Source organism: Erythrobacter alti (genome assembly GCF_037996805.1).
Taxonomy (GTDB): Bacteria; Pseudomonadota; Alphaproteobacteria; order Sphingomonadales; family Sphingomonadaceae; genus Alteraurantiacibacter; species Alteraurantiacibacter alti.
Genome location: NZ_JBBNAX010000008.1, coordinates 222,520 through 280,190 on the forward strand (window position 1 = coordinate 222,520; position 57,671 = coordinate 280,190).

The window sequence follows — 57,671 nt, forward strand, 5'->3', positions numbered from 1 at the left end:
CAGGTCGATGACCTCGGTCGTCTCGCTGTCGCGCGGGTCGGCATCATTGGCGACGCCGCTGTTCTTCTCCGGAAGGCGCATGGCAAGTTTCATGGCTTAAGCTCCGTTCAATTGCGTTCGGCTTCGGGGCGTGCCGTGCCGTCAGCCAGATAGGCTCCGGCATCGCCCTGATTGGTCAACATGGCGACATCATCACCCGAGCGCAGGATAATCTCGCCCGGTACGAGGTCGAGCACGATCGTGTCGCCGCGCACGGCGAAGTTTACCGGGCCTTCGTTGCCCTCGTGATCCTTGAGCAGGATGGCCGGCATGGCCTGCCCGCTTGGCCATTGCAGGAAAGTTGCCTCGCCATTGTCGTAGACCTCGGCAGGCAACAGGCTCTGGACGCCCGTTCCCGCCCACGCGAAGTTAAGCTGCGCGGGATCGAGTATGGCATAATCATCGTTCGCGGCCGCCATTTCCAGCGCATTTGCAGTGACCGCCGGAGGTCGGGATGCCAGTTGCGTATCTTCTGCAGGCTGCAATTCCTCGGGATAGGTGAAAGTCAGCATGTAAAGCGGTGTGCGCGCGGCGGGGTTGGCAACAAGGTCGAACAAGTAGGTGTTGCGATTGGTCACCACGGTCATGTTGGTCGTGGCGCGTGGGGCGAGCGGCTTCACGAACAGCAAGTTCGCGCGGCGATTGGGCGTAACCTGCCAGGCTTGCGAGTCTCCGACAGCGACGTTCTCGATCGACTCGTCGTCACCGAAACGGATCGTGGTCTGGACATTGGTCTTGCCTTCAATCCGCACCACTTCGGTAGGATCGTAAAGCCGTTCGATCATGCGCGGATCGCTTTGCGCGAGTGCCGGGGTCGCCATAAGCGAGCTTGCGAGAAGCACTGCCAGAAGGCCGGTGCGGATCATTGCATTTTCTCCGTGGAGCGGATGGGCGCGGATTTGAAGCGGCTGCCAATGCCGCGAGCGCGAGAAGGGGTGGAGTCGGGGGTAGCAGACACTGGATTGCCGCTACCGCCCACGATGCGTGTTTCGCGCGTGTGGATCGCGCCGCTGTCATTCGCTGCCAGCGGTGTTGCCGAAGCCACGCGGATATCGCGTGATGGTGGCGGGGCAGACTGTGCGGCGCGATCATTCGCGGTGGTGGTGGTGAGTGCCGATGGCGGCGCGGCACGCATTGCCGCAGGCGCGGCAGCCGCCGCAGCGAGCGCAAAATCGCGCTCGTCACCCTTGCTGCCACCAGCAAGGCCGAAAACTGTCCATCCCGATACCATGGTGCCCATCACCTTTAGAATCATGAACATGAGCGCGAGATGGACAGCGCCGATCATGAAAAACGCCATCGCGGGACGCACGTCGATTTCGCCGGGGCTGGCCGCAAGGCTCGAGAGGACCGGAATTGCCAATTCCAGCATCAGCGAACCTCCCAGAACGGCAAACAGCGGGGTCATGGCCATCATCACCACGCCTTTCAGCCAGCCGACAAACAGCCCGCGCGTGCCATCGAACAGCGCGAGCAGGATGAAGATCGGGCCGATGCCCATCAAAATGGCAAGCGCGATCTTGGTCGTCGCCAGCACGCCGACCGTACCCAGTAGCAACATCGTCCCGCCCGACCAGAGCAAGCCCGGAGGAGAGAAGATCGACGTGTTCGCGTCCATCGCGCCGTCGCCTGACGCCTGCATCAGCGACAGCATGACGGCATCGAGCTTGTCCGCGAAAATCGTGGTAGCAGACCCGTTTGTGCCCATCAGCCCGGTGGCAATCGAATCCGGGCCCAGGACGGCGAGATTCCAGAATACGCTCTGGAACACGAACCAGCTTGTGGCGAAAGTGACGACAGCGACCAGCGTAATCATCTTGGGCGTCAGCGTTGCCAGGCCGATCCGGGTTCGTCCTGTCATCAGCGCGAAGCCGAGCAAGGCGACGAAAATCGTGAGTATGATGGTCAGCGTAGGGCCAAGGAAACCACCCTCGGTGAACAGCCGGTTGAACGCGGCTTCAGCCATGGCATTGGCCGCGCAATCGACGCCGCGCAGCGAAGCACCGATGCCCGCGCCGACAGATTCCATCTGTCGCTGGCATTCGATCCCGACGCTGGCGACGGTGCTGCTCACTCGGCGGCCTCCTGCGCGAGATTGCGGTCGTCCACCTCTTCACCGGTCGGTCCCGGCCAGGGGCGATTGGTAAGCGCGGGATACCATTGCGAAGGATCGTCTCCGACGGCTTCGCGCAGCAGGTCGAGCCGCCGCACGCTGCTTTCGCGACCCGACAGAACTGTCAGCACTTCGGGAGCACCCGACAGGTCGAGCCGCACGACTACGCTGGCATCGGGCTGGCGCACCAGGAAACAGCGACTGTGCGCTGGCAGGGTGCGGATTAGCGCGAATTCGTGCTCGGTCAGACCGAAACCATCGCAATAATCTTCGGGCCGCGCGCGGGCGTTGGGCATGAAGATCATCGTGGCGGTCTGTTCGACCAGCGCGGCGGAGATCTTGCTGTCGAGCGCATCGCGCGCGCTCTGGGTAGCAAAGCCGATCAGGGCATTGCGCTTCCGCAGCGTCTTGAGCCAGTCGCGGATGCGCGCGGCAAAGACCTCGTCGTCGAGTGCCTTCCAGCCCTCGTCGATCAGGATCATCGTCGGCTCACCATCCAGCCGTTCCTCGATACGATGGAACAAGTACATCATGACAGGGGTGCGCAGCTTGGGGTTTTCCAGCAGCGCAGTCATGTCGAAGCCCATCACGCGGGTCGAAAGGTCTAGCCTGTCCTCGGCATTATCGAACAGCCAGCCATGCTCGCCGCTTTCGATCCAGGCCGACAGGCGATCACCTAGGTCGCCCGGCTGCGGACGGCGGCTGCCCGAAACCAGCTCCTTGAAGTGGCGCAACCGGCGCAGCGAGCTGTCATTGGCATAGGCTGCATCGACCGCGGTGCTGATCGTCGCAAGCTCTTCGGGCCCTTCGGCCTTTAGCAGCACGCCCAGCCAATCGCGCAGGAACGCGCGGTTGACGGGCGTATCAGGCAGCGCGAGCGGGTTGAAACCGGTCGGCTCGCCCGAACGGATGCGGTCGTAGCTGCCGCCGATGCCGCGAATGAAAAGCTCTGCACCGCGATCCTTGTCGAACAGCACGGTACGCGGGCTGAACTTCTGCGCCTGTGCGGCGAGGAAATTCATGACCACTGTCTTGCCGGATCCCGACGGCCCGATGACCGAAAAATTCCCCAAGTCGCCATGATGGAAATTGAAGAAGAACGGTGTGGAGCTGGTGGTCTGCAACAGCGTGACCGCTTCGCCCCAGTGGTTGCCGTCAGCCTGCCCCAGCGCGAAACCGTGGAGACTGCCGAAGCTTGCCATATTGGCAGTCGAGATCATCGCCCGGCGGACGAGGAAATGCTCGTTACCGGGGAACTGGCCCCAGAATGCCGGCTCCAGATTGGTGTCCTCGCGCACCGTGATCGCGCCAGTGTCGGCAAGGCTTGCCGCGACCGAAGCGGTGGCATCGTCGAGCCGTTCGAGACTGCGTTCGCGCACCAGAACCGATAAGTGGTGATCGCCGAATCCGACCGAACCTGCACCCAGTTCGTCCCGCGCCGCCAGCATGTCTGCGCGTTCAGCCTGCGCATCTTCGTCGGCGCTCTTCAATCGTCGGATGGCGAGATCGATCCGCTCGCGCGCGCTCTGGCGTTCTTGCGGTGCGAAGCTCTCGCTCACCACCATTTCATACGGCAGGCGCAACATGGAATCGAGCAGCCCTGCGCTGGTCGCCTCGGGATAGTCCTTGAGGCTGAGCATAGAGGCGAAATCAGCGCCACTCGAACCGCGCAGTTCCATCGCGTCTATCCCGAAACTGGCGCGGCGATAGGGAATCATCCGGCCGATGTCGGTTTCCATGTCGGGGCGGCGCACCGGACGCATTTCCCCGTTGTAAAGCGCGGACAGCAGTTCGAGCAGCTCATTATTCGCCTGTCCCGACGGTCCGGCGTAATCGCCCAGCGGCTGCGCGCCATAGTCACCAAGGCTCGCGGCGAGCGCCTGCATGGCAGCGCGCAGGGTGCGCAGGTCTCGCGGATCGATGTCTTCGGCTTCGGCTGCGCGGCCCTTGAAGAACTTGCCGGCGCGTTCGACAAAACCCGCCTTGCCGCGCGCGGGACGGCGCACGAGTGTGATGAACTGGTCGTTCACGAACAGCGATCCGGACGAGAGTTTGTCGCGCCAGCGGCGGTCGATATGCGCTGACAGCGGATCTTCGAATCTCGCTTCCAGTTCTACCGCCACACGGCGGCGGATGACGTGGTGATACATCACGAAGCGCGCGTCGAGATTCGAACGCAGCATCACCTCGCGCGTGGCCGCATGGGCGTTGAGCGCGTCGGTATCCTCTGTCTCGAACAGCAGGCCGGGCACTTGCAGCGCGCTCATCAACGAGCCGTCGCGCAGCAGCATCACGCCTTCGTCGACCAGCCGCGCATAAGGCAGCCGATCGCCCGCATGCGCCTCCTTGGCGCTCCATCCAGCGGCACCAAGCCACTTGGTGTTCATGCGATTCTCCTTGCCATAGCTACGTCGCGATGGCCTGTTTGGATGCACCTGTTACGCGGCGTAGGAATTGCATCCCCAACGCTTGTAATTCTTCACGCGCGGGCACTTGCTGACCTTCGTGATCCAGAGGTCAAAGAACCGAGGCTCGCGCAAACACGCAAAATAGCCGAACGCGTGCATGATGATCGGGATGGGTACGATCCAGAAGCTGTTCAGAATGAGAAAAGCCTCCGTCGTCACCAGCGCATTGATCACGAAATAATTATACGTCACGCCCGCAAACATCTGCGGGCGGGTAAGCGCGCGATGGACGGGGTGACGGGTCATCTGCATCGATCCAGCCCTATCCGACCGCTGCCGCGCCCTGGATGCCCGCCACGATGGAGGCAGCGCCGAAGATGATGAAAACGCCGATGATTACTGTTGCGCCAAAGCGCCAGTTGACCCGGCCGGTCAGCATCATGAAACCCACAGCCGCCACCGCCATGACTGCCACCGTCGTCGCCACCGTACCGAGCAAGGTATCGCGCATCCAGCCGAACGCGTTGTTGATCGGGCCGGAGCCGGCGGGATCCTGAGCGAAAGCGGCAGAAGGGAGCAGCAACGTCAAAAACGCGGCAAGACGGGCAAAAATGTGCATTGTTATTCAGGACTCCGGGAATGGTCTGCAAGCCTGCCCATGATGGACGAAACATAGACTTGTGTTTCACGAATGGGTGGAATGCCGCCTGAACGGATAACCCGTCCGGGACCAGCATTGTAGGCAGCAAGCGCGCGCTCAAGATCGCCGTCGAAACGATCGAGCTGTTCGCGCAGGTAACGTGCGCCGCCTTCAAGATTGGCGATCGGATCATCCGGATCGACGCCCAAATCGCGGGCGGTACCGGGCATCAGTTGAGCCAGCCCGCGCGCGCCTGCCGGAGAAACGGCATCGGCACGCCAGCGGCTTTCCTGCCATACGACGGCTTCGATGAGGGCCGGACTGAGATCGAACCGGTGCGCCAGGTTGGCCACATGTCCGGCGTAGGCAGCGGGAATGCCACTGGCGTGGAGCCGTGTGTCGGCGAGGGCTTCTTCGGGCAGGATGGCGATGACATCGACCGGCACTTCCGCAAGCGCTGCAAGATGTGCGGTTTCGGCATGACTGACGCCGCCCGCGATCCAGCGCGCTTGTCCATCGCTGCCAATCTCGAGCACATCGGCCTGCGCAGGCACGGCGCAAATAACCGTCAGCGCAAGCGCCGCAGCCGATGTCGCCAGTAAATTGCCCAAACGTAGAATCATGCGAGCCCTTCCAATACCGGCCCCCTGCCTACACGAAATGACAGTGCTGTGACAAACGTGACGTGAATGAGTGAAGGCCCGGCGAAATTAACCGCCGGGCCTTTAAGAACCCTTTGACTGTCTGAACTTACGCCTTTTAGCGCGCGGCGAGGGCTTCCAGTTCAACAGTTGCCAGTGCGAGCCGGGCAACTTCGCGCGAACCGAGCCAACGGCCATTGGCCATCTCGACTTCGTATTCTTCTTCGCAATCACGCGCTTCACCATAATAGAAGCCGGCGCGTTCGAAATTGCCTAGCTGGGCGTGGGCGCTCCCGAGGTTGATATAAAGCGCGGGGTGGCCGCCGTGTTCGGCAAGCTCTGCCTCAAGCTGCGCTACAGCGGCTGCAGCATCACCTTCAGCCAGTTCTTCGTAAGCGACATCGACAGTTTCGTAATTCTGTTCGACCATCTGCGCAGTAGCCGCCTGGGCCAGCACTAGCGGCGCGAAAGCGAGCGTTGCAAACATGGCATTCCTCCTTGTCGTTATGCCTGGTTTATGCGGTGAACAGGCCTTTGCTGCAATAAAACTGTCACAATGTCATAAATGTGTAACAGACAATGCGGTGTAGGTGCAGCCCGGTTCCTGGTTCCAGAAATAAAGACTACTATTCAGCTGCTTATCGTTTCTTTCAACAGATTCACCGATACGTCACACAGACGCAAACAAAGTGTCACGCGCCGCGCCTAGAGCCCCTTTCGACATCGAAATTCGCTTGTCCGTATTTTCTGGCAATTTGAGGGGCCGACCGCTGTGACTAATCTTTCCCGTTCGCTTATTCTTGGAAGTTCACTCCTGGCGCTCGCTGCGTGCGGCCCGGACGAAATCGCATCGCCCGGCACGGGCGGCAACATCACAATCAACAACCCGCCTGCCACGCCAACACCTACACCAATGCCGACCAGCGCGGCGGTGACGCCAGCCAATGGCTGTCCGACAATTGCCGATGCACAAGGCCTGACCGATGAAGGAACTATCACCGGTCCGGAGGGCGAGTGGCGCGTTTGCGCGACACCGCTGCGCTTTAACACCTCCTCCACCCTGCCGCGCATCCCCGGCCTGCTCTATCGCCTGCCTGGCGAAGTGAATGTCGGCACCGATGGCGGGCCAACACCTGATGCATCCGACGGCCTGAGCGATACCAATGTCGAACTGACTATCGAGCCCGGGGTCATCCTTTATGCCACCGGTGCTTCTTTCCTGAACGTGACGCGCGGGAACTCAATCAACGCGGTCGGGACCTCGTCGCGGCCGATCATCTTTACCAGTCGCGACAATATCCTGGGCCTCAACAATGCCGATTCGTCGGGCCAATGGGGAGGCGTCGTGTTGTCGGGCCGCGCACCGGTTACCGACTGCGTCGCACCGGGCGCCACACCAGGCACCATCGCGTGCGAACGGCAGGTCGAAGGTGCTGCATCGCCATCCTTCTTCGGCGGTGCGACGAACAACGACAGCTCGGGCACGATGCGCTTCGTACAGATCCGCTATTCCGGCTTCGTGCTTTCGGGCGACAATGAATTGCAGTCCCTGACGACCGGCGGCACCGGCACGGGCACCAGCCTGAGCAACATCCAGTCGGTCAATTCTTCGGACGACGGGGTCGAGTTTTTCGGCGGGTTCGTGAACATCAAGCGCTTGATCGTGGCGGGCGCGGAAGACGATTCGCTTGACACCGATACGGGTGTGAAGGCCAACATGCAGTTCGTCATCGCAGCCCAGCGCGCCGGTATCGGCGATGCAATCATCGAGGCCGATTCGAACAACGGCCTGCAGGACCAGACGCCGCGCCAGAATACGACAATCGCCAATGCGACCTTTATCCAGCGCAAGGATGGCGACCAGGTCGTCCGCATTCGCGGCGGCACCGATTACGGCTTGTACAACACGCTGGTCTGGGACGCATCGGCTGGCGGGACCGCGTGCATTCGCATCGACCTGCCAGAAACGATACGTGCGGCTGCTGCCGGGCTCGATGATGTCGGTCCGCCTCGCTTTCAGTCCGTCGCGCTCGACTGCGCTACCGACTTCCGGGACGGAAGCAGCGGTGTCACCGCAGCACAGGCGGAAGGCATTTTCGACACGGGGGCGGGTAACAACAAGTCCTACGTCAACACGCTCGTCAACGGCTACCTCAACGGCTCCGGTGAGAATGGCTTTGCAGCGATTTTCGATGTGACTTCGCTTGGCACTTTCTTCGAAGCGTCCTCATTCATCGGTGCCGTCAGCGCCTCCAACGACTGGACGCAGGGCTGGACTTGCGATTCATCGGCAGTGAGCTTTGGCAACAACACCGGCGCTTGCACGAGCATCCCGGTTTTTAACTGAACCGAAGAAAAGGGGGTGCGATCATCCACGCGGCTTTCGCATCCCCTTTGTCCATCCAGCGGGCCGGATCAGCCCGCCTTGCTTACCGGATAGTACAATGAGGGATTTCCCGATGAAGACCACTGGCAAACAGCTGGCGGCGTTGCTGCTCATCTCCACCGCCCTGACCATGCCGACCGCGGCGTTTGCACAGGACAGCACGGAGTCGCCAGTTCCTGAAGACACGCCAGCATCGGAGCCGCTGGAGGACGTAGCCGAACAGCCCGATGTATCGATACCCGGCGGATCGATCATCGTGACGGGACGCATAAACCGCGATCCGGTACAGAACTCGTCGCAAATCGTCAGCGTGCTTTCCACAGAGGACATCGCGCGCACTGGTGAGGGAGACATCGCAGGCGCACTCGGACGGGTGACCGGCCTTTCGGTGCAGGGGCAGGGTTTCGTCTATGTGCGCGGCCTGGGCGACCGCTACTCGCTGGCGCTGCTAAACGGCCTTTCCCTGCCATCGCCGCAGCCATTGAGCCGCGTCGTGCCGCTCGACATCTTTCCGACGAATGTGGTCGCATCCAGCCTGGTGCAGAAAACATACTCGGCCAATTTTCCGGGTGAATTTGGCGGCGGTGTTATCAATCTGACCACCCGTGCGGTGCCGGACGAAAGCTTCCTGACGATCGGCGGCAGCGTCAGCGGCGATACGGAGACAACGTTCCACAACGGGCTGGCCTATTATGGCTCCGATTACGACTGGTTCGGTTTCGACGATGGGACGCGCGACGCGCCGCCGGCGTTGCAGGCCTATTTCGACAGCGGATTGCAATTGAGCGATGTGCCGCTCGATTCCGCGCAGAATCTTGATGGCGCGCCTGTTACGCAGGCTGATATCGCGTTCCAGTTTGGCAATCCGAACCTTATTCTCCTGCAGAAGATCGGCGATGTGCAGCCCAATTGGTCGGCCAATTTGTCCGCCGGCACATCGGTCGATGTGGGGAGCGACGGGGTGTTGGGGCTGATCTTTACCGGATCGATCAGCAACAAATGGCGTACGCGCGACATCACTTCACAGTCGGTTCTGGCCGACTTTTCGCTCGACAACGACTTCAACGATATCGTGACCGACAACCGGGTGCTCGCCAACGCGATGGTGGGCATCGGGCTGGAAATCGGCGACCACCGGGTCCGCTTTACCAACCTTCTTATCCGCGACACACTGAAGCAGGCCTCGTTTTCGCAGGGCGAGGATTTCCAGGACAATGACAGCATCCAGCAGCAACAGACCGGGTGGTTCGAACGCCAGCTGATCGACACCCAGCTGGTGGCAGAACTGGAATTCGGCGATCTGGGCGTCGACCTGCGCGGCGGCTTTGCACGCACCGATCGCGAAGCGCCGTATGAATACACATTCACATATGTTCGCGACAATGCGCAGGGTGAGTTCAGCGATACGTTTATTAACGTGCTCGACCGCCAGACCGGCGATGCTTCGGTGGTCTTTTCCGACTTGCAGGAAGAGCTGTGGTCGGGCGGTATCGACCTGAGCTATCCAGTGTTCGACAGTTTCGTGGCGACCGTCGGCTATGCCTACAGTCAGACCGAACGCTATTCGGAGCGCCGCGAGTTCCTGTTCAACGCACCAACGAGCCTACCCGATGGCGTCGGGGCATTGCGGCCCGACCTGTTGCTGGGCGACGCAATCATCGAATATTACGACATCGGCCTGATTGAATCGACGCAATCCGATCCCGCCTTTGCCGCCGGGCTCGAAGTGCAAGCGGGCTACGGTAGGGTAAACTGGGAAGTGGTTCCCGGGATCAGCCTGGATGCCGGCGTGCGATATGAGGACGCGGTCCAGACGGTAATTCCCGTTCGCGTGTTCGATGTCGAAACCGGGTCGAATGCCTCCACACTGCTCGAAAACGCATACTGGCTGCCTGCAGCCACCATCACCATCGAGCCTGTGGAAGACCTGCAATTTCGCCTGAATGCATCGCGTACAATTGCGCGCCCGCAGTTTCGCGAGCTGATCTTCCAGACCTATTACGATCCCGAAACCAACCGTCAATTCAACGGCAACCCCTTGCTCATCGACAGCGAGTTGACCAATTTCGAGGCGCGCGGCGAATATTTCCTTGGTGGCGGAGACCGGATTTCGGTGGCGGGCTTCTACAAGGACATCGAAAACCCGATCGAGGCGTTCTCAAGCTTCTCTGACAACGCCCAGCTCACCAGTTTTGCGAATGCGCCCAGTGCCACGCTCTTCGGGGTCGAGGCGGACATTGCCTACACCGTGGACCTGATGGACGTCGGCGGCTTTTTCGAAAGCAAGCAGTTGGCGCTGTTTGCCAATTACACCTGGACCAATTCTGAAATCCAGGTCGATCCCGATGACATGACCCTGCTGTTCCCGGGGGGCGCGACGCCGGCATCCAACCTTTTTATCGATGGAGTGCCGCTGACAGGGCAATCCGACCATCTCGCCAATTTCCAGGTGAGTCTCGAAGATCTCGACCAATTGCAGCAGTTCACCCTGCTGGTAAATTACGCCAGTGAGCGGGTGACGAGCCGCGGCACATCAGGTCTTCCTGACATTGTCGAGGATCCGGGACTGACAGTGGACCTGGTCTATCGACAGGGACTGGACCTGTTCGGTGCCGCAGCGGAGTTCAAGCTGGAAGCGCGCAATATCCTTGGCCGGGGCCATGAAGAGTTCCAGACAAACGGTGTCGAGCGAGCAGAGATCAACTCCTACAACGTGGGCACATCGCTCGCCGCGTCACTCTCGATGACCTTCTGACGGCCATCCTGGTAAGGGTGCAGCCCCCTGCCGAGTTGGCAGGGGGCTGGTCAAGCGGACAAGCCTGACTTTCGCACGTTGCAGTGTTTTTGCGCTCAACTCTCGGGCGCGTCGAACACGTAACCTTTTCCGTGGACCGTCCGCAGCAGGCTATCTGCACCGACTTCTCGCAGGCCAAAGCGCAGCCGCTTTATCCAGACGTCAACCGTGCGCAGGTACTCCGGCGGACCATCCTTGCCGAGCGCGTCGATGAGTTCCTGCCGGGAAAGTATGCGATTGGGGTTTTCGGCAAGAAAGCGCAGGACGCGGAATTCATTGGGCCGCAGCGCTATCGGTTCACCCTGCCAGCGCGCCTGCTCGCTCGCGCTGTTGATGACAAGGTCGCCATGTTCGATCAGCCGTTCCGGCCCGATCACCCGCTCTCCCGTATGAAGCGCCAGAACCCGGTCAAGCATGTCTTGCCGATCAAGCGGCGCGACGGCGTAATCGTCTGCTCCCGCCTTGAGCGCGCGCCGACGGTCTTCGGCATCGTCTTCTTCCAGGATCATCGTCACATGGGCATCGGCCATTCGTGGATCGGCGCGCAACCGGCGTACCATCTCGAGGCCTGAAAGGTCGTCCATTACCCAGTCGACAAATGCCCAGGCAGGGCCTTCGACCAGCCGCTTGGGACCGTCAGGGGTGAGCAACGCAAATTCGAACAGCGTGTCGCCATGAACAAATTCCGCAGCACAAGCGGTTTCCTGATCGGTCGTGAAAATGCTGACGCGTTGCATCGTATCTGGCCCCGTTATCCAGCCCAACGGGTGCCGCGCAAATTTGACCGCGCTGTGACAAGGCGCGCCAATTTTTCTGGCGAATGCTATTGAGGTCAGGCCGGGGCCGGACAGTATCGCTGCAGATAATCACCGTGGCCAGGCATGTGCTGGACCAAGAAGCGGATCGACTTCTCGATCTCGTCCAGCTCAGCGCGTGTCTTGGCCTGATCGAGCGTCGCCGCCATGGCATTCTGGCCGGTCATCGAAATACCCTGACCCATCATGACGGCGGCCCAGCTTGTCTCGGTGAAGAGTTCATCGTCCTCGCGGAAAATCTGCCCGTTCATTTTGAACAGTTCGATTTTTTCGGTCAGGCTATCGGGGACGCTCATCGTGCGGCAGTAATTCCAGAATTCAGAATCGCTGCGCTGGGTTGCGTTGTAATGCAAGATAAGGAAGTCGCGGATACGCTCATATTCCTTGGCCGACAGGCGATTGAATGACTGCGCCTGCATCTCGTTTACTCCGTCGAGCGAAAGCAGCGCGATCAGCTTGTTGATCCCGGTGTTGATCAGGTGAATCGAGGTCGATTCCAGCGGCTCCATGAAACCTCCCGCCAGCCCGAGCGCGACTACGTTCTTGTTCCAGAATTTCTTCCGCCGTCCGGTGACGAAGCGCAGATGGTTCGGCTCGGCCGTTGGCTTGCCCGCCATGTTCTTGATTAGGATATCGGTCGCCACGTCCGCTTCCATGAAGGCATCGCAATAGACATGGCCGTTGCCATTGCGCTGCTGCAACGGGACCTGCCATTGCCAACCTGCCGAGTGGGCCGTGGCCCGCGTAAACGGCGGCGGCGGGCTGCCATCGTCGCGGTTGCAGGGCAGTGCCACTGCGCGATTGCACGGCAGCCAGTGGGTCCATTCCTCATAACCGGTTTCCAGCGCCTGTTCGATCAGCAGGCCGCGAAAGCCCGAGCAATCGACGAAGAAATCGGCGGCGATTTTCTGGCCGCTTTCAAGCGTAACCGACGATACAAAGCCGGTTTCGCCGTCCAGCTTCACATCTTCGATCTTGCCTTCCTGACGGACAACGCCGCGCTTCTCAGCATATTTGCGCAGGAAGCCAGCATAGGCGGTTGCGTTGATGTGGTAGGCGTAGTTGATCGGCGGCAGGTCGTCGCGCTTGACATCTTCGGTCTTGGCGAACTTACCAAAATAGGCTGCCATAGTCTCAGCGTTGAACACCTGGATCGGTCGATTGTCGCCCTGTTGCTTGAAGTGATGCCAGATATGATGGAACGACAGCCCGTCTATCTCATACCCGTAATTGCCGAACGGGTGGATGTAGCTGTCGCCGACATTGCCCCAGTTGACGAACTGGATGCCCAGCTTGAAGGACCCCTGCACGGAGGCAAGCATTTCTGCTTCGTCGATCTCCAGCAGGCGCTGGAAGTCCACGAAGGGCGGGATCGTTGCTTCGCCGACGCCGACAGTACCGATGGCTTCGCTTTCGACCAGAGTGATGGCAAGCTCACGCCCCTTGCGCAGCCTGGAAAGCGCAGCCGCCGCCATCCAGCCCGCAGTGCCGCCGCCGACGATTACGATATGTTCGATTGCCATCGCGATTTATCTCCCGAAGAACCCACTAACGCGCCGCGCCAATTTGGCATAGTGTGCTGGCGGAAAGCCTTTTGGTCCATGATTGCAAAAATGTTACACCAAGCCGCGACGGTTGTGAACGTTCATTTTTTCCACTTGTGAACGCTAACAATTTTGATATGCAGGGTGAGAAATCCCGAAAACGGGATCGTGTAATGCCGGTGCGGCCAAGGACCTAAGTCCCGCATCGAAGGGGAGAAAACAGTGCGCAAAACCACAATTACGTCCACGAATCGCATCCGTACGCTAGCTACGGTTTCCAGTCTCGCACTGGTAGCATCGGTTCCCAATGTCGCAGTTGCGCAGGATGCGCCCGATGGTGACGACGCTCAAGCCCAAGCCGATCCGGACGAAGACAATGTGATTGTCGTCAGTGGTTTCCGCGCTTCGCTAGAGAGTGCGCAGGACTTCAAGGAAAACGCCGACACTGTCGTCGATGTGATCACCGCCGAAGATATCGGCGCGCTGGCCGACCGCTCGGTAGCAGAAGCGCTGCAGCGCGTTCCCGGCGTCAACATCTCGCGCTTCGAGCAGCGCGATGACCCAGACCGCTTTTCGGTCGAAGGCTCCAATGTCATCATCCGCGGCCTTCCCTATGTGCTTTCCAACCTGAACGGCCGCGAGATTTTCTCAGCCAATGGCGGCCGTGTCCTTTCATTCAATGACGTTTCACCCGAGCTCCTGGGTCGCGTAGAGATCTACAAGAACGTTAGCGCCGATATGATCGAGGGAAATATCTCCGGTCTCGTCAATCTTGTGACGCGCAAGCCCCTCGATAATCCCGGCTTCCATGTCGCGGGAACGATCGAAGGCAATTACGGCGATCTGGCGGAAGAATGGTCGCCGGGCTTTTCGGGGCTAATCTCGAATACATTCGATACCGGAATCGGCACATTCGGATTGCAGCTCGGCTACGCGCAGCAAGAGCTAGTGACACGCACCGACGCTTCGCAATTGACTGACCCCTGCTATCGCGCCGACACGCTAGACAGCGGCTGCCTTCGCGTGGTGAACGTCGGTTCGGGCGGATATTTCGGCGATCCCAATTTCGACGCCACCAACTTTCCGCCTGCAGGAACGGTAATCGCTCCCAAGGGTGCCGGTGTTCGTACGACGGATTTGACACGCGATCGCCAAGCCTATTCTGCGGTCGGCCAGTTTGAGAGCAATGACGGACGCTTCCTGCTGACGTTGGAATATCTGCGCGCTGAAACCCAGGCGACGCTCAACGAGTTCGCCGCTCTCGCACTTGTGAATGACGATGGTCTGTTCCCAGTGCAGGCTGCCGGTTCGACTTGGACGTTTGACGAAAACGGCGTCTTTCAGACCGGTACTCTCACCCAGCTTCAACCCTTCGTGGGCAACGCTGCCGGCGGCATCCCGACAGAGCTTCTGCGCTTCCAGCGTGAAGACGATGCCACGACCGAAGACTTTTCGGCAGAAGCATATTTCGAGTTGAGTGATCGTTTGCGCCTGAATTTCGAAGGCCAGGTCATTTCGTCTGATCGCACGGAAGATGGTTTCATTTCTGCGATGCAGACCTACAGCGATGTGCAGATCGACAATACCGGCAGCACGCCGCAGGTGCAATTCCTGGAGCCGGGTACCGGCACATCGAATACTGCCTACTTCAATGATCCGGCGCGGACATTCTATTGGTTCCTGCTCGACAATCAGGTCGAGAATGACGGTGATCTTTACAGCTTGAGCGGCGATCTCGAATATGATTTATCGGATGATGGCTTCTTCCGTACGGCACGCTTCGGCGCGCGCTGGTCGGAACGCAACCGCGTTACGCGAAGTGCAAATTTCTCAAACTGGGGCAATCTTGGTGCACCTTGGACGGGTCGTGGCGGCAATTGGAACTGCGGTGACTTCCAGGCCTTCGGATGCGGCGGCGCCTATGTTTTCGATTTCCCGGAGTCGGCCAGTGTCCGCAACCCGTTCGGTGATAATTTTCAGCGCGGCAATGCACCAACTCCGCTAGGAGACGGTTCAGCATTCTTCTTCGGTGGTGATAACATGGTTCAGGATTATCTGAGCGGCGAGATCACCAACCAGGCCAATGCGATAACCGCCTTTACCCTGACGCCAAATGCCTGGTTCCCGATCAGCGCGCGCGGCGGCACGGTTGGTGACAGCGTGTTCCTGCCGGGCGAGATTTCCGACGTTACCGAATCGACGCGTGCGGCCTATGCGCGCCTCGATTTCGGCACCTATTTCAGCAATGGCTGGGAATTGTCGGGCAATATTGGCCTTCGCTATGTCGAAACGACGACAGAATCCGATGGCGAAATCAACTTCCCCTTCGGTAACTTCTTCGATGGCGACATGGATGGCGTAGTGACACAGGCGGAAATCGCTGCGGCGTGCGGCAATATCCAGCCTGGACAGCAGGCTCCGGGTTACTGCTCGCTCAGCACCGCGCGCCAGGCAGAATTTGCCGCTGCGTTCACCGGTGAAGTGATCGATGACAGCGCGGATATCGTCTACGAAAACTGGTTGCCCAGCGCCAACCTCAAGCTCGATTTCGGTGGCGGCTTGCTCGCACGTGCGGCCTTCTCGCAAGGCATTTCGCGACCCGATCTTTCCGACTTCCGAACCGGCGGTGCGATCTTCGACAACACCCGTGCGCTCGAACTTGCTGGTGCGCTTGAAAACGGACCGCTGTTCGCGATCTTCACCGGTAACAGGCTGCTGCGACCGATTGAATCGGACAATTACGACCTCAGCCTAGAATACTATTTCGACGATGTTGGCTCGATTACGGTGGCGGCGTTCCGCAAGGACTTCCGCAATCTGTTCGGCTTTGGTCCGACGGTTCGCGAATTCAACAGCCCGTCCGGCGTGTCGATTGATGTCGAGGTCAATGGCCCGATCAACTTTGGCGAAGCCAATTTGCAGGGCGTCGAAATTGCCTATCAGGATGTCTGGGAATTCCTCCCGGGTCCGCTCCAGTATCTGGGCGGTCAGTTCACTTATACATATATCGACTCGAACGATTTCTCGTCCTCGGGAGATGTGTTTGGTGACTTGCCGCAGCCCGGTGTGTCTGAGCACACGGTCAATGCGACACTGTTCTACGAAGTCGGCGGTTTCTCGGCCCGCGCAGCCTACAATTGGCGTTCGGAATTCCTGCAAACCCCGCGCGACGTGATCTTCCCGTTCTCGCCCATTTGGGGTGAGGACACCGGTCAGCTTGACGCGTCGATCTTCTACGATTTGACCGAAAATGTGAAAATCGGTGTACAGGGAGTGAATCTGCTCGATGAAGTCACCCAGACGAGTTCGGTAGTCGACTTCGACGGGACGCGCATCATACGCTCGGCCTATCGCAACGACCGCCGTTTCACTTTCCTTGTACGGTTCAATTTCTGACCGCAATGCCTGAGCTCCATTCGGACGGGGGTTTGAAAAGGGGCTCCGGCGCACTCCCAGCGCCGGAGCCCCTTTTTTGTTGACGCCGAATCCGGTTGGCCAGAAATGGCTGGCAGAAGGTGAGACGATGATAGCAGCGCACAAATGCAGGATATCGGCCGCCATGCTTGCTGTTGGCCTGGCGCTGGGTTCGTGCGGCGGAGAGGGTAATGTTTCCGGCACCCCCATTTTAAGCGCACCCAGCCCGACACCCAGTGCCACCCCGTCGCCTACCGGTGGGACGTGGCAATTGATCTGGGCTGATGAGTTCGATGGAGCGGAGCTCGATACGTCCCGCTGGAACATGATTGCCGACTGCTGGGGCGGCGGCAACAACGAGCGACAATGCTACACCGCGAGGCCTGAAAACATCGCAATTGAGAACGGTGTGCTCTCGCTGATAGCGCGCGAGGAAAGCTATACCGGCGATGCCTGGCCTGCGCATATGGCGCCCTTCCAGAGCGATCCCGATGAACAGCGCACCCAACCATTCACGTCGGGCAAGATAACCACGAAGGGCAATGCCAGCTGGCTTTACGGGCGCTTCGAAATGCGTGCGCGGCTGCCGCAGGGGCAGGGTACATGGCCCGCGTTCTGGATGCTTCCCGAAGATGAGGATTACGGCGGCTGGCCGCTATCCGGCGAGATCGACATCATGGAGGCGGTCAACCTCGGTGTCGAATGCGCGGATTGCGAGGCAGGGGGCGAACACTCCGTGCTCGGCACGCTGCATTTCGGCAATTCTCCGCCGAACAATGTCTATCGTGGCCGGGAAATCGCCTTTCCAGGCGTGCTCGACGGCGAATTCCACACTTATGGCGTTATCTGGGAAGAAGGCCGCTTCACCTGGTCTATCGACGGCGAGCCTTTCGGGACCATGGAGGCGTCGGAATGGTTCACCGCCGCCAGCACTGCTCCGAACGCGCCGTTCGACCGGCCTTTCCATTTGATCCTCAATTTTGCGGTCGGAGGGAATTGGCCGGAAAATACATCTGCTGGCGGCGTATCTGCCGAAGGATTCCCCAAGCGTCTGGAGGTGGACTGGGTGAGAGTCTGGCAATGCGATGCCGATCCGGCTAGCGGTCAAGGTTGTACCGGGGGGAATTGACGTGGCTCGCAGGCGCCAATCTGTAACTATCAAGCACGTAGCTGCCGATGCAGGGGTTTCCCTGCAGACGGTTAGCCGTGTCATCAATAATGAAGCCAACGTTCGTCCCGAGATGAAAGAGCGGGTGCAGGCCTCCATCGACAAGCTGGGTTATGTCCCGTCGATTGCCGCCCAACGCATGAGCGGTTCGCGCTCCTACCTGATCCTTGCACTCAATGACCGGGACCGCACGATCGAGGATTGGCGCGCGCGCGAGGGGCGCGACTGGGTCGACCAGATGCTGCTCGGCGGAATGCTGAAATGCGCGGAGTACGGCTACCGGCTGATTTTCGAGCTTGTCGATACGCACAGCGACCATGTCGAGCGCGAGTTGAACGCCGTGATCGCAGCCGTTCAGCCCGATGGCGTGATTCTGACGCCGCCCCATTCGGACAACAAGCTGATTACCGACCTGCTCGAATCATCGGGCATCCGATTTGCGCGCATCGGATCGCGTGCCAATGGCGAGAATATATCGATCACCATGGGCGATGATGAACTTGCTGCGATGGCAACGCGACACCTGCTTGAAAAGGGTCACGAGCGCATCGCCTTCATCGCGGGTTCGATGGAATATGCGATAACCCAATGGCGTAAGGACGGCTGGAAGGCCGCCATGCGCGAGGCTGGCCTGCCGACCGAGGGGTTGTGCGAAATCGGCGATTTCTCATACGATTCCGGCGATGCGGCAACGCGAACGCTGCTCGCGAAGAAGGAGCGGCCTACCGCGATCATCGCCGGCAATGACCAGATGGCCATGGCGGCCAATGCCGTCGCGCACGAATTGGGGATGCACGTGCCGGGCGATCTTTCGATAATCAGTTTCGACAACACGCCGGTAGTCCGCTTCGTCCAGCCGCCACTCACGGCAATAGACCAGCCGGTGGCGGAAACCGTCAGCCGCGCGGTCGAATTGCTGATTACCTCCTCGCGCGGAGAGAAAATGCCGCCCATGCCCGTCGTCGTCGAAGGCAAGCTGGTCGAGCGGCAATCGGTAGCGGCGCTTAGACCTTCGCACGGCAATGACGACTGACGCCGAAGCCGGGCAAGCGGGCGGTCAAGTCCAGACGCGCCGGTTCTTGCTCCTCTATGCCTTGGCCGTGGCCGGCGGCGCGGTGGCTTATGTCCCCTTCCTGACCATCCTTTTGCCAGTACGCGTCGAAGGCATGGCAGGCGGAGAGAGTGTCGCCTGGCTCGCCTATATTGCCTTTGCCGGAGCCATCGCTGCGAGCCTTGCCAACATCGCATTCGGCTGGCTGTCCGACATTACCGGCAACCGGCGGGGTTGGATCCTTGCGGGCCTTATTCTGAGCTCGACGATGCTGGTCGTCCTGTCGAGCGCCCGCAGCCTGCCGATGCTGATCGGAATGCTGGTGGCGTGGCAGCTCGCCCTCAACATGATGCTTGGTCCGCTTGCAGCATGGGCCGGCGATGTTGTGCCGGATCGGCAAAAGGGCACGCTTGGCGGCCTGCTTGCCTTCGCTCCCGCACTTGGTGCCATGTCGGGAGCCATGGTCACGATCCCCGGTCTCGCGGAAGCCGATGTACGCATGGTCCTGGTGGCAGGTCTGGTGGTGGCCTGCGTTCTGCCGGTGCTGCTGTTCGGGAGGCCCGTGCCATTTGCTGAGCTGACCACACCCAACTACGCCCCGGCGCAACAGATGCGCGATCCCCGTCGCATTGTAGCGCGCATGTGGATCGCGCGGCTGCTGGTGCAGGTCGCGGAGGCTGCATTGTTTGCCTATCTCTATCTTTGGCTTCGCTCAATTTCGCCCGAGATCGGCGACAATGATGCGGCGCAGGTATTCGGCATCGTGCTGCTGGTTGCGGTGCCTGTTACGTTATGGACAGGGCGGTGGGCGGACCGACATGACCGGCCGATATTTCCGCTGGCCATCGCCGCTGCCGTGAGCAGTGCGGCGCTGCTGGTGATGGCGCTTGCCCCCGGCATTACCGTCGCGCTCATCGGATATGCCATTTTCGGGTTGGCCGCTGGCGTCTTCCTGGCATTGCATTCAGCGCAGACGCTGCGGGTCTTGCCGCGACCGCAAAATCGGGGCCGCGACCTCGGATTGTTCAACCTGACCAACACCACACCCTCACTGATCATGCCCGGTTTGACGCTGGCGATGGTCCCGGCTTTCGACTTTGCGGGCCTCTTCATCGTCCTCGCTGTTCTCGCCGGTCTCGCCTGTTTGCTGCTGATGAGTGCGCAAAGGGCAAAATAGGCGCTTGCCTTGCACCTTGTGGCGTGCAAAAACCCGTTCTTGAGAACGTTCCCAATTTAAGAGGAAATTATGCGGGCAGGGGTTTCTATGCGAGCGATCGCAGCGGCAATGCTATTGAGTGCAGGCTTGGCGGCTTGCGCCACTGTGCCAGTCGATAATGCGCCAATGGAAAGCGTGACAGCGCCGGTGAGTAGCGAAGACGCTGTCGTTGCAGCATTGGTTTCGCGCATGTCGCTCGAACGCAAGATCGCGCAACTGATACAGCCGCAAATCAATTCCTTCACGCCCGAAGACATGGAGCGTTACCGCTTCGGCAGCTATCTCAACGGTGGCAATGGCGGCCCTTACGGCGATGAGTATGCTCCGGCGTCGGAATGGCTGCGCTATGCCGATGAAATGTACGATGCATCGGTTCGCCCGCTTCCCGATGGCGAGCCGGCCATCCCGACCATGTGGGGTACTGACGCGGTCCACGGCCATACCAATGTCGTGGGCGCGACGATCTTCCCGCACAACATTGCCTTGGGCGCAACGGGCAATGCCGATCTCGTCCGCCAGATCGGTGCCGCGACCGCTGCGGAAATCGAAGTAACCGGGATCGACTGGAACTTCTCGCCGACCGTGGCGGTCGCGCAAGATGATCGCTGGGGCCGTACTTACGAGAGCTATTCCGAAGACCCTGAAATCGTTGCCGAACTGGGCGCTGCGCTGGTTCAGGGGTTACAAGGTCGCCCGGGTGACGAGGATTTCCTCGGTACGGGCCGGGTCATCGCCACAGCCAAGCATTTCTTCGGCGATGGGGGCACGGATAACGGCGTCGACCAGGGCGAGGTCACGGGCGATATCGATGCCCTGCTGGCGCTGCATGGCCATCCCTATCCGGCGGTAATCGACGCGGGCGTGGAATCGATCATGGCCAGCTTCAATTCGATCAACGGCCGCAAGATGCATGGCAATCGTGATTTGCTGACCGATGTTCTGCGCGGCGAAATGGGCTTTGACGGGCTGGTTGTGGGCGACTGGAACGGTCACGGGCAGGTCGCCGGTTGCGAGGTCACCAATTGCCCGCAATCGCTGATGGCGGGCCTCGACATCTTCATGGTCCCGGACGACTGGCAGGGCCTGATGGAAACGCTGGTTGCCCAGGTAAACGATGGCACGATCCCGATGGCGCGGGTGGACGAAGCCGTGACCCGCGTTCTTCGCGTGAAATATCGCGCTGGGCTCCTGGCCGAGAATGCACCGCGCCCCTCCGCCCGCGGAGTCGCCGGGCGTTTCGACTTGCTCGGTTCGGCCGAACACCGCGCCATTGCGCGGGAAGCCGTGGCGCAGTCTCAAGTCATCCTGAAGAACGATGGTGTGCTTCCGTTGGCGGCCGGAGCCAATGTGCTCGTGGCTGGCAGTGCGGCAGACAATATCGGGCAGTCCGCTGGTGGCTGGACCTTGACCTGGCAGGGCGGCACCGATCTTGATCGCGCACTGTTCCCTAATGCCGAATCGATCTGGGAAGGACTGCACAGTGCGGTCACCGCCAATGGCGGCGTTGCAAACCTGTCTCCCGATGGCAGCTTCACCACGCGGCCCGATGTCGCCGTGGTGGTCTTCGGTGAAGAACCCTATGCCGAATTTGCCGGTGACCAGCGCGATCTGGCTTTCCGCGACGAAGAGGGGCTCGAGCTTCTGCGATCTTTCGAGGAACAGGGCATTCCGACCGTTGCCGTATTCCTTTCGGGTCGCCCGTTGTGGGTGAACCGCGAGCTTAACGTGGCCAATGCCTTTGTCGCATCATGGCTGCCGGGCGGCGAAGGCGGCGGCATTGCCGATGTGCTGACAGGCACGCGCGATGCGAGCGGACGGCTGTCATTCTCCTGGCCCGCATCATGCGAGGGCGAACCGCTCAATGGCCCCGATGGTGCGCTGTTCGCCGTCGGCTATGGCCGCTCGCTGTCAGACACATCGCCGCTCGCCATGCTGAGCGAAGATTGCGGTCCGCTGGAAGCCGGTCCGGCTAACGACTGGTTCACTGCCGGTCGCCTCGCCGATGGCGTGACAGCCAGCTCTATGGATGCACCGCTCCCTAACCTGATCGGCCGCGTTGCCACGCTGGTCGCACGCGGAATTGATCGCAATGCGCAGGAAGACTCGCGCGAATTGGCGTTTACGTCAGGCGGCAATCTGCGGCTGGAAGGCGAAAGCGATGCCAATGCCTACGTGATTGAATATTCGCTTGAAGCGCGTCCGACTGCGGCGGTGACGCTGACCAGCGGCGGCAGCACATTCGACATCACACAGGGGCTTTCGATTGCCGAGGGCAAGGGCTGGCGCCAGATGGTTCTCACAACTTCCTGCCTGCCCGATCTGGGCAATGATCTGGAATTGGATACAGTAAACCCGCTGACTATCCGCATCGCCACGATTTCCCGTGTCGATGTGGCCGAGGGCGCCGAGTGTCTGTTTTGATCTGAACGATTTGATGGTGATTTGAATTCTACGGAGCTGCTAGCAAAAGCGGCCCGTCTTTTGGGGAGATTAGCATATGGCCCTTGCGCCTGACGTTTCGAGCAGCACCGACCCGATGCCTGTGACCGACGATGCACCGCCGGTCAACGCACCGGGCTTGCAGTATTTCGTGATGGGTCTGTTCTTCATCTTCGGCGGGATCACCTCGCTCAACGATGTTCTCATTCCCAAGCTGAAAGAGCTGTTCACTCTCAGCTATACCGAGGCGATGTTGGTGCAGTTCTGCTTCTTTGCCGCCTATCTGGTGATCGGCATTCCCGGCGCGAAGCTGGTGAAGAAGATCGGCTACATGCGCGGCGCAGTTGCCGGTCTTTGCACCATGATCATCGGCTGCCTGCTGTTTATTCCTGCCAGCCAGACGGCAACCTATGCGATCTTCCTTGGCGCCTTGTTCATCCTCGCCAGCGGTGTGGTGATCGTGCAGGTGGTGGCGAACCCGCTCATCAGCCTGCTTGGCCCGCCATCGACCACGCACAGCCGGCTGACCTTTGCGCAGGCTTTCAATTCGCTGGGAACGACGGTTTTCCCGATCGTCGGCGCTGCCGTCATTCTCGGCAGCCTTGCCGACGTATCTGCGGACCAGCTCGAGGGCGCGGCGTTGCAAGCCTATCGCGCAGCCGAGAGCGAGGCGATCTGGCAGGGTTATCTCGGCGTTGCCGCGCTTATCGCACTTGTTGCATTTGCGGTGTGGAAGTTCCGAAATCGCCTGCCGCATGATGCAAAGACCATGGGCGACGGTGATCTGGTCTCGAATAGCCGCTACCTGGTTGGTCTAGCTCTCGCCGCTCTGGGTGCCTTCCTGGCGCTCCAGGTAAACGGCTGGCTCGGTGCTTTCGTGATCCTGCTGGCGCCTGCGCTTTGGCTTTACGACAACGACCTGCTGAAGCGGACCCGTTTCAGCTATGGGGCCTTGTGTATTTTCCTCTATGTCGGCGCTGAAGTTTCCATCGGCTCGATCATCATCAACTACCTTTCCGCCGAACGCGTTTTGGGTGAGCCTGAAAGCGTTATCGGCTGGATGATCGGTCTGTACTGGGGCGGAGCAATGATAGGCCGTTTCATCGGATCTGCAGCCCTGCGCGCATTCAGCCCCGGCAAGATCCTCGCCTTCAATGCGATTGGTGCAATCACGTTAATCGTTATCTCAACCCAAACGAGCGGCGAAGTGGCGGCCTACTCGCTGCTCGCAGTTGGCTTGATGAATTCCATCATGTTCCCGACGATCTTCTCGCTCGCTTGTGAGAAGCTGGGGCCGCGTGCGGCTGACGGTTCGGGGATCATCAATGTCGCCATCTTCGGTGGCGCAGTGGTTCCGCTGCTTTACGGCGTGGTGGCCGATGCCACAGGCGGTAACCTTGCGATGGCCATGATCATTCCGGTGATCTGCTACGCGATTATTGCTGGCTTCGGTATCTTTGCGCGGCGTCCTGCTGTGGCCTGATCCGGACCACGCAACCTGCGCAACAAAAAGGGGCGGCGGTCACAACGACCGTCGCCCCTTTTTGCCGTGCAATGGTGACCGGGCCTACCGCCTGGCCATCGCGTTCCCATCGGCAGATCCGAAATTCATCAGCACCTGCTGGTGAGGCATTCCATCACCGCCGCGATCGACAACGATGTGCTGCCAGCCCGGCGACTGCATGTCGCGGAAATCCTCGGCATCTGTGACGAGTGGTTCTTCCAGCACCATGCGATAGAATTCGCGGCGCATATATTCGGACAATTCACCCGCTTCCACAGCGCGGTCGCCATTCAGGTCCGCACCGCCTTCAATCGCCTGGCGGAAGACGTGGCTGATATAACCACCCGACTTCTCGCCCACCGCGACAAGGCTCAGCGTATCCTCGTCAGAACTGAAAATACCCATCCGGTTGTTGCGCTGGCGCACGACATTGTCGAATCCGGCAGCAAAACAGGCATCGATCACCAGCAGAGTGCGCGCGTCGATCCCTTCGAACATCTGCGCCAATTCGTAATCGAACAGGGGCGCATCATAGAGCTCGATCGTCTCGGCGCTGCCATCGCGCTCGGTCGTCATGTTCTCGACCTTTTCGCCGTGGCCGGAGAAGAATACGAGCAACAGGTCGTCGTCCCCCATGACCCCGGTGATGTTGCCTAGCGCGCTGCTGAAATTGGCGCGGGTTGCATCGCGATTGATCAGCGTCACGCTTTCGGGTGCCAGTACACCCGCGTCCTGCAAGGCGGCGGTCACGCGCTCTGCGTCTTCGTCGGTGCGGTTTAGCGGGCTGATGCGCGCATAGTCGGCTACGCCAACGGTCAGCGCAAATACGCGTGCACTGCCGCTGGCCGGGCGTACGGTTCGCACGCCGGCCTCGGCCTCGCTAAGCGAAATCGAATAGCGCCCCGTCTCTCCCGGTGCGAAGCTGCTGGCAGCGATGTGATAAATGCCGTCTTGGGGAAGGGTGATCGAGAGGCGGCTGTCGGTGCCATCGGTGGCGCGGAAATCGTCGTTCTTCTCTTCGCGCCCGTCGGGCAGGAAGATCGCGAGCGTGGTGTCAATTTCGCTCGAGCCGAGATCAAATGTCACGCGCTGGCCTGCGCGCCCGGAATAGGTGAAGTAGTCGACGAAAGCGCCATCGAAGGCGCGCTCATCGCTCTGGGTGAGAATGCCGCTGGCGGTCTCGCCCAAAGCGATCGCACGGGCATTGCCGGAGGTGGGGTTGGCCGGGTCCATCGTGGCGAGCCGGAAACTACCGCCGCCCTCGTTAGCATAGGCCGACACGGTCAGGCGATATGTGCCATCGGCTGGCAGCACTGCATCGATCCTGCTGTCGAGCGTATCGCTGCCGGGTGCATCGTCGTTCTCGGTTTCGAAGCCATCGGGGCCGGTCACGCGCAGCACGGTGTCGAACCGGGCAGAGGTGAGCGAGATTCTGATGCGCTGGCCGGCGCGGCCCTCCATCACGTAAGTTGCGGTGTCTTCTGACAGAAAGCCCTCAACCTGTTCGCCCAGCGCAATCGTGCCTCCGCCATTGCGCGGCTTGCCCTGTTGCTTGGTTAGTTGGAGTTCGCTTGTCGCATTGACTGCCGCAGCGCCCGTTTCGAGCACACCTTGCGCTGCCACTGGCGCAATAATTAAGACTGTTCCCAGCGCGGCGGCGGTCAACAAACCGGCCTTTTTCATCTTATCCCCCTATTCGATCCCCAAAATCGGTTCAGCTTTGCCACACCATATCTGAACGAAATCCGAATATGGGGATCACGCTAAGCGCTCAGTCCTCCGGTTCGCTCCACGCGAGGCGCGGCTTGCGTGCGGCCTGCGCTTCATCGAGCCTTGCGCGCGGGGCATGGTGCGGTGCGGTCAGTAGCGCCTCGTCCCCCGCTTTCGCCCGCTCCGCCAGCGACCGCATGGCTAAGATGAACTGGTCGAGCGCGGCCTTGCTCTCGGTTTCGGTCGGTTCGACCAGCATGGCGCCGTGTACCACCAGCGGGAAATACATCGTCATCGGGTGAAACCCCTCGTCGATAAGGCCCTTGGCAAGGTCGAGCGTGGAAAAGCCCTCGGCAAACCCGGCGTCGCCGAACAGCGCCTCATGCATGCAGGGCCCGCTGTCACCGAAGGGCGCGTGGAGCACATCTTCGAGCTGGCGCAGCGCGTAATTGGCGTTCAGCACGGCATCGCCCGAGGCCTGCCGCAACCCGTCCGCCCCGTGGCTGAGGATGTAGGTGAGGGCGCGGGTGAACATGCCCATCTGGCCGTGGAAGGCGGTCATCCGGCCAAAACTGCTGGCGTGATGATCCTCCATATTCTCTTCTTCAACCAAACGCAGGCTGCCATCGCTTTGTTTTTCCACGAAAGGTAGCGGGGCAAAGGGCGCAAGAGCAGAAGAGAGCACAACCGGGCCTGAGCCGGGCCCACCGCCGCCGTGCGGGGTCGAAAAAGTCTTGTGGAGATTGATGTGCATCGCATCGACGCCAAGATCGCCAGGCCGCACCCGGCCCATGATCGCGTTGAAGTTCGCGCCGTCGCAATAGACCAGCCCGCCCGCTTCATGCACCGCGTCCGAAATCGCCTTCATGTCGCGCTCGAACAATCCGCAGGTGTTGGGATTGGTAATCATCACCGCAGCAACATCGGGGCCGAGCCTCGCCTTGAGCGCATCGAGATCGACGCGGCCTTCGGCATTGGCCGGAATATCCTCGGTCTCGTATCCGGCGAAGGCGGCGGTGGCAGGGTTGGTGCCGTGCGCGCTTTCGGGCACCAGCACCACCTTGCGCGCATCGCCGCGCGCTTCGAGAGCGGCGCGGATGCACAGTATGCCGCACAATTCGCCATGCGCGCCCGCCTTGGGGCTCATGGCGACCGCGTCCATTCCGGTGAGCGTGATCAGCCAGTGCGACAATTCGTCGATCACACCGAGCGCGCCCTGCACCGTATCGACAGGTTGCAAGGGGTGCACATCGAGGAAGCCGGGCATGCGCGCGACCTTCTCGTTCAGGCGCGGATTATGCTTCATCGTGCAACTGCCGAGCGGGAACAGGCCGAGGTCGATGCCGTAATTCTGGCGGCTGAGGCGCGTGTAATGGCGCACCGTTTCAGGTTCGGAGAGGCCGGGCAGGCCGATCGGCTCCTTGCGTGCAAACTTGCCGAGGCGGTTGGGCAGCTCGCACGGCGTATTGGGCAGGTCGACGCCGCAGGTATCCGCGCCGCCGATTTCGAAGATCAGCGGCTCTTCCAGCATCAATGCCTTGTTGCCGGTGACGGTCGGGTGCTTCACGTCTTCGCTGGAGGCGACAGGCGTGCCGGGCTTCCACCCGCTCTGGTTGATCTGGTTCATGGCAGCACCTCCTCGAGCGCACGGGCAAGGGCTTCGATATCTTCCTCGCTGCACGTCTCGGTGAGGGTGACCAGCAGGCCATTCTTCAGCGCATCGACATCGGGGAACAGCTTGCCCAGACCCACGCCGCCGAGCACGCCCTTGTCGGCGAGATCGCGCACGACTTGCCGTGCGTCCACTTCCAGCATCAGCGTGAATTCGTTGAAAAAGTTATCGTTGAGCAGGCTCACACCCGGCAGCGTCGCCAGCCTGTCCGCAGCGATACAGGCCAGCCGGTGGTTCTGCGCTGCAAGGCCCGAAAGGCCCTTTGCGCCGAGCAAGGTCATGTGGATCGAGAAGGCCAGCGCACACAGCCCGCTATTGGTGCAGATGTTCGAGGTCGCTTTTTCGCGGCGGATATGCTGCTCGCGTGTGGAGAGCGTCAGCACGAAGCCGCGCTTGCCATCGGCATCCACAGTCTCGCCGCACAACCGGCCCGGCATCTGCCGCACCAGCTTGGGATCGGTAATCGCGAACAGGCCGAGATAAGGCCCGCCGAATTGCAGCCCGACACCGAGCGCCTGGCCTTCGCCGACCACGATATCCGCGCCGAGATTGCCCGGCGCCTCGAGCGCGCCCAGCGCCACTGGCTCGGTGTTCACGACTATCAGCTTCGCGCCCTTGGCGTGGGCGGCATCGGCAATGCGCTGGAGGTCGGGAATGCGGCCAAGGATATCGGGATATTGCACCACCACGCTGGCGGTGTTGTCATCGATCCGCGCAATCAGCCCGTCATCGTCGGGCAGCGCGGTCAGGCTGGGAGCAGAGCCGGCAATCTCGTCCTCGGTGAATTTCGCCATGGTGCGCACGACTTCGGCATAATGCGGGTGCAGCGCGCCCGACAGCACTACGCGCTTGCGGCGTGTGACGCGCCCCGCCATCGCCACTGCTTCCCAGCAGGCGGTCGAGCCATCATACATCGACGCATTGGCCACCGCGCAACCATACAGCCGCGCAACCTGCGTCTGGAATTCGAACAGCATCTGCAAGGTGCCCTGCGCGATTTCGGGCTGGTAGGGCGTGTAGGCGGTGAGGAATTCGCCGCGCTGGATCAAATGATCGACGCTGGCAGGCACATGATGGCGATAGGCCCCCGCACCGATGAAGAACGGCGCATCGGCAGCTGCCAAATTCTTCTTCGACAGTCGCCGCATATGTTTTTCGACCGCCATTTCGGTGGCGTGCATCGGCAGGCCTTCGACGGGACCGTCGAGATAATGCTCGGCTGGCACATCGGAGAACAGCGCATCGATGCTCGGCGCGCCAACCGCATCGAGCATCGCCGCGCGGTCGGTATCGGTCAGGGGGAGGTAACGCATTTCAACTCCTAAGCCCCTCCCGCCAGCGGGAGGGGAGGTAAAGAATTACAAACTGTCGCAGAACGCCTTGTAGGCCTTGGCGTCCATAAGGCCTTCGAGCTCATCCTTGTCGGCAACGGTCAGCTTGAAGAACCAGCCTTCATCATCGGGCGAGGTGTTGACCAGTTCGGGGTCGGCTTCCAGCGCGGCATTGCCTTCGAGCACGGTGCCCGAGATTGGCGCATAGACGTCGCTTGCAGCTTTGACGCTTTCGACCACAGCTGCTTCTGCGCCCTTGGCCAGTTCGGCGCCTGTCTGCGGCACTTCGACGAACACCACGTCGCCCAGCTGCTCCTGCGCGTAGTCGGTAATGCCGATGGTGGCGGTGTCGCCGTCGACTTCGATCCATTCATGTTCTTCGGTGAAATAGCGTGGCACGTCTCAGGCTCCTTTGCGGTGATAGCGATGGGGTACGAAGGGAAGGGGAGCGACCTTGGCGGGCAGGCGCTTGCCGCGCACTTCCACGTCGAGCGGCGTTCCTTCTTGGGTAAATTCGGCGTCGACATAGGCCATGGCGATGGGGTGGCCGAGCGTGGGCGAAAAGCCGCCGCTGGTGATCGTGCCGACCTGTGTGTCGCCGGAAAAGACCAGCGCACCTTCGCGGCCCGGCTGGCGCCCTTCAAGCGTCAGGCCGACGCGTTTTTGCTTGGGACCTTCGGCCAGCACTTGCGCAACGGGGCCGTGACCCATCCAGCCACCGCTTTCGCGGCGCGACTTGGTGAGCGCGAACAGCAATCCTGCGCTGACCGGATCGGTTTCGGTGGTGAGGTCATGCCCGTAAAGCGGCAATCCGGCCTCGAGCCGCAGGCTGTCGCGAGCGCCAAGGCCGACAGGGTTCACCCGCCCGTCCGCCACCAGCAGATCGGCCAGCTTGACGACATGCGATGCCGGGCAGTTGATCTCGAACCCGTCTTCGCCGGTATAGCCTGATCGACCCACGCCGATCATCACGCCTTCCCATTCGAAGCCGGTTCCCTGCATGAAGCTCAATTGTTCCGCCACGCCGGGAAAGATGCTGTCGAGCACTTCTGCCGCCTTCGGCCCCTGCAATGCCAGCAAGGCCTGGTCGGCCATGTGGTTGAGCACGATATCGTCCGGCAAATGCTCGCGCAGGTGAGCGATATCGTCCCACTTCACCGCGCCGTTCACGACGATGTAGAATTCCTCCACCCCGTCGCGCGAGATATTGGTGACGATCAGATCGTCGAGAATGCCGCCATTTTCGTCGAGCAATAGCGAATAGCGCATATTGCCGGGTTTGAGCGTGGACAGCGCGCCGGGCAGCAGCGTCTCGAGCGCGGCAGTTGCGCCTTCGCCCGATACCGTAAGCTGGCCCATGTGGCTGACGTCGAACAGGCCGACCGATTGCCGCGTCCAGTTGTGCTCGGCGACGATGCCGCCGTGCTCGCCTGCATACTGGATCGGCATTTCATAACCCGCAAACGGCACCATGCGCGCGCCATGGTCGCGGTGCCACGCGTCGAGCGGCAGTCTTTCAGGCAGGGTATCTTCGGTATCGGTATCGCTCATCAACAGTTCCGGCACGGCTCGGCAGCACCCGGGAATCGGGTGCGTTCGCCAAGGCCATGCCCCCTCTGTCTTGGAGACCTGAGAGATTCCGGCACGGCTCCACCTGAAGCGCGCGCCTTACTCCTTCGGTGGTGCCCGCCGTAATAGGGCGAGCACGCTTTCCAGAGCGCCTGTTCCAGCCACGCGGTCCTTGTGACCTGAGAGTTTCCGGGGCGGTTGCTCCTTCGGTGCCTCCTGCCAGTTCACGCGAACCGTCAGGAAAGCTCTCCCGCGCAGATGCCGGACGTCGAAACGCCCACCAAGCGAATCAGGCTCTGCTGCATAGCAACAGCGGGGTCAATGCCGCTAAAGGGCGTAAAGGGGGGAAATTATCGACGAGGTGGCGGAGACGGAGGGATTCGAACCCTCGATACCCCGATAGAGGTATGGTTCCTTAGCAGGGAACTGGTTTCAGCCACTCACCCACGTCTCCGGACCTGTGCGGCAGGCTGCGCGCTATAACGAGGGGTTGGACGCGCTTCAAGGGCTCGTTGCACTTTCCGATCACGCAGTCTCCGGGTGCGGCAAGTCGTCGACGTCTGGATTCGACTCGCCGCAAATCGGATTCGATTCGCCGCCTATTCATTGCTGCTTCAGCCGGAAAGGATTCTTCTGCAGCCGCATAATTTTGCCTGATCCCTGGAAGGTACCCGGTCATGACTATCCCGTTCGTCCGCAATCTGCGCCTGGCTGGTGCCACGCTGGTTGCGCCGTTGCTCGTGCTGGGCGGGGTTTCGGCTGCAGCGCAGGAAATCCAGTCTATCGACCCCGACAGCGTGATCGATGCCGACCTGATGGAGCAGCAGGCTCCCGAGGCGGCGCAGGATTACGATTATGACTATGACAGTACGGAACCGGATTCGCGCTACGACAATGTCGACCCCGCGCATAACGAAGAAGCGCGACCGGAGCTTGACCTGCCGCCCGAAAACGATCCCTACATTTCGGCACAATCGGGTGGGTCGGTCGATACGACGGTCCAACCTGCCGATGCTGCGCGCACAACCTATGCCGAAGACGATCTGATCGGCGCGGCAGAGGGCCTCTTCGGGCAGGGTGCGGAAGGGTTGGCGCGGCTCATCCAGGATATCCTCGCCGACCAGGGCGAGCCCAATGGCTACATCGTCGGGCGCGAAGGCGGCGGAGCCTTCGTGCTGGGCGTTAGGTACGGCTCGGGCACGCTCTATCACGCGGTCGAGGGCAACATGCCGGTCTATTGGACCGGGCCTTCCATCGGTCTGGATGCGGGCGCCAATGCGGGCAACACCTTCGTATTGGTCTACAACCTTCACGACACCGATGAATTGTACGAGCGCTATGCTGCCGGCGAAGGGCAACTTTATCTCGTCGGCGGATTCCACGCCAGCTACGTCCGCAAGGGCGACGTGGTCATGATCCCGATTCGCGTCGGTGCGGGACTGCGGCTTGGCGTAAATGCAGGTTATCTCAGGTTCTCACGCGAGCAGCGCTGGCTGCCCTTCTGAGGTCGCATAACCGGGGAAGAATGCCTGCAAGGCACCGCCCCGGCCCATGAAGACGAATGCAGGCTCTTGCAGAAGGCTGGGGCTGAAGGCATTGCCGCTGCCATGCTGAACCGACTCGAACAACAGGCCCCCGATGCGCTGCTGGCGCTGATCAAGCTCTTCAAGGCCGACGAACGGCCCGACAAGATCGACCTTGGCGTGGGCGTCTACAAGACCGCAGGCGGTGACACGCCTGTATTTGCTGCCATCAAGGGTGCCGAATCCCGCCTTGTCTCGGACCAGCCGAGCAAGTCCTATCTTGGGCCCGAAGGCGACATGGGTTTCGTCAACGCGCTCATCCCGCATGTATTCGGTGATACTGCACCCGGCGACGGGCGGCTGGACGGAATGCAGACGCCGGGCGGCACGGGCGCTGTCCGGCTGGCGCTGGCATTGGCGAAGAAGGCTGGCGCAACACGCGTATTCATGGGCACGCCGAGCTGGCCCAATCATGCGCAGATACTGTCAGACCTTGAGCTGGAAATGGCCGGTTTCGATCACGCTACTGCCGATGGTCACGCCAATATGGAAGCCGTGCGTGCCGCGATAGCAGGAGCGGGTGAGGGCGATGCCATCCTGCTCCACGGCTGCTGCCACAATCCTACCGGCGTCGATTATACGCACGAGGAATGGGACGAAATTGCCCGTTTGCTGGCAGATAGTCCTGTCCTGCCCGTACTCGACCTTGCCTATCAAGGGTTGGGCGATGGCATGGACGAAGACGCCTATGGCCTGCGCGCTGTGATGCGCAAGGTCGAGGAAGTGCTTGTCGCCTATAGCTGCGACAAGAATTTCGGCCTTTATCGTGACCGCGTCGGCGCGTTCTACGTCGCCACCGGCGATGGCGAAGCGACCGCGCGGGCGATTTCAAACACCGCAGCACTGGCACGCGCCAACTGGTCCATGCCGCCCGATCACGGCGGAGCCGCGGTGCGCATCATTCTGGAAGACAAGTCGCTGACCGCGCAATGGCTGCATGAGCTTGAAGACATGCGCACGCGCATCGGTGAAGTCCGCGCGCGCCTGGCAGAATCAGGCCATGCCGGCAGCGTCGACCTTCGCCCGCTCGGCCAGCAGAAAGGCATGTTCGCAATGCTGCCAGTCAGCAAGGAGCAAGTGCAGCAGCTTCGTACTGATCACGGTGTCTACATGGCCGGTTCGGGCCGCATCAATGTGGCGGGGCTGACGATGAACAATATCGACAAGTTCGTTGCTGCACTGGCCGATGTTACCGGATAGTGACCGTATAGGGGACACCGCAGCGAATTCCGATTGAAGCGATATTGTAAAATCGCCTAGGACTTGCGCTGCAATGTCTATGGGGGGCATCGGAATGGCAGAAGCCACGCGTAAGGATTACGGCGCGCTGGTCGGTTGGACATCGACGAATACGGGGGGACGGGTCGCGCTCCATCTGCAGAGCGTTACAAAGCCTCCTCCGCACACGTCTGACGATGTCCAGACGCAGATATATTTGCTGGATCGCAACCAGGCGATGCAGCTTGCCAATTTCCTGTTCGAAGTCGGCGAGACAAGCACACCGGAACGTCGCGATCGAAGCTGGATCAAACGTATGTTCGGCTGACCTGTTCGCCACACTCGTCCCGGCGTTGGAATGAACGCTCAAATTGCGCTAGACTTGGCGGCGCAATTCAAAAGGGGAATGGCGATGGTTGATCAACCCCGCGATGATTACGGCGCACTTGTCGGTTGGACCTCGACCCGCTCGGGCGACCGCCTGACCTTGCGGTTGCAAAGCGTCCGTAGTCCGCCGCCGCATACAGATGAAGACGTCGATTCGCGCCTTTACATGCTCGACCAGAACCAGGCGGTGCAACTGGCCAACTACCTGTTTGAAATCAGCGGGCAGAGCAAACCGTCACGGCGGGGGCGTGGTCTGCTGACGCGTTTGTTCGGCTGAATCCGAAGTTGGCTTGCGGGCAACTTACCCTTCGCGCAACATCTGCATACGGTGCAGGTAGCGTGCCAGCGTATCGATCTCCAGATTGACCTCTCCGCCCTGCCGCACTTCGCCCAGCGTAGTGACCTCTTCGGTGTGCGGAATGATGTTCAGGCTGAAATGCACACTTCCATCGGGCCTGTCGTCGATGGCATTGACGGTCAGCGAAACGCCATCGACCGTGATCGAACCCTTCTCGGCAATATAAGGGGCGAGTTTGGGCGGTGCTGCGACCACGACCTGCATCGACCCCCCGATGGGCTGCCAGTCATCGACCTTGCCAACCGCATCGACATGGCCGGTCACGATATGGCCACCGATCTCGTCGCCGACACGCAGCGAAGGCTCAAGATTGAGCCGTGCGCCTTCGCGCCACATGTCCTTCGCGGTACGTGAAATCGTTTCGCCCGAGACATCGACGCTGAAATGGGCATCGCCCGCCGTGCCGCCCTTGTCGACCACGGTCAGGCAGACGCCAGAGCACGCGATGCTAGCGCCGATGGCGATGGCGGCGGGGTCGAGCGGACAGGCGATGCGAAGCCGCAAGTCGCCGCGCTGTTCCACGCTCTCGATAGTGCCGATGGCGGTGACGATGCCTGTGAACATGGCGCGTGTCCTAACGTGTCCGGTTGAAGATTTCGAGGGTGTCCTTCCCCAGCTGCCGACGATCCGCCAGCACCCAGCGATCATGGGCCTCGGCAATTCGCTCAAGGCCAAAATCGCGCACACCTGGCGTGCCACCACCGATCAGGATCGGTGCGCGGTAGATCAGCAGCCGGTCGACCAGATCTTCTGTCAGGAAAGCGGCGGCTACCTTCGCGCCGCCTTCGACGAACAGGTATCGCACGCCTTCCATGTCCTTGACGGCTTGCGCAGAGGACAATGCCTGCCAACCATCGGGCGCGCCGCGCTGCGTCAGCACCCAGCGTTCCGGCGAGCGGTCTTCCAGTCCCGGGAGGCGGACATTGAGCTGTGGGCTATCTGCACGCAGTGTCCCGCCGCCGACCAATATGGCATCGGCGCGGGCGCGTTCGCGGTGGCTATGCGCTCTTGCTTCCTCGCCGGTGATCCATTGGCTTTCGCCCGAAGCCATGGCGAGGCAACCGTCGAGCGAGAGCGCGAGTTTGAGGGTGATATGCGGGCGGCCCAGGTTTACCGCGCTTGCATGGCCCGTCAGGCCGAGTTTTTCCGCGCTCAAGCCAGCAACCGCAACGTCCATGCGCTCTGCTTGCAATCGCGCAATGCCGTCCCCCGCCGTGCGCGGATCGGGATCACGCATACCGATGACAACCCGCGCCAATCCCGCTTGTGCCACCAGGTCGGCGCAGGCCGGTCCGCGCTCGGAGCGGTGCGCGCATGGTTCAAGCGTCACGTAGAGGTCTGCGCCTTGCGCGGCATCTCCGGCAGCGGCAAGCGCCATGGCTTCGGCATGAGGGCGACCGCCAGGCTGCGTCCAGCCGCGCGCGATAACCACCCCGTCGCTTACGATCAAAGCACCCACTCCGGGGTTGGGGCGGCTCGACGGCCGCGCCCGTTCGGACAATGCGGCCGCCGCCGCCAGCCATCGTCCATCGTCAGTCTTCACGATCAGCCTTCGCCACCTGGTGCTCCGTTTCCGGCAACGGCACAATATTCCTCCAGCGAGAGCGCCAGTTCCTCTTCGCTTGGCCCTTCGGCCTGTTCGCCGTTGGCAGCACGTTCGGCTTCCGCCTCGGCCTGCATCTCTTCCACGTCGATAAAGGTGGCTTCACCGAGTTGGCGATAGACGTCGCGGGTGATTTCGGCGCGCTCTTCCAGCTCTGCCCGCAGCTCGTTTTGCAATCGCTGGTTGGCACAATTTGAAGCGATGATCTCTTCCCTTGTCCGGCTTTCGTCGAAGGTCGAAATGTAGATCAGTTCGGGTCGGCGCGGTTCGATCCGCGTGCTGTCGGGCACGAACAACATGAACAGCGCAAATGTGGCCGCGCAGGCAACGCCCAGGATTTGCCAACGATGCGGCGTTGGCTGGCGCCATTGCTCGGTAAAATCCTTCACCGCATGGCGCGGAGAAATAAGGCGCAAAAATCGCTTCATCGGGCGTAGATAGAGAGCGCGCGGGGAAACCGCCAGTGCCAGCGAGCAGGCAGGTGAGCCAGACAATCAGCCGAATGCAGCATAAAGCGAACGTCCGTGCTGCTTCAGCCAGCGGTCGGCGTCGGCGATTTCGCCATCGAACACGCGGTGCAGCAGCGCATGGAAGGCGGGCGAATGATCGAAGTGGACGAGATGGGTGACTTCATGCGCGACGACCGACCGGCGCACGTGATCGGGCGCCATGACAAGCCGCCAGTTCACGCGAATGGTACGTCCGGCAGTTCTTTCGCCCGAACATGATCCCCAGCGCCGTTGCGCGCGCGACAGGCGCACATCGGGCACATCCAGTCCTGCACGCTCGCAATAATAGGTCACGTCTTCGCGCAGCAGGAGCAGGGCTTCACTTTCGAGCCAGCGTTGCACGCGAGTGACCAACCGGTCGCGCGGGCCGCCGATGGCGAGGCAATCCCCGTCTCGCACCACTTTGCGGCGCCCACTGTCATTCCAGCGAATGGTCAGGTCTTTGCCGCGAAACGGCAGCACCTCGCCGTCATCCAGCGTGATCGGTTGCGGCACCTTCGCCAGCTGCTCTTCGATCCATGCGAGCCGTGCTTTGGCGAAAGTGAGCGCGTCGATCGTGCGACCCCATTGCGGCATGGTGATGCGCAATTCGCTGCCATCGGGGGCAAGCCGCATGGTCAGCCGTTTCGAGCGCGCATGGCGGCGAATGGCGATCGGAATTGTGGAGCCGGCGACATCGACCGAAGGATTTTGGTGATCGTCGCGCAGCCAGTCGATCACGATTCGTCCCTGTCCGATTCGTCCCCGTCCGATTCGCCCCAATCGGTCAGGTGATGTTCGAGTAGGCCTGCCACCGTCTCGCTAATGCAGCGCCCGGCAACGCAGGCGCCTGCTTCCATCATCGCGTCGCGGCTCCCCGTCAGCAGATAATGCCATTCGGGCAGCAGATCGCCATCGGCACGGCGGCGATAGGCGCAACTTGGCGGGAGCCACGGCACCTGGTTCACCAGCTTCGGAGTCAGGCGGAGACAGTCAGGTACAAAAGCCTTGCGATGGCGATAGTCGCTGCAGCGCGCCGTCCCGGTATCGAGCAGCTTGCACGCGACATTGGTTTCGGCGATCTCGCCGGTATCCTCATCCTCCAGCTTGTGGAGGCAGCACCGGCCACAACCATCGCACAAGGCTTCCCATTCTTCGCGCGAAAGCTCGTCCAGCGGGAGCTCCCAGAATTTGTCCCTCAGCGCACCCATCGTTCCAGTTCCGCAGCAACGGCATCGGCCGATTGTTCGACAGGGAGCAGGGCCATCGGCTGGCCTTCGCGGTCGACCAGATAGCCCGAGCGCGAGTGATCCATCAGGTAGCCGCCTTCTTCGGTCACCTGACCCTTGGAATAGCTGGCGAAATAATTGGCCGCCGCCGCCTCGATTGCTTCGGGAGAGCCGGTCAGACCGATCAGGTCTTCCGAGAAATTGGCAGCGAATTCGCCGACCACTTCGGGCGTGTCGCGTTCGGGATCCACGGTGATGAAGATCGGCTGCACATCATCGGCAAGACCGGGATTGGCCTCGGCAAACTGATTGTACCCCTGCACCATGCGCTGCACGTCGAACGGGCAGACATCGGGACAATAGGCATAACCGAAATAGACCATCTGGTACTTGCCGAGAAAATCCTCGTCGGTGACCGGAGCGCCAGCGCTGTCGACCAGCTCGAAGCCGCCCACGACGGCAGAACCGTAGAGCGCAGGGGTTTCTTCGGGAGCGGACTGGCCGCAGCCCGCAAGCGCAAGGCTCAGCAGGGCAGGTGCGGCAAGGCTGGCAAACAGCTTGTAACTTGCAGGCATGACGAGCGGTTCATGCTCTGCTAACGCGCATCAAGCAAGGTGCATCAGCGCTTCGGCAGGGGCTTTTGCGCACAAATTGGAAATCATAGGAGAACCGGGTGGCCCGCGTCGCTCTTCGCAACATCATCGCAACTCTTGCTGTCGGCTGGTCGCTGGCCGTTTCGGTGCCCGCCGCGGCACAGTTCTACTCGGAAGGGTATGAGTTCCTCGAAGCCGTGCGCGAACGCAACGGCTCGGAGGCGACCGACATGCTCAACGCGCCGGGTTCAACGGTCATCAATGCGCGTGACATCAGCAATGGCCAGACCGGCCTGCATATCGTGGTCGCACGCCGTGACCTGACGTGGACGCGCTGGCTGCTTCAGGAAGGTGCCAATCCCAACATTGCCGACAATTCCGGACGCACCCCGCTGATCGTCGCTGCCGAAGCAGGGTTCCTCGATGGCGTGGAGGTTCTGCTGCGCCGCGGTGCGCGGGTCGATGTCGCCAATGCCACCGGCGAAACGCCGTTGATCGCCGCCGTCCACGCTCGCAATATCGAATTGATGGAAGTCCTGCTTGCGGGCGGGGCCGATCCGGACCGGACGGACAACGCCGGGCGCAGCGCGCGCGATTATGCGGGCCAGCGCGGTACGCCTCCCCGCATCATGAGCACGATCGTTGCAAGCGAACAGTCCGAAGACAGCGGAAACAGCCGCACCTACGGGCCCGACTTCTGATGTCCGATCCGCGCGACCTCACGCTCGATGAAGTGCGGCTTGCACTGGCGCCCGAGATTGCGCTGGCGGCGATGTTCGACGGGTGGAGCGATGCGGCACTGGTTGCAGCGGCGCGGTCTGTAGGCGTCGATGAAGACGTGGCGCGACTGGCGTTCCCAGACAACGGGCTGCGCGGCCGGGCAATGGACATGATCGATGCGTGGGTCGCCTCGGTCGATGCACGGATGGAAGCCGAATTTGCCGACGGTCGCTTGGACAAGCTGCCGATCCGCGAGAAGATCCGCACGCTGGTGTGGTTCCGGTTGCAGGCTATCGCAGGGCTGGAAGAATCGCTCTCACGCGCAATGGCGGTGCAGGCCATGCCGCAGAACGTGTCTGCCGCGCTGAAGCAGGGCTGGTCGAGCGCGGACAAGATGTGGCGGCTCGCCGGCGATACGGCGACCGATTACAACCACTACACCAAGCGCGCGATCCTCGCCTCGATCTACGCCGCCACGCTGGCCGTGTGGAAAAGCGATGGTAGCGAAGGCAAGCAGGATACCGCCGCTTTTCTCGACCGCCGGATCGAAGGCGTGATGAAATTCGAGAAGGCCAAGGCGCAATGGCTAAGCAAGGATCGCGAACACTTCGATTTTGCCCGCTTCCTCGGGCGGCTCCGCTACCCGCAGCAATAGTCATCCGTTAATGCGAAGCAGTTGCAATTAGCCGTGCGCTCTGGCACGGGCGACGATGTGACCGATATCGCGACATCCCAACCGACACTCGATACGCTGGCGCCGCTCGCGCGTGCTGAAATCCTGTCCATCGACTGGAACAGCCTTGCGCCCGATGAAGCCAAGCGCCTGCAAGCGCTGGGCATCGACGAGGGCGCGCGCGTAGCCATTGCCCATCGCGGCGTGTTCTTCGGCAGGGATCCGATTGCACTGATTATCGGGCGCACGACAATCGCCATTCGGCGCGCCCACGCCCGCGCGATCACGGTGCGGCCAGTATGACACCGATGCGCACGATTGCGCTGGTCGGCAACCCCAATGCCGGCAAGAGCGCGCTGTTCAACGCGCTGACCGGTGCGCGCCAGAAAATCGCGAATTATCCCGGTGTTACCGTAGAGCGCAAAGCAGGCCGCATGGCCCTGCCTAGTGGCGAGCCGGTCGAACTGCTCGACCTGCCCGGTTCCTATTCACTCGACGCAGCCAGCCCCGACGAGGAAGTGACACGGCAGGTCGTGGTCGGCGAATTTGCCGGACAGGCGCAACCCGAAATCCTGGTACTGGTTATCGATGCTGCCAATCTCGAACAGCATCTGGTTTTCGCGCAGGAAGTGATTGCGCTGGGTCGTCCGACCGTAGTGGCACTCAACATGGTCGATCTGGCCGAGCGTGACGGGCTTGCTATCGATCCCGCAGCACTGGCCGATTCGCTTGGCGTGCCCGTGGTTCCGACCGTCGCGGTACGCCGGCGCGGAATCGATGCGCTGGTAGAGGCAATCGCAGGTGCGCACGATCAGGATGTCTCGACGCGCCATGAAGTTGCTGCGCTCACCTTGCCCGAGCGGCGGCTGGCGGCGCGTAACATGACCAAGGGTTCCGTGCTGTCCGAAAGCGCGGAGCACCGTCTGCACACCCATCTCGACAAGGTGCTGCTGCATCCGTGGCTCGGGCCGATTATCCTGTTCGCGCTGCTGTTTGTTGTGTTCCAGGCAGTGTTCGCCTGGGCCGACCCGCTGATCGGCGCGATCGAGGGACTGGCGGAAGCGATAAGCGGCGGCGTGATTGCAGCGATGCCGGAAAGCTTTTTTCGCGACCTGATTACCGAAGGCGTGATCGCCGGTGTCGGATCGGTCGTCGTTTTCCTGCCGCAGATTATCATCCTGTTCGCCTTCATCCTGGTGATGGAGCAATCGGGCTACATGGCGCGTGCGGCCTTCATCATGGACCGGCTGATGGCCTATGTCGGCCTGTCGGGCCGCAGCTTCATCCCGCTGCTCTCCAGCTTTGCCTGCGCCATCCCCGGCATCATGGCGACACGCTCGATAGCCGATCCGAAGGACCGGCTGACGACTATCCTCATCGCTCCGCTGATGACCTGTTCGGCGCGGCTTCCGGTCTATACCGTGATCATCGGCGCGGTAATCCCGGCGACGAGCGTCGGGCCGGGCGTCGGCTTGCAGGGACTGGTGCTGTTCGGCCTGTATATCGCAGGAATTATCGGCGCGATGTTGGTCGCTTTGGTGCTGCGCCGCACCGCGACCAAGGGCGCGGCTTCGGGCTTCATCATGGAACTACCCAAATACCAATGGCCGCCCTTGCGCGACCTGTTGATCGGTCTTTGGCAGCGCGCCTGGGTTTTCCTGCGCCGTGCGGGCACGATCATTTTCGCGGCGACGATCGTGCTGTGGTTGCTGCTGACATTCCCCAAGGCTGAGCCGGGCGAGAGCCAGCTCGATGCCTCCGCTGCCGGCTACATTGCCAGCGCCATGCAGCCTGCTTTCGAACCGATCGGTTTCCAGCGCGAGATGACGCTGGCGCTGGTTCCTGCAATGGCGGCGCGCGAAGTCGCGGTGTCGTCGCTTGCGACAACCTATGCCGTGGATGCGGAGGACGAGGCCGAAACAGAGCAGGCGCTGCGCGGCCAGATTGCGGCGCGCTGGAGCTTGCCGACCGCGCTGGCCTTCCTCGCTTGGTTCATCTTCGCTCCGCAATGCCTCTCCACCATCGCTGTCACACGGCGCGAGACGAACGGATGGAAATGGCCAGCGGTGATGGTGATCTACCTCTTCGCGCTCGCCTATATCTTCGCCGGACTTACCTTTTGGGGCGCAACCGCGCTGGGCCTGTAGCCCATATTCGCCTCCACTGTGGACATTCCCCCATTGCGGGGGTGGCGACTCGGCGGGCGCTTCGATAAGCCCTTTCTCTCGAACTAGAGAGGAATCGAAAGAATGGCCGGCAGCCTGAACAAAGTGATGCTTATCGGAAACCTGGGTGCCGACCCGGAGATCCGCTCCTTCCAGAATGGCGGCAAGGTCGCGAACCTGCGTATCGCCACAAGCGAAACGTGGAAGGACCGTGACGGCCAGCGGCAGGAACGCACCGAATGGCACACAGTGGCGATCTTCTCCGAAGGCCTCGTCAACGTTGTCGAAAACTACCTCAAGAAGGGCTCGAAGGTGTTTGTCGAAGGCCAGCTCCAGACGCGCAAGTGGCAGGACCAGAACGGGCAGGATCGCTATTCGACCGAAGTCGTGCTGCGCGGATTTAACGGTACGCTGACGATGCTTGATGGCGCGCCAGGTGGCGGCGGTTCACGTGGCGGCGGCGGCGGTGGATATGGCGGCGGGGGCGGCGGTGGCCAGTCCTCCGGCGGCTGGGATCAGGGCGGTGGCTCCTCGGGAGGCAGCGGCGGCGGAGGCGGCCAGCCTTCCGGCGGCGGCTCCAACTATGACGATCTGGACGACGACATTCCGTTTTGATCCGCTGCAAAATTCCATCAAGCACGAAAAAGCCGCGCCCCTCTCAGGACGCGGCTTTTTCTTTGGCGTTCGTCTGACGCGGTGAGTATTACATTCCTTCCAGCGCCTTGCTGACGAGAATGTTGACCGAAACGCGGCGGTTCTGCGCGCGGCCTGCTGCCGTGCTGTTGTCCGCCATCGGATCGGATTCGGCCATGCCGGTCGGGGTGAGCATACGCCAGGGCTGCCAGCCGCATTCCTGCTGGAGAAAATTGACCACGCGGCCTGCGCGGCGCTCGCTCAGCACCTGATTGTAATCCTGATCGCCAACCGAATCGGTGTAACCGACGACCAGCAGCAGGGCGTTGTCCATCGCTTCGGCTTCTGCAGCGGCCTGGCAAAGCTCGCCTTCCGAAACGCCGGACAGGTTCCACTTGCCGGTGTCGAAATAAACGTTGGTCGTGCCCATGATATTGTACTGGTCGATATTCGCAACGCGGCCACGAAGCGCTTCGGTAGCAGCCGCATTTTCCTCGATCATGGCTTCGTTTTCCGAGAAACGCTGGCCCGTGCCGGTGCGGATCATGGTTGCCGTTTCGAGGTCCTCGTCGGAGAATCGAACCTGCGTCGCGACGAGGTTGCCGTTCCACTGTACGGTTTCCACGCTGACGGGCAGGCCATTGATCAGCGCATCCGCGCCAAGCCGTGTGCGTCCGAGGCCAAGCAGGCCGCCGCGCGCCTTGATGTCGGTGGCTTGGGAGATGGCAACAACTGCCTCCGACCCGTTTTCAGTCGTGACCTGGATTTCGCTGCCACGGCGTGCGGAAATGAAGCCGTCGATGTCCGGTCCTGCGGGCATACCGCTCAGGTCGGTGGGGATGTTGCCCACGACGTTGATGTCCTGTTCGTTATGGACGACTTGGCCTAGCTCCTGCGCGGCGACTGTACCTGCAGCCGGCATCAAAGCGGGCGCGGCAAGTGCGGCGAGAGCGATCAAGGCCTTCGGGCTCGTTGACATGACATTCATTCTTGTACTCCTTCAAACTATCACAGCCGGTCGTGCATCATTGCATCCCGTAACCTGACCGCCCCTGTCCTGGCGTGTCCGGCTGTCAGAACCCCCAAAATCATCCTGCTGGAAAACTGGCAGCATCCAAGGATAACCCTCGGCGCCACGCAGATGGGGCCCTTCTCAGGCCTACCTGTCTGTCAGATGAACGAATTTGGCAAGGTCTGGAGTTGTACGGGCGGTCGGAGCGGAGCTTGCGGCGAACCGTTGTAGAGCGCGCTTTTCCGATCAGCCCTTCTTCAGCCCCGCCAGTGCCTGCGCCAAGGCGCCCTTGGGTCCTTCATCGGCGAGTCCATGGCTCTCGCGCACGGCATCGGCGCCGGGTCCGGTAGCGAAGGGATCGATCGCCAGAGCCAGGCTCTGGGCTACGGCCTCGCCAAGATCGAAGGCGGTTCCGGAATAAGGAATGTCGTCGAGATCATCGGCGTCGAGCTCGATTTCCTCGTCCTCCCCGCTCGCCTCCATCGTCGCGGCCGGAACGAAGCGCATGGTCACGTCTTCGCGGATGGTGACCGGGAGATCTTCGCCCGAAACCGCACAGCTCTGCACGATGGCAGCGTCGATCGTGCCTTGCGCGCTGACCACCTCGCCTTCCGCCTCGAGAGACAGTTCAGCTTGCAGGGCATCAATCGAGACAATGGCAAATCGCCTGGCAAGCGCAGCGCGTTCGTCTGCATCGGCGCTCAGGCAAACGGGCTCTGCGGTGATGCCGCGCAGGTCGAAGGGCCGGGAAAACTCTGGTGTCTCGCTCATGGCCGCAGGTTCCCGGCCAGAACAGCGTCGTCCGGCTGCTGTGCCAGATCGCGATGCAAGGCGCGTGTGCGCGCGGCCAGTGCCAGCGGGAGCTCGTCATTGGTGAGCCGCATATTGCGCTGGAGCACAACCGCCAGCGCCGCGTCATCATCACCGCGCAGGCTGGTGCGCAAGACGCCGAGCCTTCCGCCAAGTGCTTCCATCAATTGCCCCATGTTCTTGCCGACCTTCAGATCCCCGACACCCGAATCGCGCAATTGCCGATCCATATCGGCGACAAACAATTCGGTGAGGAGGCCGGTCTTGGGCGCCAGCGCCTCGCTGTCCTCCATTCGCAGCAGCACGAGCGATAGTACCAGCGCGATCATGTCGAAGCGACCATCCAGGCTGTCCTGCACATCGCAATCGGCATACCATTCAGGCTCGCGGCTGGTGCCGACAGTCGCATGCCATAACGGGCGGAGCGCGTCGCGATCGGTCTTGCCGAACAGGCGCTGGAAAAAAGACATGGCGAAACCTTCGTTAAGGACAAGTTCAATGGATCACCCACAGCAGTGCGTTGCACCAGCGCGCAGGCTCCCCTAAGGCTTGCCGCTGATATAGGATGGACCGGCGCAACAGCAATCCGCAAGGGCAATTGCATGGCCGGGGCCTGACAGGAATTTTGCAAGGATGAAATTTATGGGTTCGATCGTGCGGATGGCAGCTTTGGTAGGGCTGGGCCTAGCCGTTGCAGGGTGCTCCTCGATCACCAATCACCGCGGATACATCACCGATGAAACGCTGATCCAGTCGGTGCAGCCGGGCCTGGACAATCAGCGTTCGGTGCGCGGTACGCTGGGCCAGCCAACCATGATCAGCCAGTTCGGCGATCCGGTTTGGTATTACATTTCCAGCCGCACGCAGCAGGCACCGTTCCGGCAGCCACGGATTGATTCGCACAGCGTGCTGGCCGTCCATTTCGATGCTGCGGGCAATGTCGTCTCGACAGAGCGTAGCGGCATCGAGCAGGTGGCGCACATCGATCCGGAAAGCGATGAAACGCCAACGCTGGGCCGCGAACGTGGCTTCCTCGAAGACCTGTTCGGCAACATCGGCACGGTCGGTAGCGGCGCGCCCACGCAGGGCCGCTGAGCCGCGCTTCGCTTGAAGCCGGGCGTGCCTGCGCCCATATGCTCGGCATGAGTGACGATAAGGCAAGCCACGGCCTCACCCAGTGGCACGGAACCACCATCATCGGCGTCAAGCGCGACGGCAAGACCGTTGTCGCGGGCGATGGCCAGGTATCGATGGGCAATACCGTCATGAAGCCCAATGCGCGCAAGGTCCGCCGCATCGGGGAAGAAGGCAAGGTCGTTGCCGGGTTCGCCGGAGCGACCGCCGACGCCTTCACCCTGTTCGAACGGCTGGAACGCAAGCTTGAACAATATAGCGGCCAGCTTCTTCGCGCCGCGGTCGAACTTGCCAAGGACTGGCGTACCGACAAATATCTGCGCAACCTTGAAGCCCTGATGATCGTGGCCGATGCCGAAGTGCTGTTGGTGCTGACCGGCAATGGCGACGTGCTTGAGCCCGAAGGCGGCATCGCGGCTATCGGATCAGGCGGCAATTATGCGCTCGCCGCTGCCAAGGCCCTGGCCGATTACGAGGAAGATGCCGAAGTCATCGCAACCAAGGCCATGCAGGTCGCCGCCGACATTTGCGTCTTCACCAACGGCAACGTGACCGTTGAGACCGTCTGAGAGAATTCATGGATAATCTGACCCCGAAGGCGATTGTCGCCGCATTGGACGAACACATCATCGGCCAGAAGGATGCCAAGCGCGCGGTTGCCGTGGCGCTGCGCAATCGCTGGCGTCGCCAGCGCCTGGATGCTGATTTGCGCGACGAGGTGACACCCAAGAACATCTTGATGATCGGCCCGACCGGCTGCGGCAAGACAGAGATCAGCCGCCGTCTTGCCAAGCTGGCCGAAGCGCCGTTCGTGAAGGTGGAGGCGACCAAGTTTACCGAGGTCGGCTATGTCGGCCGCGATGTGGAACAGATCGCCCGCGACCTGGTGGAAGATGCGATCCGGCTGGAGAAGGACAGTCGCCGTGAAGCCGTGCGCGAGGCGGCCAGCGAAGCGGCGATGAATCGCCTGCTCGATGCGCTCGTCGGCTCCAGCGCCAGCGAGGCAACGCGCCAGAGCTTTCGCCAGCGCATCACCGACAATTCGATGAACGATACCGAGGTCGAGATCGAAGTAGCCGAACAGTCGGGAATGCAGATGGACATTCCCGGCATGGGCGGCGGCGCGACCATGATCAACCTGTCCGAAATGATGGGCAAGGCCTTTGGCGGCCCGCCCAAGAAGAAGCAGAAGCTGAAGGTCCCCGATGCGTGGGACCGGCTGGTCGATGAAGAAGCCGAAAAGCGCATGGACCAGGACGATGTCGCCCGCGTGGCGCTCGCCAATGCCGAGACCAACGGCATCGTGTTCCTCGACGAGGTCGACAAGATCGCCGTGTCCGACGTACGCGGTGGCTCCGTCTCGCGCGAAGGCGTGCAGCGCGACCTGCTGCCACTGATCGAAGGCACTACGGTGGCGACCAAATACGGCCCGATGAAAACCGACCACGTGCTGTTCATCGCCTCGGGTGCGTTCCACGTTGCCAAGCCTTCTGACATGCTGCCCGAATTGCAGGGCCGCCTGCCGATCCGCGTCGAACTGCGCTCGCTGACCGAGGAGGATTTCATCCGCATCCTCAGCGAGACCAAGGCCAACCTCGTGATGCAGTACAAGTCGCTGCTCGGCACCGAGGAACTGACGGTCGACATGACCGACGATGCCGTGGCCGAAGTTGCCCGCATCGCCGCGCAGGTGAACGAAAGCGTCGAGAATATCGGCGCCCGCCGCTTGCAAACGGTGATGGAAAAGCTGTTCGAGGAACTCAGCTTCGAAGCAGAGGACCGCAAGGGCGAAAGCGTGACGATCGACGCTGATTATGTCCGCGACAAGCTCGGCGCACTGGCAGGCGACAGCGATCTGTCGAAGTATATTCTCTGACGAGGTCAATACCGATGACCCAGAACGCGAAATCAGGTCCGCCAGACGGCAGACTGACCTATCGCCTCATTACGGGGACAGAAGATCGCGAATTCTGCGAGAAGGTTTCTCTGGCACTGGAAGAGGGCTGGGTGCTTCATGGCGAACCACGAACGACCTACGATTTCTGGCGCGGGCAGGTAAAGTGCGCGCAGGCTGTAGTCTGACCAATCTATCAAGCGAAAGACTAACGCGCTATATCGCGCCCACGCCGCTCAAGGATGCGGGGCCAGCCCGATCTCCACACCAGTCTTGTCCGTCAGCGCAAACTTGTCGACCAGATCGGCGCTGGCCTCGTTGAGGCCCACCACCTGCACGCTGCGACCGTTCATGCGCATGCGCTCGACAACTTTGTCCAGGACACCGACCCCTGAAATGTCCCAGAAATGCGCGCGGGTGACATCGATCACCACGTGGTCAGCCGGATCGGGGCGCTCGCTCTCGCGGCCAAAAGCGCGGGAGAAGCGGTCGACGCTGGCAAAGAAGATTTGTCCGGTGATGGTGTAGGTCGCCACGTTCTCGTCGCGCACGCGGGTCACGCCGAACATCGAGCGGACCTTGCCGGTGAAAAAGATGCCCGACAGCAGCACGCCCACCAGCACGCCCAGCGCGAGGTTGTGCGTCGCCACCACGACCACCACGGTCGACAGCATGACCACGCTGCTCTGCCAGGGGTGGTGCTTGATGTTGGGGATCGAGTTCCAGCTGAAGGTACCGATACTCACCATGATCATGACCGCGACCAGCGCCGCCATAGGGATCTGGCCAACAATCGGGCCGAGCAGCCACAGCAGCACCAGCAGGGTGACGCCGGCGGTGAAGGTGGACAGGCGGCCGCGGCCACCACTCGTCACGTTGATCACCGACTGGCCGATCATCGCGCAGCCACCCATGCCGCCGAAGAACGCGGCCACGACGTTCGCGATACCCTGGCCGCCGCTTTCGCGCTGCTTGTTGGAATCGGTATGCGTCATGTCGTCGACGATCTGCGCGGTCAGCAGGCTTTCAAGCAGTCCGACAGCTGCCATCGTGGCCGCATAGGGCGCAATGATGCGCAGGGTTTCCCACGTCAGCGGGACATCGGGGATGATGAAATAGGGCAGGCCTTCGGGCAGTTCGCCCATGTCGCTGACGGTGTTCACGTCGAAGTTGAGCCCGATAGACAACGCGCCAAGCACAATGATTGCGACCAGCGGGCTGGGCACCGCGGTGGTCAGCCGGGGCAGCAGATAGATGATGGCAAGCCCGCCGATCACCATGGCATAGGTCAGCCAGCCGACGCCTTCATTACTCCAGTCGAGCTGCGGTAATTGCGCCATGAAGATGAGAATCGCGAGCGCGTTGACGAAGCCGGTGATGACCGACCTGCTGACAAATTGCATCAACAGGTCGAGCCGCAGGACGGCGGCAACAAGCTGGAAAATCCCCATCAGGATCGTCGCGGCGAACAGATATTCCACCCCGTAATCGCGCACCAGCGGGATCACCACCACGGCCACTGCCGCGGTCGCCGCAGAGATCATGCCCGGGCGACCACCGGTAAAGGCGATCACCATGGCGATACAGATCGAGGCGTAGAGGCCCACGCGCGGATCGACGCCCGCGATGATCGAAAAGCCGATGGCTTCGGGAATCAGGGCCAGTGCCACCACAATGCCGGCGAGGATTTCTGCACGCGGGTTCGCGAGCCAGTCGCGCTTCAACGCGGCGGTGTCGATCATGTCGATTGTCCGTTAGTCTGTGGCATGCGGCAGTCCCGGCACGCCGTTCTGGAATTCCGCGAGGGTCTTTGCATGTTGCACTGCACAATGCAAGGGTGGGCGCCTTTGCCTGCGCTATCTGCCGAACGCGGTTAGTCGCTCATCGAACAGGAGTGGCGCAATCGCTTGCGAGGAAGCGCGTGCAATGGTCTAACCCTTTCCCGGAAGCCAAAACCTTCGAAGGGGACCAATCCGTGAATTTTCGCCTGTTTGCCACCAGCGCCGTGGCGCTTGCCCTTATGTCCACGCAGCCTGCTGTCGCACAGGATGCTGCCGATGCGCCGGTCCTGACCGCACCCGAAATCGAATTTACCGAATGGACGCTCGATAACGGTCTGCGCGTGATCGCAATTCAGGACGACAGCACCGCCACCGTCACCACGTCGCTGTGGTACGAAATCGGTTCGAAACTGGACCCCGAAGGCCGCAGCGGTTTTGCCCACCTGTTCGAGCATATCCTGAGCCGCAAGACGGTGAACATGCCGTACAACATGATCAACGACCTCACCGCCGATGTCGGCGGCACGCGCAATGCATCGAACGGAACCGATCGCACCAATTACTACGAAACCGTGCCCGCCGAATACCTGGAGACGATGCTGTGGACGCACCGCGAACGCATGGCTTTCCCGGTGGTGGACGACGATGTTTTCGAGAATGAACGTTCTGTCGTGAAGGAAGAATACCGCACCCGCGTCCTTGCGCCGCCCTATGGCATCTTGCAGCGGCTGGTCCTGTCCGAAAATGCCTATGACGACCTGCCGCACCGCCGCCCGGGCATCGGAAGCATGGAAGATCTTGACGCGGCTACGCTCGATGATGCGCGGGCCTTCCACCAGGCATATTACGGTCCCGACACCGCCAGCCTTATTGTTGCGGGCAATTTCGAGATGGATAATCTGCGCGCTCTGGTCGACGAGTATTTCGGCGACATTCCGCCGCGCGCCAACCCGGTCGATGTGACAATTACGGAACGCGAAGACCGCCGCACCCAGCCGCGATCGGTCACCGCCAATATGCCCAACGTGCCGCTGCCGGCGGTAGGGACATTGTGGCAATTGCCGCCCGCAACCCACCCTGACGTGGCGGCGCTGGAAGTGCTCAACGCGATCATGGGCAGGGGTCAGAACAGCCGGCTCTATGCCGGTCTGGTCGAGCCGGGCCATGCCGTCCAGGCTCCACAATTCGCATATTTCCAGGAAGAAGCCGGAATTTTCGCGCATTACGCGATTGTCACGCCAACCGCCGATTTCGATGCCACTGCGGCAATTCTTGCAAGTGAAGTTGCACGCGTACGCGATGAACCGGTCACTGCTGAAGAATTGGCTGAAGCCAAGAACGAGTTGATCTCCAGCTCGCTCTACAGCCGCGAAACCGCGCGCGGTCGCGCCTTCGAGCTGGGAGAGGCGCTTGTCTCCACCGGTGATCCACGCGCTGCCGACCGACAGCTTGCCGCGATTGCCGATGTCACGATTGCCGATGTCCAGCGCGTGGCGCGCGAATGGCTCGACCCCGATGCGCGGGTCGACATCACCTACTCACGCGGTGAATTTGACCCCGCCACCTTTGCCAATCCCGAACCGATGCCGACCTTCCGCACGCTCCCGCCTGCTGTAGGCGAACCGCTCGCAGTGCTGCCCGAAAGTGAGCGCCAGGCACCTCCGGGGCCGAGTGAAGCGCCGGTCGTTACCGCGCCCGCATTCGTGACCCACACGCTGTCCAACGGCATCGAGGTTCTCGCGGTGCAGACGGGTGATGTGCCGATTGCAACGATGAGCGTGCTTCTGCCCGGCGGCAGCATTTCCGACCCGCGCGCCAAGTCCGGCATCGCCGAAATGGCGGCGTCACTTGCCGAGCAGGGCACTGCAAGCATGACCGCGCAGGAAATTGCCGCCCGGCTCGAAAGCCTTGGCGCACGCATGGGCGGTAATGCCAGTAGCGACAATTCCAGCTTTGCGCTTACCGCTCCTGTCGCCAACATGGCGGCGGCGGGCGAGGTGCTGTCGGACGTTATCCGCAACGCTTCCTATCCTGAGGACGTGTTCGAGCGCGAACGCGCCCGTGCGCTTGATGGGCTGCGGGTGGCGATGAGCGAGCCGGCATCACTGGCGCGCATGGCCATTCGCCCGATCATGTATGGCGATGCGCCTTACGGTTCGATCGCGAATGGCACGGCGGAATCCCTGCCAGCGATCACGCGTGAAGATCTGATTACCCACCGTGAGACCTATTGGCATCCGGCCCGTGCGCAGATCGTGATGAGCGGTGGCATCTCGCCCGAGCAAGCCTTCGCACTGGCGGAAGAATTGTTCGGCGACTGGCAAAGCGATGCGCCGGTGCCCGCTGAAATCACCAACCGCGCCGGCGCGGCGCAGCCTGCGCGCACGGTCGTGATCGACATGCCTGATGCAGGTCAGGCGGCCGTCTATGTTACCGGACGTGGTCCAACTTCGACGAGCGAACACTACTTCCCGCTGCTGCTAGCCAATGCCGTGCTCGGTGGCGGATCGAGCGGGAGGTTGTTCGAGGAAATCCGCACCAATCGCGGCCTTTCCTACGGTTCGTATTCGGGACTGGGCTTGCTGCGTGAAGACCCGCTGTTGCAGGCCAGTGCGCAAACCGCGAACGAGACAGTGGATGAAGTCGCCGCAGTGATGCTCGAACAATTCGGGCGGATAGGGACCGAGCCGCTGGACGACAGCCTGCTCGATCGCCGTCGGCTATACCTGACAGGCGGTTACAATCGCAGCCTCGAGACGTCATCGGGATACGCCGGAAGGCTCGCCAGCCTGTTGACTCTGGGCATCGATCCGGCAGAGATCACGCAATATGCCAGCCGTATCGATGCGGTCACGAGCGAACAGGCATCGGCGGCAGCAGCGCGGTATTTCGCACCCGACGATGTGACACTGGTGGTGGTCGGCGATGCTGCTGCCTTTATTGACGATTTGCGGGCAATCCGGCCGAATATTGAAGTGATCCCGGCCGATCAGCTCGACCTGTTCGATCCGCAGGTTCCGCACGCCCATCATTGATAGCTGATCGCGCGAGGCGGCTACTCCGCTGCCTCGCGCGATTCTTCGCTCTCGCTCTGCTGGCGGTTCCACATGTCGGTATAAAGGCCATCGCGGCGTAGCAGGCTGGCATGGGTGCCGGTCTCCACAATGCGTCCGGCGTCCATTACATGGATGGTATCGGCATCGGCAATTGTCGAAAGGCGGTGGGCGATGGCGATGGTGGTGCGATCTGCACTCACACGCTTGAGCGTGGCGAGGATGTCTTGCTCGGTCCGGCTGTCGAGCGCGCTTGTCGCTTCGTCCAGCAGTATTATGGGCGGGTCTTTCAGCAGCGTGCGCGCAATTGCCACACGCTGCTTCTCACCACCCGACAATTTTAGCCCGCGTTCGCCAACCTCGGTTTCGAACCCCTTGGGAAGCGACTGGATGAAGGGCAGGATGGACGCATCGGCTGCGGCTTGGCGGATGTCTTCTTCGCTCGGGTCGTTCCGGCCGTAAGCGATATTGTAGCCGATCGTGTCGTTGAACAGCACGCTGTCCTGCGGGACGATACCGATCTGCGCGCGCAGGCTGGCCTGCGTCACTCGGGCAATGTCCTGCCCGTCGATACAGATGCGGCCATCCCACGGATCGTAGAAGCGGAACAGCAAGCGGCCGATGGTCGACTTGCCCGCTCCAGATGAGCCTACAAGGGCGATAGTGCTGCCCGCCGGTGCCTCGAAGCTGAGGCGATGCAGGATCTGGCGGTCCTTGTCATAACCGAAACTGACATCCTCGAAGGTCACTGCCGGACGCTTGACCACGAGGGCAGGCGCGCCGGGCGCATCGTCGACTTCGGTCTGCGTATCGAGCAGGCGGAACATGTCGGCCATGTCGATCAGACCCTGCCGGATCGAACGATAGACCCAGCCGAGCATATCGAGCGGGCGGAAGAGCTGCAGCAGATAGCTGTTCACCAGCACCAGGTCGCCGGGGCTGAGGCGACCCTGCGACCATCCCCAGACAGTCCACGCCATCGCGCCGCCCATCATCAGGTTGAGGATACTTGCCTGCACGATATTGAGCAGGCCGAGCGAATTTTCGGTCTTGATCGATGCCTCGGTATAGGCGTGCGCCGATTGCGTGTAGCGGCGCTTTTCCCGCTCTTCCGCGCCGAAATACTTGACCGTTTCGTAGTTCAGCAGGCTGTCCACCGCGCGCGCCATGGCCAGCCCGTCAAGATCGTTCATCTCCTTGCGCAGCTTGACGCGCCATTCGGTGATACGCTGCGTGATCCAGATGAAAGCGATCACCGTCACGGCTGTTGCGGCAACCAGCTCCCAGCCGAACACGGTCCAGAAAATGATCGACACCACGACCAGCTCGATGGCGGTTGGAGCAATGTTGAACAGCAGGAAGTACAGCATCGAGCTGATCGATTTTGTACCGCGTTCGACCACGCGGGTAATCTCGCCCGTGCGGCGCGACAGGTGGAAACGCAGCGACAGCCGGTGCAGACGCGAGAACACATCCTGCGCGAGGCCCAGCACCGCATCCTGCCCGACGCGGTTGAAGGTGATGTTGCGAAGCTGGTCGAACAGGACCCCGCCAAAGCGGCCGGTCGCATAGGCAATGACCAGCGCCATCGCGACCCACACCGCCGGATCGCCATCGGCCGACATGATGTCTACCGCGCGCGCATAGGCAAAGGGCAGGGTGAGCACCACGGCCTTGCCCAGCAGCACGAGAAATCCCGCACCGATGATCCGCCGCTTGAGTTCGGGACGACCCTTGGGCCACAGATATGGGAGGAAGCGACGCATTGTCGCCCAATCGGCGCTTTCGCCGGTGCCCGTCCTGTCGCCAAAATCTCTCACAGCCCTTCAATTGGGGATAGCGGGCGATGACGCAAGGCTGGCGGCTTATTGGCGCAAGCGGGTGGCGCGCTGGTTGAAATTCCAGCCCTGGTCGCGTGTGAGTTCATCCGGCATGTCGAACAGGATGCGGCGCGAGCGGAAATCGATCGCGACGCGGCTGAACATGCGCAATTCGCTCATGCCCAGTATCATGGCCGGTCGGTCGGCGAGGTCGAGTTCGCCGAAGGTGGGCGCGTCGGCAAAGGTTACCGGGAAATTGGTCAGGCGTATGTTGCCCATGTCCATGATGCGCGCGATCCGCGTCTCGCCCGAAATGTCGATGCCGTTGACATCGGTCATCACGGTGTTTTCCTCCGCCAGGCGCTGACGCCGCATCCGCTCCTGCAGCGCCAGATTGCCGATCGAGCTTTGTGCCCCCGTGTCGATTATGACTGCTGTCACGATACCATCGATCCGTGCACGGTTGATGATCAGTTGGCCAAGTCGCTCGCGCGCGCGTACGACAATGTCGTAGCTGCGCGATCCGCCTTGGGCAAAACTGTCCGAGATGCGCAATTCCTCCCTGTCGAAGTCAATGAGGACGCGTTGGCCTTGCAGGCTGTCCAGGCCCAGGATGCCATCGGCACGGCCGATATTCCTGCCTTCCACGATGGGAGCAGTACGGACGGTGAAGATGCGGTCGCCCAGTTCGAACTCGGGCACCATCGTGGTTTGCACGGCGCGGCGGCTGGCCATGCCGACCAGCGTGGCGTTTTCGCGGTCGTGGAGTTGTAGCCGTTCGGCCAGCTCGCTGGAAAGGACAGTCGCCTGCGCGCCGGTGTCGACCATGAAGCGGAACGGGCCTTGTCCCATGATCATCACCGGCACGGTCATGCGCCGGTTGCGCTCTACTTCCATGGCGATGATGTCGAGGAGCGGATCATGTCCGATGGGCAAATCGGTCGATGGAAGTGGGTCCTGCGCAGCAGTCTCGACTTCATCCGTTCTTGGCTCCTCGCCCTGGGCGAAAAGGGTGCTGCCGGTCAGTGCAAAAGCACCGATAAGGGCTAGCCAGTTCATTTGTACTCTCTCTCCTGCCCGTCGATGCGTCCCATCAGCGACGTGCATGGCGCTATAATATCACGCCGCGGGCCAGTCCCCAAATCAGGGAGCGCACCCCGTCAGAGCGGAGCAGGCATCAATCGGCTCCACCCCAGACGTTGAAGCGCGGAACTGGCGAAGAAATGTACCTCGATATAGGCACGGTGCCGCGTCTGGCGCAGGCAGATGAGCCATAATGCCACGCCCAGCAGCACCGCAACCAGCAACTGGCCGAGGCTTGCCCTCTCAGCAGGAGCCCAAAAAGCGTAAGAAAGCGCAACCGGAAGCACAGCCACGCCCGTCGCGAGCGCGGATTGCAGCCAGATACGAATCATCGCGCTCCAACCAAACCCGATTGTGCGCGCAAGGAACGGCGCGAAGATCGCCAGCCAGACAAAGCCATGCGCAACGCGGCTCGCCGCCGCCGCTTCCAGCGAGAACCATGCACCGACCACCAGCAGCACTACCGAGGCGCTGGTTTCCAAGCCACTGCGCCACAGCAATGCACGCTTGCGATGCAGCAGGATCGGCAGTTCGGTTTGCAGCGGAAGGGCGATGAACAGCATTTGCGATACAGCGATCCATTGCAGCGGGACGGCCGCACCGATCCATCGCTCGCCATAGAGCGCGGAAACCAACGGTACGGCACAGACGGCAAGCCCTGCCATGGCCGGCCAGGTAATCGCGCAATAGTTTGCTGTAACGCGCTCGTAGTGCGGGCCGAGCGCCTCGCCATCATCGCGCAGCTTTCGGAACGCTGGGTAAAAAACTGATGCCAGCGCGCCCGAGACCAACATGCGCAATTGTGCGGCGAGGCCGAAGGCACGGGCGAACAGGCCAAGGGCGGCCGTGTCGAGCAGGCGTCCGATCAGCAGTTCGGGGACTCTGATGCTTATTTGGTAGAGCGCCGAATGAATCGTATTGAATCCGCCGAAACGCAGGATTGGCAGCGCGCCCGCGAGCCTCGGCGGGAACGGCAGGATGAAGCCGACGCGCCATTGCGCGATTATCATGCGCGCCACTTGCTGGGCGAAGGCGCCCCAGGCCAGCGCCATTGCGCCGTAGCCGTTCCACGCCAACGACAGCGCAACAGTGGCATTCGCCAAGACCACGCCGTTTTCCGTCATGCTGTTGGAAACGAAGTCCATCTTACGCTGCGCCAGCGCCATGGGCACGATGGCGAGCGGAACGAAGAAGTAGCTTGCCGCGATCACCAGCATCAGCGGCAGAAGATCGGGCAGGCCGTAGAATGCGGATACCGGCCAGGCTAGCGCAACGCAGCCTATTGCCACTGACCAGCTGATCGACAACGAAACGGTGAAGGCAGTGCGGATTTGCGCATCGTCGAGATGTTTCTCGCCATTAATGAACCGGGTGATGCCGAATTCCTGTAGCACCGCGAGCAGCGCGATGAAGGAAAAGGCGATGGTAAAAAGTCCCAGCTCATCGGGATCGATGAAATAGCGAGCGAGGATCACGCTGGCGGCAAACTGTATGACAAAAGCGCTCAGCTGGCTGGCCATGGCCATGACCGCCGCACCGCGGACCGTCATCAGCGGTGCATCGCCTCCAGACTGGCCGCGCAGGCCGCTGCCGCGATCAGCCACGACTTGTCACTAGTTGGGTTGCAAGGCGCATCGCGCGCCCCGGCGCGCCTAGCCTCAGCAAGCGCAGGACAGCGCGCCAGAGGCCGGGCGCAGAGGCGTCTTCGGCGACATGCTGCATGACGATGTCGAATCCGTCGGCGCGCAAGGCGACTGGCGAATAGAGGATGTTGTCCGTTACGTGCCGGCGAACCTGCCGCGCCACGCCCGGCTTGCAGAACACCTTGTCGAGCTGATCTATGGCGGGCAGGCGCTCCATTTCGGCAGTGGGATCGGGCCTACCCTCTTCGCGCAGCTTGTACGCTTCATAGGCAATTGCCGCACCAACCTGCTGTTCGGTTGCATGGCGCTTGGAAACCTGCCCGCTGTAATGACGATACTGCAACAGCGGTTCCGGGATGTTAGCAATTTGGGTGACCGAGGCGAGGCGCAGCCACAGGTCGAGATCTTCGCAATGGCGGAATGCCTGGTGATACCCTCCCTGCGCGAGCACAAGATCGCGGCGAAACATCACCGATGGATGGCATAGCAGCGGACCGCCGTTGCGGATGTTGTCGAGAAAATCATCGTGCGTAACGGGGTGGCCGGGATCATAGGCCATTTGGTTCCCGTCTTCGTCGATATCGTAACACCACGTCCCAACGACGCCGCACTGCGGGTTATCGGCCAGAAATTGCATCTGGCGCGTGAAGCGTTGCGGTAAGGCGATGTCGTCCGCGTCCATTCGTGCCACGATATCTGCCCGTGCTTCGTCCAGCATCTGGTTGAGGCTGACGATAAGCCCGCGGTTTTCCCGTATGATGGGACGGATGCGTGGATCGCGCCGAGCATAGTCCTCGACAATCTGTGCAGAGCCATCTGTCGATCCGTCGTCGAGTAACAGCAGTTCGAAGTCGGTGAAGTCCTGCGCCAGTATGCTATCCACCGCATCGGGAAGGAAGCGCGCAGCATTGTAGACACTCATTGCCACGCTCAATGTGGGAATTCCGCCACTGTTCATTGCTGCCGCCACTGACCCGAAACCTTCCTTTTTGGTCCCCCGCTCGTAGCGGCGAGGCGTAAAGATTGCTTGAATGACCAAGTCCTGCGCCGTGTGATGGGTAACGGTGGCTTTACCACTCCGTGCCAGACTGGCGGCCAACCAACATGCAGTGGGGATCATCGGCCTTATGGAATTACGAGTAAGCAATTGGCTGATCGATAGGTGGGCGACAGGCCTGGCCGGCCTCGCGCACTGGGCCAAGGCGATCCGGCAGTCCGTGCTCGCTAGTGCCGTTATCGTGGCGACGCTGATGGCTGATTGCTGGCTGTTGGGACTCGACATGGCGTTTCGATATGCGGTGCTCGACGGAACGGAACTCCCAAACTGGTTCAACCTC

The 57,671-nt window shown here is 61.3% G+C and carries 52 protein-coding genes, 1 tRNA gene and 1 riboswitch (2 of these 54 only partly in view); of the genes, 23 read left to right on the plus strand and 30 right to left on the minus strand.

All coding sequences use genetic code 11. The features are described 5' to 3' along the window. The 8 genes from AAC850_RS10860 to AAC850_RS10895 all read right to left on the minus strand — a co-directional run. Positions 1–93 carry the 5' end (the start) of a TrbI/VirB10 family protein gene (locus tag AAC850_RS10860; protein ID WP_340588772.1) on the minus strand. The gene continues 1,065 nt to the left of window position 1, outside the view, so 93 of the gene's 1,158 nt are visible here — the first part of the coding sequence; it begins with the start codon at positions 91–93; its stop codon lies beyond the left edge, outside the window. A 14-nt stretch (positions 94–107) separates the two neighbouring features. After that, positions 108–905 (minus strand): TrbG/VirB9 family P-type conjugative transfer protein, encoded by a 798-nt coding sequence (locus tag AAC850_RS10865; RefSeq protein ID WP_340588773.1) that lies wholly within the window; start codon positions 903–905, stop codon positions 108–110. Then, a complete protein-coding gene (locus AAC850_RS10870; RefSeq protein ID WP_340588774.1) occupies positions 902–2,113 on the minus strand; it encodes a TrbL/VirB6 family protein in 1,212 nt (403 codons plus the stop codon). Before AAC850_RS10870 ends, AAC850_RS10865 begins: the two co-directional genes overlap by 4 nt. Beyond that, positions 2,110–4,539, minus strand: coding sequence for a VirB4 family type IV secretion/conjugal transfer ATPase (locus AAC850_RS10875; RefSeq protein WP_340588775.1), 2,430 nt, complete (start codon positions 4,537–4,539; stop codon positions 2,110–2,112). The genes AAC850_RS10870 and AAC850_RS10875 overlap by 4 nt, the downstream gene beginning before the upstream one ends. 51 nt (positions 4,540–4,590) lie before the next feature. Further along, complete coding sequence (locus tag AAC850_RS10880; protein ID WP_340588776.1) at positions 4,591–4,872, minus strand: VirB3 family type IV secretion system protein; 282 nt, start codon at positions 4,870–4,872, stop codon at positions 4,591–4,593. Between the two features lie 10 nt (positions 4,873–4,882). Beyond that, entirely contained in the window at positions 4,883–5,179 is a 297-nt protein-coding gene (locus tag AAC850_RS10885) for a TrbC/VirB2 family protein (protein WP_340588777.1), read from the minus strand. A 2-nt stretch (positions 5,180–5,181) separates the two neighbouring features. Then, entirely contained in the window at positions 5,182–5,823 is a 642-nt protein-coding gene (locus tag AAC850_RS10890; RefSeq protein WP_340588778.1) for a lytic transglycosylase domain-containing protein, read from the minus strand. Positions 5,824–5,959: 136 nt separating this feature from the next. Next, positions 5,960–6,328 carry a tetratricopeptide repeat protein gene (locus tag AAC850_RS10895; protein WP_340588779.1) on the minus strand — a complete coding sequence of 123 codons (369 nt, stop codon included), beginning with the start codon at positions 6,326–6,328 and terminating at the stop codon, positions 5,960–5,962. 285 nt (positions 6,329–6,613) lie between these two features. Between AAC850_RS10895 and AAC850_RS10900 the strand changes: the two genes are divergently transcribed. Together AAC850_RS10900 and AAC850_RS10905 are read left to right on the plus strand one after the other, a co-directional pair. Beyond that, positions 6,614–8,188, plus strand: coding sequence for a hypothetical protein (locus tag AAC850_RS10900; RefSeq protein ID WP_340588780.1), 1,575 nt, complete (start codon positions 6,614–6,616; stop codon positions 8,186–8,188). Between the two features lie 112 nt (positions 8,189–8,300). Then, positions 8,301–10,982, plus strand: a complete 2,682-nt coding sequence (locus AAC850_RS10905; RefSeq protein ID WP_340588781.1) for a TonB-dependent receptor domain-containing protein — start codon at positions 8,301–8,303, stop codon at positions 10,980–10,982. 95 nt (positions 10,983–11,077) lie between these two features. Here AAC850_RS10905 and AAC850_RS10910 read toward each other — a convergent pair whose 3' ends face one another. Both AAC850_RS10910 and AAC850_RS10915 read right to left on the minus strand, forming a co-directional pair. After that, positions 11,078–11,758, minus strand: a complete 681-nt coding sequence (locus tag AAC850_RS10910; RefSeq protein WP_340588782.1) for a response regulator transcription factor — start codon at positions 11,756–11,758, stop codon at positions 11,078–11,080. Between the two features lie 95 nt (positions 11,759–11,853). Beyond that, positions 11,854–13,359 carry a tryptophan halogenase family protein gene (locus AAC850_RS10915; protein WP_340588783.1) on the minus strand — a complete coding sequence of 502 codons (1,506 nt, stop codon included), beginning with the start codon at positions 13,357–13,359 and terminating at the stop codon, positions 11,854–11,856. A 243-nt stretch (positions 13,360–13,602) separates the two neighbouring features. Between AAC850_RS10915 and AAC850_RS10920 the strand changes: the two genes are divergently transcribed. The 6 genes from AAC850_RS10920 (at position 13,603) to AAC850_RS10945 (ending at position 24,151) form a co-directional block, all read left to right on the plus strand. Then, positions 13,603–16,776, plus strand: a complete 3,174-nt coding sequence (locus AAC850_RS10920) for a TonB-dependent receptor (RefSeq protein WP_340588784.1) — start codon at positions 13,603–13,605, stop codon at positions 16,774–16,776. Between the two features lie 76 nt (positions 16,777–16,852). After that, complete coding sequence (locus AAC850_RS10925; protein ID WP_340588785.1) at positions 16,853–17,923, plus strand: glycoside hydrolase family 16 protein; 1,071 nt, start codon at positions 16,853–16,855, stop codon at positions 17,921–17,923. A 1-nt stretch (position 17,924) separates the two neighbouring features. Then, positions 17,925–18,995 (plus strand): LacI family DNA-binding transcriptional regulator, encoded by a 1,071-nt coding sequence (locus AAC850_RS10930; protein WP_340588786.1) that lies wholly within the window; start codon positions 17,925–17,927, stop codon positions 18,993–18,995. Continuing rightward, entirely contained in the window at positions 18,985–20,190 is a 1,206-nt protein-coding gene (locus AAC850_RS10935) for an MFS transporter (RefSeq protein ID WP_340588787.1), read from the plus strand. Before AAC850_RS10930 ends, AAC850_RS10935 begins: the two co-directional genes overlap by 11 nt. A gap of 186 nt (positions 20,191–20,376) precedes the next feature. After that, a complete protein-coding gene (locus AAC850_RS10940; RefSeq protein ID WP_340588788.1) occupies positions 20,377–22,650 on the plus strand; it encodes a glycoside hydrolase family 3 protein in 2,274 nt (757 codons plus the stop codon). Between the two features lie 76 nt (positions 22,651–22,726). Beyond that, complete coding sequence (locus AAC850_RS10945) at positions 22,727–24,151, plus strand: sugar MFS transporter (RefSeq protein WP_340588789.1); 1,425 nt, start codon at positions 22,727–22,729, stop codon at positions 24,149–24,151. An 84-nt stretch (positions 24,152–24,235) separates the two neighbouring features. Here AAC850_RS10945 and AAC850_RS10950 read toward each other — a convergent pair whose 3' ends face one another. The 6 genes from AAC850_RS10950 to AAC850_RS10975 all read right to left on the minus strand — a co-directional run bounded on the left by AAC850_RS10950 (position 24,236) and on the right by AAC850_RS10975 (position 30,908). Next, positions 24,236–25,855, minus strand: coding sequence for a pre-peptidase C-terminal domain-containing protein (locus AAC850_RS10950; protein ID WP_340588790.1), 1,620 nt, complete (start codon positions 25,853–25,855; stop codon positions 24,236–24,238). Positions 25,856–25,943: 88 nt separating this feature from the next. Then, the gene (gene gcvPB / locus AAC850_RS10955) at positions 25,944–27,509 is read right to left on the minus strand and encodes an aminomethyl-transferring glycine dehydrogenase subunit GcvPB (RefSeq protein ID WP_340588791.1); all 1,566 of its coding nucleotides are present in this window, start codon (positions 27,507–27,509) and stop codon (positions 25,944–25,946) included. After that, complete coding sequence (gene gcvPA, locus AAC850_RS10960; protein WP_340588792.1) at positions 27,506–28,867, minus strand: aminomethyl-transferring glycine dehydrogenase subunit GcvPA; 1,362 nt, start codon at positions 28,865–28,867, stop codon at positions 27,506–27,508. The genes gcvPB and gcvPA overlap by 4 nt, the downstream gene beginning before the upstream one ends. Positions 28,868–28,912: 45 nt before the next feature. Beyond that, positions 28,913–29,284 carry a glycine cleavage system protein GcvH gene (gcvH, locus tag AAC850_RS10965; protein ID WP_340588793.1) on the minus strand — a complete coding sequence of 124 codons (372 nt, stop codon included), beginning with the start codon at positions 29,282–29,284 and terminating at the stop codon, positions 28,913–28,915. Between the two features lie 3 nt (positions 29,285–29,287). Beyond that, positions 29,288–30,436, minus strand: coding sequence for a glycine cleavage system aminomethyltransferase GcvT (gene gcvT, locus AAC850_RS10970; protein WP_340588794.1), 1,149 nt, complete (start codon positions 30,434–30,436; stop codon positions 29,288–29,290). A gap of 174 nt (positions 30,437–30,610) precedes the next feature. Further along, positions 30,611–30,717, minus strand: a riboswitch (glycine riboswitch). A gap of 99 nt (positions 30,718–30,816) precedes the next feature. After that, a tRNA-Ser gene (locus tag AAC850_RS10975) sits at positions 30,817–30,908 on the minus strand. Positions 30,909–31,131: 223 nt separating this feature from the next. On the opposite strand from AAC850_RS10975, the gene AAC850_RS10980 reads away from it, so the two are divergent. The 4 genes from AAC850_RS10980 (at position 31,132) to AAC850_RS10995 (ending at position 33,919) form a co-directional block, all read left to right on the plus strand. Continuing rightward, positions 31,132–31,959 carry a DUF1134 domain-containing protein gene (locus AAC850_RS10980; protein ID WP_340588795.1) on the plus strand — a complete coding sequence of 276 codons (828 nt, stop codon included), beginning with the start codon at positions 31,132–31,134 and terminating at the stop codon, positions 31,957–31,959. 102 nt (positions 31,960–32,061) lie between these two features. Next, a complete protein-coding gene (locus AAC850_RS10985) occupies positions 32,062–33,237 on the plus strand; it encodes an amino acid aminotransferase (protein WP_340588796.1) in 1,176 nt (391 codons plus the stop codon). Between the two features lie 79 nt (positions 33,238–33,316). Further along, positions 33,317–33,583: a hypothetical protein gene (locus AAC850_RS10990; RefSeq protein WP_340588797.1), complete on the plus strand. Its 267-nt coding sequence runs from the start codon at positions 33,317–33,319 to the stop codon at positions 33,581–33,583. 84 nt (positions 33,584–33,667) lie between these two features. Continuing rightward, positions 33,668–33,919, plus strand: a complete 252-nt coding sequence (locus AAC850_RS10995; RefSeq protein ID WP_340588798.1) for a hypothetical protein — start codon at positions 33,668–33,670, stop codon at positions 33,917–33,919. A gap of 24 nt (positions 33,920–33,943) precedes the next feature. Here AAC850_RS10995 and AAC850_RS11000 read toward each other — a convergent pair whose 3' ends face one another. The 6 genes from AAC850_RS11000 to AAC850_RS11025 form a co-directional block, all read right to left on the minus strand. Next, positions 33,944–34,564 carry a riboflavin synthase gene (locus AAC850_RS11000; RefSeq protein ID WP_340588799.1) on the minus strand — a complete coding sequence of 207 codons (621 nt, stop codon included), beginning with the start codon at positions 34,562–34,564 and terminating at the stop codon, positions 33,944–33,946. A gap of 10 nt (positions 34,565–34,574) precedes the next feature. Then, positions 34,575–35,549 (minus strand): bifunctional diaminohydroxyphosphoribosylaminopyrimidine deaminase/5-amino-6-(5-phosphoribosylamino)uracil reductase RibD, encoded by a 975-nt coding sequence (gene ribD / locus AAC850_RS11005; protein ID WP_422723199.1) that lies wholly within the window; start codon positions 35,547–35,549, stop codon positions 34,575–34,577. Then, positions 35,546–36,031, minus strand: coding sequence for a hypothetical protein (locus tag AAC850_RS11010; protein ID WP_340588800.1), 486 nt, complete (start codon positions 36,029–36,031; stop codon positions 35,546–35,548). The genes ribD and AAC850_RS11010 overlap by 4 nt, the downstream gene beginning before the upstream one ends. A gap of 66 nt (positions 36,032–36,097) precedes the next feature. Beyond that, entirely contained in the window at positions 36,098–36,832 is a 735-nt protein-coding gene (locus AAC850_RS11015) for a M48 family metallopeptidase (RefSeq protein WP_340588801.1), read from the minus strand. Then, positions 36,829–37,302, minus strand: a complete 474-nt coding sequence (locus tag AAC850_RS11020) for a YcgN family cysteine cluster protein (RefSeq protein ID WP_340588802.1) — start codon at positions 37,300–37,302, stop codon at positions 36,829–36,831. The genes AAC850_RS11015 and AAC850_RS11020 overlap by 4 nt, the downstream gene beginning before the upstream one ends. Continuing rightward, positions 37,290–37,895, minus strand: a complete 606-nt coding sequence (locus AAC850_RS11025; RefSeq protein WP_340588803.1) for an SCO family protein — start codon at positions 37,893–37,895, stop codon at positions 37,290–37,292. Before AAC850_RS11025 ends, AAC850_RS11020 begins: the two co-directional genes overlap by 13 nt. 98 nt (positions 37,896–37,993) lie before the next feature. On the opposite strand from AAC850_RS11025, the gene AAC850_RS11030 reads away from it, so the two are divergent. The 5 genes from AAC850_RS11030 to ssb all read left to right on the plus strand — a co-directional run bounded on the left by AAC850_RS11030 (position 37,994) and on the right by ssb (position 42,086). Next, entirely contained in the window at positions 37,994–38,614 is a 621-nt protein-coding gene (locus AAC850_RS11030) for an ankyrin repeat domain-containing protein (RefSeq protein WP_340588804.1), read from the plus strand. Continuing rightward, positions 38,614–39,288 (plus strand): COQ9 family protein, encoded by a 675-nt coding sequence (locus AAC850_RS11035; RefSeq protein ID WP_340588805.1) that lies wholly within the window; start codon positions 38,614–38,616, stop codon positions 39,286–39,288. The genes AAC850_RS11030 and AAC850_RS11035 overlap by 1 nt, the downstream gene beginning before the upstream one ends. A 57-nt stretch (positions 39,289–39,345) precedes the next feature. Next, positions 39,346–39,609, plus strand: coding sequence for a FeoA family protein (locus tag AAC850_RS11040; protein WP_340588806.1), 264 nt, complete (start codon positions 39,346–39,348; stop codon positions 39,607–39,609). Further along, positions 39,606–41,453 carry a ferrous iron transporter B gene (gene feoB / locus AAC850_RS11045; RefSeq protein ID WP_340588807.1) on the plus strand — a complete coding sequence of 616 codons (1,848 nt, stop codon included), beginning with the start codon at positions 39,606–39,608 and terminating at the stop codon, positions 41,451–41,453. Before AAC850_RS11040 ends, feoB begins: the two co-directional genes overlap by 4 nt. A 102-nt stretch (positions 41,454–41,555) precedes the next feature. Then, entirely contained in the window at positions 41,556–42,086 is a 531-nt protein-coding gene (gene ssb / locus AAC850_RS11050; RefSeq protein WP_340588808.1) for a single-stranded DNA-binding protein, read from the plus strand. An 88-nt stretch (positions 42,087–42,174) separates the two neighbouring features. On the opposite strand, the gene AAC850_RS11055 is transcribed toward ssb, so the two are convergent. From AAC850_RS11055 to AAC850_RS11065, 3 genes are all read right to left on the minus strand, one after another. Further along, the gene (locus tag AAC850_RS11055; RefSeq protein WP_340588809.1) at positions 42,175–43,092 is read right to left on the minus strand and encodes an OmpA family protein; all 918 of its coding nucleotides are present in this window, start codon (positions 43,090–43,092) and stop codon (positions 42,175–42,177) included. Positions 43,093–43,362: 270 nt separating this feature from the next. Continuing rightward, positions 43,363–43,887 carry a YceD family protein gene (locus tag AAC850_RS11060; protein WP_340588810.1) on the minus strand — a complete coding sequence of 175 codons (525 nt, stop codon included), beginning with the start codon at positions 43,885–43,887 and terminating at the stop codon, positions 43,363–43,365. Further along, a complete protein-coding gene (locus tag AAC850_RS11065) occupies positions 43,884–44,396 on the minus strand; it encodes a ubiquinol-cytochrome C chaperone family protein (protein ID WP_340588811.1) in 513 nt (170 codons plus the stop codon). The genes AAC850_RS11060 and AAC850_RS11065 overlap by 4 nt, the downstream gene beginning before the upstream one ends. A 190-nt stretch (positions 44,397–44,586) precedes the next feature. On the opposite strand from AAC850_RS11065, the gene AAC850_RS11070 reads away from it, so the two are divergent. The 4 genes from AAC850_RS11070 to AAC850_RS11085 are packed head-to-tail and all read left to right on the plus strand — an operon-like array spanning position 44,587 to position 47,142. Beyond that, positions 44,587–45,021, plus strand: a complete 435-nt coding sequence (locus AAC850_RS11070; RefSeq protein ID WP_340588812.1) for an outer membrane protein assembly factor BamE — start codon at positions 44,587–44,589, stop codon at positions 45,019–45,021. A gap of 47 nt (positions 45,022–45,068) precedes the next feature. Further along, a complete protein-coding gene (hslV, locus tag AAC850_RS11075; protein WP_340588813.1) occupies positions 45,069–45,629 on the plus strand; it encodes an ATP-dependent protease subunit HslV in 561 nt (186 codons plus the stop codon). An 8-nt stretch (positions 45,630–45,637) separates the two neighbouring features. Continuing rightward, positions 45,638–46,936: an ATP-dependent protease ATPase subunit HslU gene (gene hslU, locus AAC850_RS11080; protein WP_340588814.1), complete on the plus strand. Its 1,299-nt coding sequence runs from the start codon at positions 45,638–45,640 to the stop codon at positions 46,934–46,936. A 14-nt stretch (positions 46,937–46,950) separates the two neighbouring features. Next, on the plus strand, positions 46,951–47,142 hold the full coding sequence (locus AAC850_RS11085) for a DUF1737 domain-containing protein (RefSeq protein ID WP_340588815.1): 192 nt from the start codon (positions 46,951–46,953) through the stop codon (positions 47,140–47,142). A 48-nt stretch (positions 47,143–47,190) separates the two neighbouring features. Here the strand turns inward: AAC850_RS11085 and AAC850_RS11090 are convergent, their stop codons facing one another. Then, on the minus strand, positions 47,191–48,696 hold the full coding sequence (locus AAC850_RS11090; protein ID WP_340588816.1) for a SulP family inorganic anion transporter: 1,506 nt from the start codon (positions 48,694–48,696) through the stop codon (positions 47,191–47,193). A gap of 233 nt (positions 48,697–48,929) precedes the next feature. On the opposite strand from AAC850_RS11090, the gene AAC850_RS11095 reads away from it, so the two are divergent. Beyond that, a complete protein-coding gene (locus AAC850_RS11095) occupies positions 48,930–51,770 on the plus strand; it encodes a M16 family metallopeptidase (RefSeq protein WP_340588817.1) in 2,841 nt (946 codons plus the stop codon). Between the two features lie 20 nt (positions 51,771–51,790). Here the strand turns inward: AAC850_RS11095 and AAC850_RS11100 are convergent, their stop codons facing one another. The 4 genes from AAC850_RS11100 to AAC850_RS11115 all read right to left on the minus strand — a co-directional run bounded on the left by AAC850_RS11100 (position 51,791) and on the right by AAC850_RS11115 (position 57,292). Continuing rightward, complete coding sequence (locus AAC850_RS11100) at positions 51,791–53,554, minus strand: ABCB family ABC transporter ATP-binding protein/permease (protein WP_340588958.1); 1,764 nt, start codon at positions 53,552–53,554, stop codon at positions 51,791–51,793. Positions 53,555–53,653: 99 nt separating this feature from the next. Further along, positions 53,654–54,667, minus strand: coding sequence for an aspartyl protease family protein (locus AAC850_RS11105; RefSeq protein ID WP_340588818.1), 1,014 nt, complete (start codon positions 54,665–54,667; stop codon positions 53,654–53,656). Between the two features lie 101 nt (positions 54,668–54,768). Then, positions 54,769–56,295 (minus strand): oligosaccharide flippase family protein, encoded by a 1,527-nt coding sequence (locus AAC850_RS11110; protein WP_340588819.1) that lies wholly within the window; start codon positions 56,293–56,295, stop codon positions 54,769–54,771. After that, positions 56,288–57,292 (minus strand): glycosyltransferase, encoded by a 1,005-nt coding sequence (locus tag AAC850_RS11115; protein WP_340588959.1) that lies wholly within the window; start codon positions 57,290–57,292, stop codon positions 56,288–56,290. Before AAC850_RS11115 ends, AAC850_RS11110 begins: the two co-directional genes overlap by 8 nt. 106 nt (positions 57,293–57,398) lie before the next feature. Here AAC850_RS11115 and AAC850_RS11120 point away from each other — a divergent pair, with 106 nt between their 5' ends. Next, positions 57,399–57,671, plus strand: the beginning of a protein-coding gene (locus AAC850_RS11120; RefSeq protein ID WP_340588820.1) for a hypothetical protein. Its footprint extends 525 nt past the window's final position; only the first 273 of its 798 coding nucleotides appear in the window; the start codon lies at positions 57,399–57,401; the stop codon falls past the right edge of the window.

Excerpts from the sequence above, each read along its gene's own strand:
- AAC850_RS11000 (WP_340588799.1), bottom strand. The coding sequence starts at position 34,564 with ATGTTCACAGGCATCGTCACCGCCATCGGCACTATCGAGAGCGTGGAA.
- AAC850_RS11010 (WP_340588800.1), bottom strand. The coding sequence starts at position 36,031 with ATGAAGCGATTTTTGCGCCTTATTTCTCCGCGCCATGCGGTGAAGGAT.
- AAC850_RS11105 (WP_340588818.1), bottom strand. The coding sequence starts at position 54,667 with ATGAACTGGCTAGCCCTTATCGGTGCTTTTGCACTGACCGGCAGCACC.
- feoB (WP_340588807.1), top strand. The coding sequence starts at position 39,606 with ATGACACCGATGCGCACGATTGCGCTGGTCGGCAACCCCAATGCCGGC.
- AAC850_RS10990 (WP_340588797.1), top strand. The coding sequence starts at position 33,317 with ATGGGGGGCATCGGAATGGCAGAAGCCACGCGTAAGGATTACGGCGCG.
- gcvPB (WP_340588791.1), bottom strand. The coding sequence starts at position 27,509 with ATGAACCAGATCAACCAGAGCGGGTGGAAGCCCGGCACGCCTGTCGCC.
- AAC850_RS10895 (WP_340588779.1), bottom strand. The coding sequence starts at position 6,328 with ATGTTTGCAACGCTCGCTTTCGCGCCGCTAGTGCTGGCCCAGGCGGCT.
- AAC850_RS11090 (WP_340588816.1), bottom strand. The coding sequence starts at position 48,696 with ATGATCGACACCGCCGCGTTGAAGCGCGACTGGCTCGCGAACCCGCGT.
- AAC850_RS10910 (WP_340588782.1), bottom strand. The coding sequence starts at position 11,758 with ATGCAACGCGTCAGCATTTTCACGACCGATCAGGAAACCGCTTGTGCT.
- AAC850_RS11070 (WP_340588812.1), top strand. The coding sequence starts at position 44,587 with ATGGCAGCTTTGGTAGGGCTGGGCCTAGCCGTTGCAGGGTGCTCCTCG.
- AAC850_RS10875 (WP_340588775.1), bottom strand. The coding sequence starts at position 4,539 with ATGAACACCAAGTGGCTTGGTGCCGCTGGATGGAGCGCCAAGGAGGCG.
- AAC850_RS10865 (WP_340588773.1), bottom strand. The coding sequence starts at position 905 with ATGATCCGCACCGGCCTTCTGGCAGTGCTTCTCGCAAGCTCGCTTATG.
- AAC850_RS11100 (WP_340588958.1), bottom strand. The coding sequence starts at position 53,554 with ATGCGTCGCTTCCTCCCATATCTGTGGCCCAAGGGTCGTCCCGAACTC.
- AAC850_RS10950 (WP_340588790.1), bottom strand. The coding sequence starts at position 25,855 with ATGAAAAAGGCCGGTTTGTTGACCGCCGCCGCGCTGGGAACAGTCTTA.
- AAC850_RS10915 (WP_340588783.1), bottom strand. The coding sequence starts at position 13,359 with ATGGCAATCGAACATATCGTAATCGTCGGCGGCGGCACTGCGGGCTGG.
- AAC850_RS11085 (WP_340588815.1), top strand. The coding sequence starts at position 46,951 with ATGACCCAGAACGCGAAATCAGGTCCGCCAGACGGCAGACTGACCTAT.
- AAC850_RS10880 (WP_340588776.1), bottom strand. The coding sequence starts at position 4,872 with ATGCAGATGACCCGTCACCCCGTCCATCGCGCGCTTACCCGCCCGCAG.
- AAC850_RS10885 (WP_340588777.1), bottom strand. The coding sequence starts at position 5,179 with ATGCACATTTTTGCCCGTCTTGCCGCGTTTTTGACGTTGCTGCTCCCT.
- AAC850_RS10890 (WP_340588778.1), bottom strand. The coding sequence starts at position 5,823 with ATGATTCTACGTTTGGGCAATTTACTGGCGACATCGGCTGCGGCGCTT.
- AAC850_RS10945 (WP_340588789.1), top strand. The coding sequence starts at position 22,727 with ATGGCCCTTGCGCCTGACGTTTCGAGCAGCACCGACCCGATGCCTGTG.
- AAC850_RS11020 (WP_340588802.1), bottom strand. The coding sequence starts at position 37,302 with ATGGGTGCGCTGAGGGACAAATTCTGGGAGCTCCCGCTGGACGAGCTT.
- AAC850_RS11035 (WP_340588805.1), top strand. The coding sequence starts at position 38,614 with ATGTCCGATCCGCGCGACCTCACGCTCGATGAAGTGCGGCTTGCACTG.
- AAC850_RS11065 (WP_340588811.1), bottom strand. The coding sequence starts at position 44,396 with ATGTCTTTTTTCCAGCGCCTGTTCGGCAAGACCGATCGCGACGCGCTC.
- hslV (WP_340588813.1), top strand. The coding sequence starts at position 45,069 with ATGAGTGACGATAAGGCAAGCCACGGCCTCACCCAGTGGCACGGAACC.
- AAC850_RS10980 (WP_340588795.1), top strand. The coding sequence starts at position 31,132 with ATGACTATCCCGTTCGTCCGCAATCTGCGCCTGGCTGGTGCCACGCTG.
- gcvPA (WP_340588792.1), bottom strand. The coding sequence starts at position 28,867 with ATGCGTTACCTCCCCCTGACCGATACCGACCGCGCGGCGATGCTCGAT.
- hslU (WP_340588814.1), top strand. The coding sequence starts at position 45,638 with ATGGATAATCTGACCCCGAAGGCGATTGTCGCCGCATTGGACGAACAC.
- AAC850_RS10935 (WP_340588787.1), top strand. The coding sequence starts at position 18,985 with ATGACGACTGACGCCGAAGCCGGGCAAGCGGGCGGTCAAGTCCAGACG.
- AAC850_RS10985 (WP_340588796.1), top strand. The coding sequence starts at position 32,062 with ATGCTGAACCGACTCGAACAACAGGCCCCCGATGCGCTGCTGGCGCTG.
- AAC850_RS11060 (WP_340588810.1), bottom strand. The coding sequence starts at position 43,887 with ATGAGCGAGACACCAGAGTTTTCCCGGCCCTTCGACCTGCGCGGCATC.
- AAC850_RS11055 (WP_340588809.1), bottom strand. The coding sequence starts at position 43,092 with ATGAATGTCATGTCAACGAGCCCGAAGGCCTTGATCGCTCTCGCCGCA.
- gcvT (WP_340588794.1), bottom strand. The coding sequence starts at position 30,436 with ATGAGCGATACCGATACCGAAGATACCCTGCCTGAAAGACTGCCGCTC.
- AAC850_RS11025 (WP_340588803.1), bottom strand. The coding sequence starts at position 37,895 with ATGCCTGCAAGTTACAAGCTGTTTGCCAGCCTTGCCGCACCTGCCCTG.
- AAC850_RS11115 (WP_340588959.1), bottom strand. The coding sequence starts at position 57,292 with ATGAACAGTGGCGGAATTCCCACATTGAGCGTGGCAATGAGTGTCTAC.
- AAC850_RS10905 (WP_340588781.1), top strand. The coding sequence starts at position 8,301 with ATGAAGACCACTGGCAAACAGCTGGCGGCGTTGCTGCTCATCTCCACC.
- ssb (WP_340588808.1), top strand. The coding sequence starts at position 41,556 with ATGGCCGGCAGCCTGAACAAAGTGATGCTTATCGGAAACCTGGGTGCC.
- AAC850_RS10995 (WP_340588798.1), top strand. The coding sequence starts at position 33,668 with ATGGTTGATCAACCCCGCGATGATTACGGCGCACTTGTCGGTTGGACC.